Source organism: Polaromonas sp. (assembly GCF_029945895.1).
Taxonomy (GTDB): domain Bacteria; phylum Pseudomonadota; class Gammaproteobacteria; order Burkholderiales; family Burkholderiaceae_C; genus Polaromonas.
The window spans coordinates 54,341-109,926 of record NZ_JAQSDL010000104.1 but is presented as its reverse complement, the minus strand read 5'-3'; the positions used below and the strand labels follow the sequence as shown (position 1 = coordinate 109,926).

The following is a 55,586-nucleotide window of genomic DNA, read 5'->3' as shown; positions in this document are numbered from 1 at the left end:
GAGTGACATCTTACGGTGCATGTTTTCGACTCCCGGGTTGAATTGCAATAGCGCCAGCCGGATGCGACCGGACGGCACAACAACGGCTTGCCGTCCTCGTTTGCGGAGCGCGTTCATCCAGGCAGCTTGTAGCCGTCAGGGCCAAAAAAGGTAAAATTCTGCAATCTCGATTTTTCCCGTTTGCAGGAACCACCATGTCAAGCCCCGCCGATCACTCTACCAACGCCGCCCACAGCAGCCCCACACCCGCCCAGGAACAGGACGCGGTAGAAGCCATTGTGCCGCTGATGCCCATCGTGTTGCCGGTCGCTGGCGGCGTCTTGATGTTCCTGCTGGCTTTTATCGCCATCTACATGGCTTGAGTTGATTGAGGCAAGGCGTGATTCGCCCCGGGCATAAGGGAGGGTCGGGTCGGTATTTAAACGCGCTTGGACTTTGGTTCATCGCACCGCATCAAATACACTTTTGCCCATGTTGAGACGTTCGGCGTAAACGCAACCGACACCGTCTCCACTTACGCGGTCCCGCTCTGGGTCGCCGCGCGTAGCCTCCACGGCGAGCTTATCCGTCCCAACATCTGCCAACCCAGGCCCATTGGGTTTGGCCGACGGATTTTTCCAAGCGGCAATGCACCCCGAAACCCGCCTTCAGAGCGTTCAAAGCCACGCACTAACGCATGCTTAGGCGCCGAATCGCTATTTCATCTTTCCCGGTCACGACTGCACGAACCTGTGCGCTGCATATGCATAACATCATGCAGGTTTTGCATATCTTTTGGCTGTAACACCGAGGTAACCCATGCCGATGTTCTTAAAATGATTTTTCCAGCCTCCCCTTGGACGTCTGAAAAGCGTGCCACAAACTGCTTTTTTCGACCTTGGCCCCGCAGCACATCCAGGCTGTGGCCCCGCCTGCAAAACCAGGACTTGCCGATGGCAGCCCTGCTTGCTGTCCGATGGCTTGAAGCCTTGCGTGATGCGCGCCCGCAAGCCTTATTTCGACAAACGCCTCGCAGCCACCTCCCTGCTGGCCGCGGGACGGCGTTTTCCGAAATGACGCTTTTTAACTTTGGAGCTTTTCGATGAACCACCCCGCGATGCAAGGGCTTAACCTCAACACACCCGGTTATGTCAGGAACGCCAGGCTCATTGCCTGGGTGGCAGACATGGCTGCACTTTGCAAGCCGGACAATGTGTACTGGTGCGACGGCAGCGACGCGGAGTACCAGCGCCTGTGCCAGCAACTGGTCGACGCCGGTACCTTCAAAAAGCTCAACGAAGCCAAGCGGCCCAACAGCTTTCTGGCCTGCTCCGACCCGAGCGACGTCGCACGCGTGGAAGATCGCACCTACATCTGCTCGGCCAACAAGGAAAACGCCGGCCCGACCAACAACTGGATGGCCCCGGCCGAAATGCGCAGCACGCTGCAGCCGCTGTTTGACGGCTGCATGAAGGGTCGCACCATGTATGTGGTGCCTTTCAGCATGGGTCCGCTGGGATCGCACATTGCCCACATCGGCATTGAACTGACCGACAGCGCCTATGTGGCAGTGAACCAGAAGATCATGACGCGCATGGGCAAGGCGGTGTTTGACGTGCTCGGCGTCGACGGTGCATTCGTGCCCTGTGTGCACACCGTGGGCGCACCGCTGGCCGAAGGCCAGAAGGATGTGAGCTGGCCCTGCAACAAGACCAAGTACATCGTGCACTACCCGGAGACGCGGGAGATCTGGTCCTATGGCTCGGGCTACGGCGGCAACGCCCTGCTGGGAAAGAAATGTTTTGCACTGCGAATTGCCTCGAACATGGGCCGCGACCAGGGCTGGCTGGCTGAGCACATGCTGATCCTGGGCGTAACCAATCCCCAAGGCAAGAAATACCATGTGGCGGCGGCCTTCCCGAGCGCCTGCGGCAAGACCAACTTCTCGATGCTGGTGCCGCCAGCCGGCTTCGACGGCTGGAAGGTCACCACGATTGGCGACGACATCGCCTGGATCAAGCCCCATGCCGACGGCAAGATGTACGCCATCAACCCCGAAGCAGGCTACTTTGGCGTGGCCCCCGGGACCAACTTCCACACCAATCCGAACTGCATGGCGAGCCTGGACAAGAATGTCATCTTCACCAATGTGGCGCTGACGGACGACGGCGACGTGTGGTGGGAAGGCATGGAAAAAGACGGCGGCAGCCTGCCGGCCCATCTGATCGACTGGCAGGGCAAGGACTGGACGCCGCAGATCGCGAAAGAAACCGGGGCCAAGGCCGCGCACCCCAACGCCCGTTTCACGGTGGCGGCGCTCAACAACCCGGCGCTTGACCCGGAATGGGACAACCCGGACGGAGTAGCCATTGACGCGTTCATCTTCGGTGGCCGCCGATCTACTACCGTGCCACTGGTCACCGAGGCCCGGAGCTGGATGGAAGGGGTTTACATGGCTGCGACGATGGGCTCGGAAACCACGGCCGCCGCCGTCGGCCAGATGGGTGTTGTTCGCCGCGACCCGTTTGCCATGCTGCCTTTCTGCGGCTACAACATGAGCGACTACTTCCAGCACTGGCTGGACATGGAGCACAAGCTTGAAAGCCTGGGCCACGCCTTGCCCAAGATCTTCTGCGTGAACTGGTTCCGCAAGGACGAGGCGGGAAAGTTTGTCTGGCCGGGTTATGGCGAGAACATGCGTGTGCTCAAGTGGATGATCGACCGCCTCGAAGGCCAGGCGAAGGGCCAGGACACCATTTTCGGCATAGCGCCGCAATACGCCGAAATCAACTGGACCGGCCTGGACTTCAGCGCCCAGCAGTTCAACACCGTGACCAGCATTGACAAGGCCGCCTGGACTGAAGAATTGAAGCTGCACGCCGACCTGTTCAAGCAACTCGAACATCACCTGCCGAAAGAGCTGGGGGAGACCAAAGCCGCGATTGAGCGCCGTCTGGCGGCCTGACCGGCCCCCGGAAAAGACAGGGTGCGGCGCATGATCTGCGTTGCGCCCCCAGGATGGGCAAGCCGCCCGGACGCAAAAAAGCCACCCGACCGGGTGGCTTTTTTTTTGCGGCAAGGCAGGCGCGGTAAGCGCGCCTGACCCCTCAAATGTAGTAGCTCGGGTATGCGCGCAACACGCGGCTGCCAAGGTCAATCGGCCTGGCTTCCCGCGCTTTGACCGCTGCGGCGACCGCGACGGACGGCAAGGCGGCCGCTTCATCCATGTTTTCCTGACGCGCCATGGCGCCCTGCAGGTCGGCCATCACACGGGGATCCGCCTTGGCTGCTTCCCACAGCCGGACATCGGCACGCGCCTGGGCAATGGCGCTGGACCAGGCATCCAGTGCGGTCAGCACTCGCGCCGCCAGCTGACGGGCCGTCCCGGCAAACAGGGCCATGACGGAGAAAGCGACCGCCCACATGGCGACCCAGACCACCAGCAAGTGGCCCTCAGCCCAGTTCTCGACAAGCTGGTCGGCCACCACCACCATGGCCGCCACGATGGCTGCCAGCAACAGGCCTGCGAGGCCGCGGGTACTGTCAAAGCCCTTGCGCAGCTCACGGGCCGCGCCCACCGCAGACTCAAAGCGGACCACGCCGGGATGTTCGGCGGGATAGTTGATGTTGACAAAACTGGTCATGATGGTTCCCCTGAAGAGTGCGCCATCGCCGGTATTGGCTTGGGCACAGAGGGATATTAGGGTTAATACTAGTGTTATTCAACTTTATCTTTGTGATTAGATATATTCACCATTGTGATAACTTCGACTGAATGAGACCGATTGGGACATACCTCGTGAACCCGCCGAACTTCCGCACCCTCGACCTGAACCTGCTTCGCGTGTTTGACGAGGTCATGGCCGAACGCAGCCTGACACGGGCGGCACGCAATCTGTCGTTGACACAGCCGGCCGTCAGCAATGCGCTGCGCCGCCTGCGCGAGACGCTGGGCGACGAGCTGGTGCAGCGCAGTGGGCAGGGCATGGCGCCCACACCGCGCGCGCTCGCGATATGGCCGGCGGTGCGCGAAGCGCTGCAACAGTTGCAGGAGTCGCTCATTCCCAGCACCTTCGTGCCCGGCGAGGCCCATTCCACGTTTGTGCTGGCCATGGCCGACGCAACGGCCGCGGAGCTGATACCCGGGCTGGTGGACATCATGGAGCATGAGGCGCCGGGAGTGTCCATCCGCGTGGTGCCGCTGACAACGCGCGATCCGCGCAAACTCCTTGACGAGGATGCCTGCGATCTGGCGATCGGCTACTTTCCCGCCGTTCTGGCCGACCTGACGGCCCGCGCCCAGAGCGGCGAGGTCATGCCTTTCCTGCACCAGCGGCTGTATGACGGCGAATATGTGTGCGTGATGCGCGCCGGCCATGCGCTGGCCAGCGGCCCTTTCACATTGAACCGGTTTTGCGCAGCGCGCCACATGCTGGTGAGTTTTTCCGGCCGCGCCTACGGGTTCATCGACGAGTCACTGGCGTCGCTGGGCCGCCAACGCAAGGTGGTGCTGACCGTCAACCAGTTCTTCACCGCCGGCCGGGTGGTCGCCAACTCCAATCTGCTCACCGTGCTGCCCCGCCATTTCGTGCGGGTCACCGGCATCGCCGAGCAGCTGGTGCTGCGGCCCCTGCCCTTTGATGTGTCCCCGGTGCACGTCGATGCGGTGTGGCACCGCCGCTCCCAACAGCATGGCGCCCATGTCTGGCTGCGCCAGGCCCTGGTGCGGGCCGCCGACAAGGCCTTTTCGGGCTGACCCCGCCGAACGGCGCAGCAACGGTCGAACCTGGCGGCCACCGGAGCCGGCATCAACCTTGAGGAACCGTTAGCGCACCACGCTGAGGTAAGCGCGCGCCGCACGGCGCAGCTCCAGAGCCTGCTGCGGGTTGCGTCCGGCCCGGGCTTCTGCGCGCTCCATCAAGTTGTGGGCCACGCCGTGAACCGGCGCCACGGCACTGGGGAAAGGAAGAAAACGGAAAACCTGCGAAAAAAGCGTGTACATGTCATGGGCGCCAGAGCGGCGGAAAATTGCGATACCCCTACATTAAGGGTTTTCCCTAGGTTTGCAAGCCCGGTATAGGCCAATACCCATGCACAGAACGCATAGTTAGCCTGCCAGCCGGCATGGGCAGGGCTTTCCGCCCTCCGGCGCGTGTGGACTATCCCCGGACGGACAAGACGCCGCCGACTCTTGCCAAATCCGGCTTCCTGCACAATCGGTGAGGTGAACATCCAGCTTCTGTCCGACCTGCACCTTGAATCCAACCCGCATTTCCTGGCCCAGCCCGCCCCCGGGGCTGACCTGCTGGTGCTGGCAGGTGATATCGGCTCCTACCAGCCGGGATCGCTGCTGGAAGGGCTGAACGACAGCGACTTCGGCCTCGCCCGCTTTTCTCCCCTGCCGGTGGCGCAGGGCGGCGCGGCCTGGCCCACGCCGGTTTTTTTTCTGCCGGGCAACCACGAGTACGACGGACAGGATTTTGAGAGCACCCACACACGCCTGCGCGAGACCTGCGAGCGGCTGGGTATGGTCTGGCTGGAACGCCAGGCTATCGAGTGGCAGGGCGTCCGTTTTGTCGGCTGTACCCTGTGGACCGACTTTGACGCGCTGACCGCCGCACAGGAGGCCGACGGCAGCCTGACCACAGGCGATGTCCTCAAGGCCCGTGACAAGGCCTTTCGCGCCGCCAATTTCTACCTTCGCAAAAACCACGCCTTCCGGGACGGCCAGCCCATGCTGGCCGATGCCGTACGCGAACTCGGGTTGCAAAGCCAGGCCTGGCTGCGGCAGGCGCTGGCGAGCCCGTTCGACGGCCCGACCGTGGTCGTCACGCACTTTGCGCCCAGCTTGCTCAGTGGCGATCCGCGCTACGGCCTGGTGCCCGGCACAGCGGGGTTCTGCAACGCCCTGGACGATCTGCTGGCGCAGGCGCAGCTGTGGCTGCACGGTCACCTGCACTGCCCCAATGACTATGTGAAAAACGGCTGTCGGGTGGTGGCCAACCCTCTGGGTTATGCCCGCAAGGGTGAACAGGACGGATTCAAGCCGGGTTTATTGATCGGAATCGGGGCTTAGCCCACAACTGGCGGGCGCAAGCAGCTACAAAAATCATAGCAAGCCGGCAGGGCCGGCGTTCATATCCCCGGGTTATCCAGCGTGAAGAAAAAGCGTGCTCCCGCGCCGGGAACCGACTCAGCCCAGATCTGCCCACCGTGGCGCGCAATGATGCGCTGGATGTTGGCCAGCCCCACGCCCGCGCCGGGAAAGTCCTGCGGGGCGTGCAGGCGCTGGAAGCTGCGAAACAGCTTGTCGACATGGGCCATGTCAAAACCCTCGCCGTTGTCGCTGACCACGTAGACGGCTTGCCCGTCGCCCGCTGGCGCGGACTGCCGGCCGAAACTGATCTCGGTGTGCTTCTGCCGCGATGTGAATTTCCAGGCATTGCCCAGCAGCTCCTGCATCACCAGCCGCAGCAGCATCGCGTCAGCCTGCACCACCAGCCCCTCCTCGATGCTGATGCGGCGCGCGCGCGCGGGGTCTTCCTGTTGCAGGGCACCCATCACACTGTGCGCGACGGCGCTGAGATCCACCATCTGCACACGCAGGTGCACGCGCGAGAGGTTGGCCAGCGCCAGCAGGGCTTCGGTCAGCTCCCCGGCCTGCCGGACGCCGGCCTTGATGCGGTCGATGTAATGCCTGGCGCGGTCGTCCGTCACCCGGCGCTCGAGCAGACCACTGAAGCCGCCAATCGCAATAAAGGGCTGACGCAGGTCATGGGCCACCGAGTGGGCAAATTCCTGCAGATCCCGGTTGGACGCCTCGAGCTGGGCGGTCCGTCGCCCCACCCGCTGCTCCAGCTCGGCGTTGAGCCGCGCGATGCGTGCTTCCGAACGCTTGCGGGCGGTGATGTCGCGCAAGACAATGTTGGCGCAGGGCGCGTTGTTCGAATCCAGGAAGATCGACGACGACAGCTCGCACTCGAAAGTTGTCCCGTCGCCGCGCACCATGCGCAGCTCCCCGCGCGCCTTGCCTTCACGTTGGCGTTCATCGAGCAGCGCCTGCAAACGTGCGTCGCCGGGGTCCACCAGCCCGCCCCGGCTGCGCTCGCGCAACTCCTCCACACTCATGCGAAACAGCTCGCAGGCGGCGGGGTTGGCATTGAGCACCTGTCCATCCGGCCGGGTTTGCAAAATGCATTCGAGGCTGGTTTCGAACAGCTGGCGAAAGTGCTCCTCGCTGTTGCGCAGGGCCAGCTGGGCGGTCTGGCGTTCGGTGATGTCCATCAGGGTGCCCGCCATCAGCGCCGGCTGGCGATTGCCAACCCATGCGCAGACGCGGCCGCGCAACAGCACCCAGATCCAGCGGCCGTCCTTGTGGCGCAGTCGCACCTCGCAGTCAAAGTAGGGCGTCCTGCCGTCAAAGTGCTGCTCAAGCAGCCGATCGGCGTGGAGCAGGTCCCCGGGATGGGTCAGGGAACGCCAGGTCTGGATGTTCAGGGGACGCAACTCGTCGAGCGCGCGGCCGGTGATGGCCGCCCAGCGTTCGTCGAAGCGGGCGTCCCCCGTCTGCAGATTCCACTCCCAGGTGCCGACATTGGTCCCCTCCACAATGCTGAGCAGGCGCTGCTGCTCCCGGGCCAGGTCCAGCGTCATGCGCTGGGCCACAGACAACGCGCGGGCCCGGCTGCTGCCGAGCAGCCAGATGCACAAGGCCGCCAGCAGGCTCAGCAAAACCCCGCTCAGCCCCAGCAAGGCAGGCATGAGGCTGGCCGCCTCGGCTTCAAACGCAGGGGTGGTGCTGACACGCAAGGTCAAGGTGCGCCCGCCAGCCGACACCGGCCGGAAGGTACTGAAAAGACGTCCCGTGGCGTCGTTCGGCGCAGACTCACCCCGGACTGCCGCCAGATGCCGGCTCTGGTCGTAAACCAGCGTCTGGGCGTTCACCTGTTCCGCGTCAAAGAGCTCAAAATACGCCTGCCCCTGGGTGGCCTCGACCGCCCCTTGCAACACCTCGTTGACCACCATGGGCGCAAACAGCACGCCAATCAGGAGCGCCTGGCGTTGCGCCGGCGTGGAGATGTCACCACCCGCGCGGTAGACCGGCAACAGGTAAACCCATCCCGGCCTTTGCTGCTGATCATGCACAAGGATGGTTTTTCTGGTCAGGGCGGGCTCGCCCGTCGCCACGGCACGCTCGATGGCCTCGCGCCGGACAGGGTCCGCCCCCACGTCCAGGCCCAGAACCGCCTGGTTGCGGGCCTGCGGTTCCATGAACTTCACCACATACAGGTCGGTCGCCATGCTGGTGGTCGGCGAGCCGGGCATCGTGCTGACGGCGAAAGTCGGCTCGTCGTCCGCGCGTTCGGCGGCGACAAAGCGGTCCAGGTCATCCCGCAGGACCCGGGCCATGAAGCCAAAGCCGCGCACGCCCGGAAAGTCGCGCGCCAGTTCGCTGAACTGCACATAGGCGCGGAACTCTCCCCGTTCGACCGAGTTGCTGGCCGCATAGACACCAGCGGCGCCGCGCAGACCCCGCAGCGGGGCGTTCAGGCGGTCCTGCACTTCGTTCTGGACACGGTCTGCCAACTGGTCGAAGCGCTCCTTTGCCTGGCTCCGAAACGTGTTGTTCAGCAAGGAAACGCCCACCCCGGTGAAAAGCAGGCCAAGCACCAGGGCCAGTGCTGCCAGGGCCATCGCCAGGCGCTGGCTTCGGACGGACTGCGGGTCCGAGGGCGCCAGCTGACGCGTCATGGCAGGTACGACAACACCTGTGAGACGCGGTCGTGCGGCACGGCCACGTCAGGCGCCGGCAGGGGCGGATTGATGCGCAAAGCGGACGACCTCATGGGTTGAAGCGAGTTGCCGTTCACAGGAAGGCTGACCCACAGGGACAGTAGACACCAAAGGACTACACAATGTAATTCAAATTCCGGCTTTTGCGAACACCGGGAGGGGCGCAGGTTTTGCAGCCCCCTAGCGCGAGCAGAGTCCGTCGAAGCAGGTGCGAATCACCAGCTCCATGATGTCTTCGTCACTGTGCTGACCGCCAGCCCGCAGGAACTCCAGCACCGGGTCGCAGGCCCGGGCGTACAAGGTGTAGAGCACCAGAATCGGCGGAATGCTGGTGCTCAGGGAGCCGTCTTTCTGCGCCCGTTCTATCCAGCCACCAATCTGGTCACTGATACGCACCAACCCGTCGAGGTAGGCCTTGTTGTTCATCAGTGTGGTGCGCAGGCTCGAGTTCTGGTGCGGCAGTGAGGGCATTTCTCCGGCCAGCTGCAACTGCAGCATCCAGCGCACCATCGCCTTGAGCTGCGCCAGGGGCTGGGCGTCCGGGGGCAGGCTGGCCAAAAAGGCCTGCGCCAGCCCCACCACGCGCACCATGGCCGCCGCAGCGAGGTCTTCCTTGCTGGGGAAATGCTTGTAAAGGCTGGCCTTGGCAATGCCCACATCGGCAGCCACCTCGTCGACCGTCATCAGGTCAAAGCCCTTTTCCGCCAGCAGCCGGTTGACCGCTTTCACAATGGCATCCTCCCTGGCCGCCAGCATTTGCGCCTTGAAAGAGATTTTGGGGCCGCCATGCGCAGCGGGCCTTGCCTTGACGGCCGACGCGGTAGAAGAGGTAGTCATGTCAATATTTTAGCCGCTCTCGTCTGAATTGGGAGTGGCTGATCTATTTTCTACCGTGCAGTCACAATCGAACCTTACGGTTTCTGACACTTTATTCCCAATCGTTGCGCCTCTTCGGGTGGCGCGCATGTATCTTGCACTCTCCTGCCTACTCTTGCCTTGCACGGCCGGTGCCGTGTGCCGCTGGCATCCTCACTGGCATCCTGTTTCTTCCTGATGGAGCACGAGACCATGAAAACCACCTGGACCGGCTCTGTGGCCTGGTTGCTGGCCGTCTCTGCCGCACTGGCCCTGGCGCTGGCAGCGCCCAATGACACCAGCGTCATGGGCCAGCTGCCCTCGTTCATGGCACGCACCCTGGCCCAGCAGACCATGGCGGTGCCCGGCGGCCTGCCGGCCGAACGGACGCTGGCCCTCATCACTTTTCGCAGCAGCCAGCGCGCCCACATTGACAGCTGGATCCAGGGCCTGAACCTGCATGCCGACCCCTCGATCACCTGGCTGCGCATGCCGGTTCTAGACGACCCGGGCAGCACCCTTGCACGCAACGCCATCGAGACCAAACTCCTGCGCAGCTACCCGGCGGACGCCGAACGCACGAGACTGATGCCGGTATTCACCGACCGAGAGCGTTTTGTCCGCTCCGCCGGCCTGCGCGGAACGGACGAGGTTTATGCGGTGGTGATCAACCGGCAGGGCGACGTGCTGGCCCGCGCCGAAGGCGCATTCGACGCCGACAAGGCGGACAAGCTGCGTGAGACCTTGCAGCCGGACCGCACTCAGGCGTCGTCCAGCCCCCCGGCAGGGGCGTCGCCCAGGGTGAAGTAGAACGAAGCGCCGTGCCCCGGCGCGGACTCGGCCCACACCCGCCCACCGTGACGCGTGATGATTCTGTGCACCGTCGCCAGGCCAATGCCGGTTCCGGCAAACTCCGAGACGTTGTGCAGCCGCTCGAAAGCGCCGAACAGCTTTTCTGAATAGGCCATGTCAAACCCCGCCCCGTTGTCCCGCACCACATACACGACCTCACCGCCAGGGCCTTGCTCTCGCCTGAACGCGATCAGGGTTTGCGCTTGCTGGCTGCTGAACTTCCAGGCGTTGCCCAGCAGGTTGTCCAGCACCTGCAGCAGCAGGCGTGCATCACCCTGGACCAGCAATTCGGGCTGGATGTCGAGCAAGGCCGTGCGGCGGGGCTCTCTCTCGCGGTAACCCTCCAGTATCTTTTGCGCCAGGACGCTCAGATTGACGCTCTCCCAGCGCAGGCTGGTGCGCGAGACCTGGGCCAGCGACAGCAGCGCGTCGATCAGCTCGCCCATCTGTGCCACGCCGGCACGTATGCGGGCCAGGTAGTGCCTGCTGCGTTCTCCCGCCGCACCGTCCTCCAGCTCCCGGGCCAACAGGTTGCTGAATCCACCGATGGAACTGAGCGGCGTGCGCAGGTCATGCGACACCGAATAGGAAAAGGCCTCAAGCTGCTTGTTGGCAAACTCGAGCTGGCCGGTGCGCTGCTGCACCCTGTCTTCCAGACTGGCATTGAGTTGCAGGATTTCCTCGCGCGCCCGCTTGCGCTCGCGGATATCGGTGTTGATGCCCAGCACGCCGTTGACCTCGCCGTGTCCGTCGCGCACCAGGGTCCAGCGCGCCTCAATGCTGACTGCCGTGCCGTCCCGCGCCACCTGCTCAATCTCCCCCGTCCAGTCCCCGTCATTGGCCAGGGTCTGGTTCATGGCGTCAGCCAGCACCTGCGGGTCGCTGTACATCAGCTGGTCCATGGTTTTGCCGAGCACCTCGTCAGAGGTCCAGCCATAGAGGCGCTCCGCGCCCTTGTTCCAGAAACGCAGGGTTCTGTCGAGGTTGCGAACCATGATGGCGTCCTGCGCGCGGTCCAGCAGCGAAGCCTGCTCGCGCACCTGGGCGGCCGCGAGCCGCGCCACCTCCTGGCTGCGCTGGCGCTCCAGCCGGGCGCGCAGGCTGCCAATGCCAAACGCGAGGTTGTCGGCCATGTCCTGCAGCAGCCGGATCTCCTCAGGGGCCAGCTTTTCAAGCGATTCCGAATACAGGCCCAGCAAGCCGAATGCGCGATGGGTATCACACAGCGGCAGGAACACCGCGCTGCGGTAGCCCTGCTCTGCCGCTTCCTCGCTCCAGTAAAACTGGTTGGCCCCCTGCGCAATGTTTTCACTGACACTGGCTTGCCCGCTGCGTATGGTCTGGCCCGCGGGGCCGCGCCCCGTGGGCTGGTCGGCATCCCAGGTCAGCCTGACCCTGGCCAGGTAGCCCTCTTCCTGGCCCGCGTGGGCCATGGGCTTGATGGTGCGGTCCGCGTCGTCCTGCGCATAACCGACCCACGCCATCCGGTAGCCGCCCACTTCCACCGCCAGTTGGCACACCTGCAGCAGCAGCGCGGCTTCGTCGTCGATGCGGGTCAGGGCCTGGTTGCAGCGACTGAGCATCTGCAGCGCCCGGTTGGTGCGTGCCAGCTCCCGGTCGGCACGTTTGCGGCCGGTCACGTCGCGCGCGGTACCGACAATGCGCTCCACCGCGCCGGCTTCGTTGAGAACCGGGTAGGACCGGTCGCGTATCCAGCGAACCTCGCCATCCGGCCGGACAATCCGGTATTCCAGGTCGGTGGCAGCACCCGTCGCCTGCCAGTGGTGGGTCTGCGCTTCCGCCTCCCGGTCGTCGGGATGGATGGACTCGCGGTAGGCATCGGGCGTTGCGTACAACTCCTCCCGGCGCCGATGCCACAAGGTCTCATAGGCCGGACTGATATAGAGAAAACGACCGGTGGCAAAGTCGCGGTTGTAAAACACGTCCTTGATGTTTTCCGCAAGCTCGCGAAAACGCGCCTCGCTCCCCAACAGTGCGGCCTCAGCGCGCGCGCGCTCGATCGCAATGCGCGCCAGCCGCACGGCCGTGTCCACCAGGTCCTGGTCCGCCGGTTGGGGCGTGTACGGGGTGTGATGGTAGATGGCGAAGGTGGCCAGGACCTCGCCCGCCGCAGAAAGCACCGGCGTGGACCAGCAGGACTGCAAGTCGAATTCGCGTCCGATCTCGCGGTAGTTGCTCATCAGCGGATCAGTGGCCAGGTCCGCCACCACGACCGGCTTTTTGCGGAACGCCGCCGTCCCGCAGGCGCCAGCGCCTTCGCCGATCTCCAGCCCGTCGATCTGCCGGCTGAAAGCAGCCGGCAGGCTGGGCGCCGCCCCATGGCGCAGTTGCGTGCCCTCGCGCAGCAGGATCGAACACAGGCTGTTGGCGGAACGGCCCTCGATCAGGCCCACGATGGCTTCCAGCGACTGCGGCAAGGGCACGCCGTAGGCAATCAGCTCGAGCACCCGCTCCTGGTCGCGGACCAGCTCGTCGATGAGCTTGCGCTCGGTGATGTCGGTAAACACCACCAGCCCGCCCACCAGCTGCCCCGCTTCGTCGTGCAGGGGGCGGACATTGTTGCGCAGCACATGGTCCCTGGCACCGGTCCGGCGCAGAAGGACATCCCAGTTGTCGACACTCTCGCCGCGAATGGCCCGGCTCAGCGGCCGGTTGTGCGGTGCACACACCGTCTTGCCGTCCAGCAGCAGCACCTCGTGATCGGCCCGCCATTCGGCCAGCGACATCCCCGCAGCATCGACAGGAAAAAACTTCCTCGCCGCCGCATTGAACAGCAGAAAGCGGCCCTGGACATCGATCGCCAGCACCCCTTCACTCATGCTGTTGATGATCAGATCCAGCATGCCGCGCTCCTTGCCGATGCGGGCCAGCGACGCGTCGCGCTGGTGGTGGCTCCGCTCCAGCGATTCGGCCATGCGGTTGAAGGTTCGTGCCAGGTGCCCGAGCTCCCCCTGGTATAGCGGGCCGAGCTCCACGCGAGCCGCGAGGTTGCCGCTGGCCAGTTCGTCGGCTTCGCGCAGCATGGCGTTGGCCGGGTTGACGATCAGGCGCCTGCCCATGACCCAGGCGCCGGCCATGCCCGTCAGGACAGCGGCCAGCAAGACCGCCAGCTCCAGCGCCAGCATCTCCGTCGGTTCGGCAGAAATCCGGGCGCGGGTCATGCTGACGGCCACAAACAGCGCGCCGGCCGCCGGCCCACTGACCGGGGCGAAGGCGTAAACGCGCTGCTCCCCATCCCCGTCCGGGGCCTCCACGATGCCAGCGCGCGGGGACTGCAAAAAGGCCCGGATGTTCGCATCTTTCTGCACGCTGCCCACCGCGCCGGCCATGGCTGGCTGGGTGGCCAGGAGGGTGCCCTGACGGTCGGTCAGCACCATGCTGGCGCCTGGCGCGGGCACCTCCTGCGCCAGCAGAGGCGCAAAAGCCTGCACGCCGAGCGCGGCAAACACCATCCCGCTCAGCGCCCCGGCGTTGTCCTGCACGGGCGCCGCAAAACCGACGCCGGCCTGGCCGCTACGCCTTCCGATCCCGTATTCACCGATTGAAAACTGGCGGCTGGCCAGGACACGTTTGAAAAAAGGACGGGCGCTGGCATCGGCGCCCACGACGCTCGCGTCGGAGTGGCACAACACGGTGCCGTCAAGGTCCACCACCCCCAGATCGGTGTACTGCGGGTGCACCGCATGCAAATTGCGAAGGTACTCGCTGCACAGTGCCGGCAGCCGGCCCTTGATGGACGGCGCGCTGGCCAGATCGACCAGAAGCTGTTTGATCGCTTCGACCTGCGACTGCTGGCTGGCGGCGGCCAGCAGCGCCTGGGACTGCAGTGTGGAGCGCGCAAGCTTCAGGGCATCGCTCTGCTTGTCGGCTGCGACCCAGGCAAACAGGGCCAGCACCGGCAGCAAGGCCACCACGATCAACACCAGCAGACGGGCACGAAGACCCAGCGAACTCAGCATGCCATTCCTTTGCGCCTTGCGCTTGCAGGGGTCGGCGCGGGCCATCGTTCACTGCGGATGATCCACGGTTGTTACAAAACCGGTACTTTGAAACCCCGACACCATCGTAGTACTTTGACCCGGCGATGACCACCCGTCGGGCAAGCGACCGCCGTCCTCCTACATCCGGAGGCCCACCAGACCGACAAATTCAGCCCGGCAACGGCAGCACAGTGGAGCGCCGAACCCCTGTACTCATAGAAAGACCGCTTGTGGCCCGCCCTTCACCCGACCAGACCGACAAGACCGACCAGACCCAGCAGCCCAGCCAACCTGTTCCAGCCGGGCGCAAGCAGGCCAGCGACCAACCTGGCCAGAGCGAAGGCATGCCCGTCAAGACCCCGGCACCAGGACGCCCGCGGCCCGGTCGCGCGGAAACGCCCAGCGATGCCTCGGACGAAGCCAGCCTGGCACTGCCGCATGAGCGTGACCAGTCTGTCGACATGACAGATACACCGTCCGATCCGCAAGTGCAGCAAGCCAGCCATGACCTGCGCCGGGGCCTGCAGGACACCGGTAAAAGTGTTCCCATGGACAAGACCTACGACCGGCTCAAGCGGTAAAACGGCGCCCGAGGCAGTCGATTGCTACTGAATTAATAGCTGTTGACGCTTGCTGCAAAAGGGCTGCAGATCCTTTTGGCATCCAACCCAGGGGCGGCGAGCCGGCGGAATGCGGCCGCGGTGTGTCACGGTGTGCGTGACGACGCCTCGGGGGCGCCCGCAGGCACACGCTCGGTCATCCAGCGCAGCAGATCCAGCCACATCTGACGCATCTCGGCGTCCAGGGGTGTGCGCATTGCGTTGGGCAGTTCAATGGTGACCACCGGCACCCCCTTGTGGACACCGCCGTAATTGCCCAGCGAGCCCGGGAAGATGCCGACCTGGTCCAGGTACAGCCGCCCCAGTCTGGACGGCGGGACCGACGGCCCGTCGAAGTCAAGCACGCCGTAGGGCGCATGGATGCTGACGATCAGGTGGGGCTTGAAGCTCTGCATTTCCTGGTACAGGAAGCGCGACTCCGGCTCGGACAGCGGCTTGGTGCCCGGCCAGCGGCGTGGGTCCTTGCGGGTTCGTTTTTCCCAGTACACCTTGGCGTCGCGCTCCCAGAAAGGCGTGGGAAAGTTGCGGTTCAGATCGACGCCGTTGGCGTTGACGCGCTGCGGCGGGCTGGCCAGCAGCCCGTCGGGATTGAGGGCCGGAATGAAACGCCAGTGAATGGCCTGCGACCAGGGCGCCGTGGTTTCCTCGGCCAGTCGGATCCAGTGCAGGGCCACCGAGGCCGACGACAGCTCATCGCCATGAATCGCGCCCAGCACCAACACACGCTGGCGGACATCCTCGGGCTTGACATCGCGCATCCACAGGGTCTGCCCCCTGACCGAGCGGGCGGCCGTAGGCTGCAGTCGGGCGGTCTCGCAGAGGCTGCGCTTGAGATTCGGCAGTTTGCGAACAAAATCATCACAAGGCCCCGCAGCCTGTGCGCCAGCTGCTATCAAAAAAGAAGCTATCAGAGGAACGGCGGTGCAGGTCAAGCGCATGCCCCGATTTTACGCGCGGCGCCCGACGACCGGTCGCGGGGCATTCGGGTAAATTACCCCCATGACGCTTCCCACTGCCTTGCGCCGGGCCAGCCGCCCCAGTTTTTCACCGCGCGAGTTCCGTGCCTGCCTCGGCATGTTTGCCACCGGTGTGACGATTGTCACGGCGCGTGCGGCCAGTGGCGAGCTGGTCGGGCTGACGGCCAACTCCTTCAACTCGGTCTCGCTGGAGCCGCCGCTGGTGCTGTGGAGCCTGGCGCAGGCGGCCGGCTCCATGCCCGCACTGAGCACCGGCTCGCACTACGCCATCAACATTCTGGCGGCCGACCAGAAAGCACTGGCCGAGCGTTTTGCGGCGCAGCGCGAAGGCCGCTGGGACGGCGTCGCCTGGACCGAAGGGGCCAGTGGCTCGCCGCTGCTGGCGGGCGCAGCGGCCACCTTTGAGTGTTTCAACCGCAGCCGCTACGACGAGGGCGACCATGTGATTTTTGTCGGCGAGGTCGAACGCTGCGCCCACCGAGCCGGCGCCGCGCCGCTGCTGTTTCACGGCGGCAGGTTCTATACCGAGCACCCGCTCTGACAGCTCCTGCTGCAACTTTCGGCCACGCATGATCGCCCGCAAAACCCATCTCGACACCCTCGCCATTTCCCTGCTGCTGGCCTGCTGCCTGTTCTGGGGCTTCCAGCAGGTGCTGGTCAAGGCCACGCTGGTCGAGTTGCCCCCGGTGTTTCAGGCGTCCATCCGTTTTGCCGGCGCCACCTTGCTGCTGTGGCTGTGGTGTGCCTGGCGCGGCGTCCGGCTGTTTTCCGGCGACGGCACATTGGTCGCCGGGCTGCTGGCCGGCGCCCTGTTCGCCGTCGAGTTCGCCTGCCTGTATGTGGGCCTGCAGTACACCAGCGCCTCGCGCCTGACGGTGTTTCTCTACACCTCGCCCTTCTGGGTGGCCATTTTGCTGCCGCTGTGGGTGGCCTCCGAGAAGCTGCGCACCATGCAGTGGGCAGGCCTGGCCTGCGCTTTTGCAGCCGTGGTTTTTGCGCTGCGCGAAGGTTTCAGCGCCGGAGCCCCGTCCACCTGGCCGGGCGACCTGCTGGCGCTGGCCGCCGGCATGTTCTGGGGGCTGACCACGGTGGTCATTCGCGCGTCGTCGCTGAGCCGGGTGTCCGCCGAAAAGCTGCTTTTCTACCAGGTGGCGGTCAGCACCCTGGCCTTGCCCGTGCTGTCGCTGGCGCTCGGAGAGCCCTGGGTCTGGACCTTCAGCCCTTTTGCCATCACATCGCTGCTGTTGCAGACGGTGATCGGTGCTTTCGCCAGCTACCTGGCCTGGATGTGGATGCTGGGGCGTTACCCGGCCACCAAAATTTCGGTGTTTGTGTTTCTCACACCGCTGTTTGCCTTGCTGTTTGGGGCGCTGTGGCTGCAGGAAACCGTCACGCCCAGCCTGCTGGCGGCGCTGGCGCTGGTGGCGGCGGGCATCGTGCTGGTCAACCGCAAGCCAGGCAGCTGAGACGGGCCCGGTCCGGCCCGTGGGGGCTGAGCGCCCGTCCATGATGCGGACTTCGCCGCCCTGCGCCTTCGTGGCGATGCGCTGCCCGACGCGGCCCGGCGATCGGCCCTGGCCGGGCGGGACGGCGCCGAACGAACTGGCCCAATAGCGGCGTTGTCTCTCACGCCGCGCAACAACCGGTGCGCCCCAAGACAGTGCCCCAGCCGATAGCCTGCGGGTTGTGGCGCCCCTGGCGCAGCAACGGGCGTTGCGGGACGGGGCTCAAAACACGCCGGCCGCCTGCGCCTGCTGGTCGGCATGGTAGGAGCTGCGCACCAGCGGACCCGAAGCGGCATGCACAAAGCCCATCGCGTAGGCGGCGTCCGCATAGCGCTTGAAGCTGTCCGGATGCACATAGCGGCGCACCGGCATGTGGCCGCCGGACGGCTGCAGGTACTGGCCGATGGTGAGCATGTCCACGCGGTGGGCTCGCAGCGCGCGCAGCACCTCCAGAATTTCATCGTCGGTCTCGCCCAGCCCGACCATCAGGCCGGACTTGGTCGGGATGGCCGGGTGCCGGTCCTTGAAGCGCTGCAGCAGGTTCAGCGTGTTCTGGAAATCCGCGCCGGGCCGGGCTTCCTTGTACAGGCGCGGCACGGTCTCGATGTTGTGGTTCAGCACGTCCGGTGGCGCAGTGCCCAGAATGTCCAGCGCCAGGTCCAGCCGGCCGCCAAAGTCGGGCGTCAGGATCTCGATGATGGTCGTCGGCGCCAGCGCGCGTATGCGCTGGATGCACTGCACAAAATGGCTGGCGCCGCCGTCGCGCAAGTCGTCACGGTCCACCGAGGTGATGACGACGTAGTTGAGCCTCATGAGCGCAATGGTCTGGGCCAGGCGCTCCGGCTCGTCCCGGTCCAGCGGGTCGGGCCGGCCCGTGCTGACATTGCAAAAGCGGCAGCGGCGCGTGCATTTGTCGCCCATGATCATGAAGGTCGCCGTGCCCTTGCTCCAGCACTCGCCAATGTTGGGGCAAGACGCCTCTTCGCACACGGTGACCAGCTGATGGTCGCGCACGATGTCCTTGGTCTCGCGAAAGCGGCCCGTGGGAATCACCGCCTTGACGCGGATCCAGTCGGGCTTGGGCAGGCGGTCACCGGGGTCTCCCAGTTCGCGCTTGGTCTTGAGGCTGCCGCGTTGCTGGTCCGGCCGATCGGACATGGCGGGGGCCTGCGGCAGCACCGACACGATGTTTCTGAAGCGGATGGTCTCAAGGGTCATGGTGCAGGGATCCTGGTTGGCGGTGCCACGCGCGGGGCGTTGCCGTGGCGCTTGAAATAAGGGTTCGTCTGCTGACGGCCATCAGGGGGCCGAAGGCGCGCCTGGCGTGACCCGAGGGTAGAACGGCTGACGGCCCGCCGCGTGGTCGGTTGCATCGACGATGGCCGTGATTTCAGGCGCCACCCTTTTCACCATGACTTCAAACCCCTGGCGCAGCGTGACCTGCGACGAGGCGCAGCCCTGGCAGCCGCCGCTCATGGTGATGAAAAGCCTGGCGTCCCGCACCTCCAGCAGCGAAATCTTGCCCCCGTGGCTGGCGATGGAGCGGTTGACCTCCCGGTCCAGCAGTTCCTGAACCGCAACGCCCAGCTCAGCGTCTGACCTGGCTGGCGGATCGCCGGAGGCGACCATCTCCAGGACCGCCGGCAGGCCGCTGAGCAGCTGCGCACGCAGGGCCGCGCCGATGGCCGCCTTGAGTCCCGTCCAGGCGGCGCCCGGCGCCTTGCCTATGGTCACCACGTTGCTGGCGATCAGCACGCTGGCCACGCCACCCAGCGCAAACAGCCGCTCGCCCAGCGGCGAGCCGGCAGCCGCTTCCGGGCTGGCAAAAAACCAGGGCCCGCCCGGATGCAGGCTGCGGCTCAGCGTGAACTTGCAGCTGTCGGGATCAGCGAGCGAAGCCTCGGCGCGGATGCTGACCGGCTGCTCCGCCCGCGCCAATGCCGGCACCGTGGCTTCAGACATCTTCGGCGCCCTGCAGCGCAGCGCGCTCGCCGAGGTCCCGCAGGTCGCTGAAGGCATAGATCCCGCTGTTGTGGCCGTCGCTCCAGTCGAACTGGATGGCGTAGTTGCCGACGCTGGCGATCCGGCGCGGGCTCACATCCGCGCGCACCGTGCGGGGGTCGAGCAGCGGGCGCCCGCTCATCTCCTCGACGCAAAGCGCGCAGCGACAGGCCAGGCGCAGGTCGCGAACATCCAGGTCGTCGCGATGGCCGTCTTGCCACAGCAGCGACAAGGTGCGCGGATCGCGGCGCAGCAAGCCCACCGGGATGTTGCGCGCGCCCGACGGCTGCACAGCGCCCTCCATCCAGGCCGGCGCACCCTCGTTGCTGTCCCAGTTCCAGACAAAGGGCCTGAGCCCCGTGTCCGCCGTGTCGAGCTGCGCCACCAGCGCGCCGGCGATGGCCCCATAGACGCCGGCGCTGGCCGACTTCGGCTGGGCAACGACGATCGGGCAGCCGTCGTCACCGCAGGTCACGACCTCGGCATCCAGGGGCAAGGCACCGAGGAATGGCACACCGAGCTCCTGGCTCATCTGCTCGCCGCCGCCGTGCCGGAAGATGTCCGTGGTTTCGCCGCAGTGCGGGCAGGTGAAGGTGCGCATGTTCTCGACGATGCCGAGAATCGGAACCTGCACCTTCTCGAACATGCGCAAGCCCCGGCGGGCGATCTTCAGGCTCACGGCCTGGGGCGTCGTCACGATCACCACGCCCGACAGTGGCATGCTCTGCGCCAGAGTCAGCTGGGTGTCACCGGTGCCGGGCGGCAGGTCCAGGATCAGGTAGTCCAGCTCGCCCCACTGCACGCCAGCGACGAACATCTTGAGGTACTTTCCCACCATCGGCCCGCGCAGGACGGCCGGCTGGTCGTCGCCGGTCAGCATGCCCATGGACACAACCTTCAGGCCGTGGCGCTGTGCCGGGATCATCCGGTTGTCCGCCGTCATCTCGGGCGGCTCTCCGGTCGGGATGCCCAGCATGCCGGGGATGCTGGGGCCCAGGATGTCGGCGTCCACCAGCCCGACGCGCGCCCCGCGCTGCGCCAGCGCAAGCGCCAGATTGACGCTCACCGTGGATTTGCCGACGCCGCCCTTGCCGCTGCCGATCGCGATGAGGTGACGGATACCCGGCAGCTTGCCAGGGCCGGCGGCCGGCGGGGGGAATGCGCCTGGCGCGGGCTGCTGCGCGGGGTCACTGGGTTGCATGGCGGTGTTTCCTGCCTTGTGAGTTCAGGGGTGAAGAAAAGTCATGGCCTGTTGTGTCATGGGCTGCTGGTCCGTCGCGGCAGCAGGCTAGACTGCCACCACGGCGAGGTCCGGCTCTATCGTGCGCACCAGGTTCTGGATGGCGGCCAGCGTGCCGGAGATGGAGCTCGGGCAGCTGCCGCAGGCGCCCTGGTAGTGGATGCTGAGGTAGCTGCCAGCCAGCCCGACCACATGCAGGTCGCCGCCGTCGGCCTGCAACGACGGCCGGATGCGCTCGTCCAGCAGGTCGCTGATCACGTCCAGCCGCGCCTGGTCTTCCTCGCTCATGTCGTCGATGGACGCGCGCGCGGCAAACACGGCGGCGGCCGACTGCGCGGCAGCGGCCGGTGCCGCGCGCAGCGGCACGGCAATCAGCCGCACCAGCTCGGGCCAGTCGGCGCCGCCGTCCTGCGTCACGGTGAGCCAGCGGTCCACGTAGAACACGTTGCTGACATGGGCAATGGCGAACAGCGCCGAGGCCAGCGCGTCGCCGCTGGCCTGCTCTGCGTTCTCGTAGGAATGCGAAACCCCCCAGGTCAGCGGCTCGTGGAGCGTGAACTTGACCGCATTCGGGTTGGGGGTGTCGTCTATTTCGGCAATTTTCGGCATTCAAGCCTCCTGAAAAAAAAGCGCCTGGCGGAGGCCGCGCGGGCGCGATGGCAAAGTCATGACGACCCTGCCGGGTTGACCAAGGCCTGCAGCTCGCCCTGCTCGTACAGCTCGCGCACGATGTCGGCGCCCCCCACCAGCTCGCCATTGACGTAGAGCTGCGGAATGGTCGGCCAATTGGCATAGGCCTTGATGCCAGCCCGTATCTCCGGGTCAGCCAGCACGTCGACGGCTGCAAAATTCCGCAGCCCGCAGGCCTGGAGCATCTGCACCGCGGCGCCTGAAAAGCCACACTGCGGGAACTGCGGCGTTCCCTTCATGTAGAGCACCACGGGGTTGGCGTTGACCTGCGCGTGAATTTTTTCCTGGACGTTCATGAGGGGTTCCAAAGTTATTGAAGGATCGATTTCGCCCAGGCCTCGGGCGTGAAGGTTTGCAGCGATAGCGCGTGAATTTCCGAGCGCATGCGATCGCCCAGCGCCTGGTAGACCTGCTGGTGCTGCTGCACCCGGGTTTTTCCCGCAAACAGCGGGCTCACGATCACCGCCTCGAAGTGCTGGCCGTCATCGCCTCGCACCTCGGCGTGGTCGCAGGCCAGGCCCTTGACGATGTAGTTTTTCAATTCATGGGCAGTCAGCATGGGGTCCTTTCTGGGGGTCGGCAGTCATCAACAACATCACGCTTCGGTGCTGGCCGTGCCCTGCGAATTGAAGGCGGCCTGCAATGTGTGCCATGGCAAGATCGCGCACTTGACGCGCGTGGGCAGGTCGCGCATGCCGGCAAACACCGCCAGCCGCCCCATCTGGTTGGGCTCGTTCAGGTCGAGCTTGCCGGTCGCCATGGCCAGGAACTCCTGGGTCAGCGCCTGGGCCTGCTCGCGCGTCTTGCCCTTCACGGCAGCCGTCATCATCGAGGCCGATGCCTTGCAGATGGCACAGGACTCGCCGTGGAACGCGATCTGGTCCACGGTGTCGCCTTCCAGGTGCAGCGCCACGCTGAGGTGGTCGCCGCACAGCGGGTTATGGCCCTCCGCCTGGTGGCTCGGGTGGGCCAAAGTGCCGTAGTTGCGCGGCTTTTTGTTGTGGTCCAGGATGACTTCCTGGTAGAGCGCCTTGTAGTCGGCCATCACGCAAACACTTGTCGAACGCTGCGGATGCCGGCCACCAGGGCATCGACTTCCGCCATGCTGTTGTAGAACGCAAACGAGGCGCGCGTGGTGGCGGGCACCTTGAAGCGCGTCATCACCGGCTGCGCGCAGTGGTGGCCGGTGCGCACCGCGATGCCATCCTGGTTCAGCAGCGTGCCCACGTCGTGCGGGTGGATGCCGTCCAGCGTGAAGGACAGCACAGCCGCCTTGTCCTGTGCGGTACCGATGAGGCGCAGGCCGGGCAAATCGTTGAGCTGGCCGGTGGCGTACTGCAGTAGCGCACGCTCATGCCGGGCGATGGCGTCCATGCCGATAGCCGACAGGTAATCGACCGCCGCGCCCAGTCCGATGGCGGCGGCAATCGGCGGCGTGCCGGCCTCGAACTTGTAGGGAATCGTGTTGTAGACGGTTTTCTCGAACGACACCGACAGAATCATGTCGCCGCCGCCTTTGAAGGGCTGCATTTTCTCGAGCAGCGCCGCCCTGCCGTAGAGCACGCCAATGCCGGTCGGCCCGCACAGCTTGTGGCCCGAAAAAGCGTAGAAGTCGCAGTCCAGGTCCTGCACATCGATCGCCATGTGCGGCGCTGCCTGCGCGCCGTCGACCAGCACCGGCACGCCGCGCTCGTGCGCCAGCACGATCATCTGCTTGACCGGGTTGATGCTGCCCAGTGCGTTGGAAACATGACTCACGCCGACCAGCCTGGTGCGCGCGTTGAACAGCGGCTCGAACTGGTCCAGGCACAGCTCGCCGGCGTCGTTGATCGGCAGCACGCGAATGATGGCGCCGGTTTCCTCGGCCAGCATCTGCCACGGCACGATGTTGGAGTGGTGCTCCAGCGTGGTCAGGATGATCTCGTCACCGGCTTTGATGAACTTGCGGCCGTAACCGTGCATCACCAGGTTGATGGCCTCGGTAGTGCCGCTGGTGAAGATCACTTCGCGCGCGTCGGGCGCGTTGATGAAGCGCTGCAGCTTGCCGCGCGCGTCCTCGTAGGCGGCGGTGGCCCGTTCAGACAGCGTGTGCACCGCGCGGTGGATGTTGGCGTGCTCCGTGTTCTGGTAGCGCACCAGCCGGTCGATGACGGGCTGCGGCATCTGGCTTGATGCGGCGTTGTCCAGGTAGACCAGCGGCTTGCCTTCAACCGCTATCTGCAGGATGGGAAAATCGGCGCGCACGCGCTCGACATCGAAGGCGGGTGCGACTGCAGCGGGGATCACCGCGTTCAGGCACTCGTTCATGGCAGGTTGCCGGTTTGATCCAGCATGCGCTGCTGCAGCCGGTGTTTGAGTGAGGGCACGGGAATGCGCTCGATGATCTCGGCGCCGAACGCGTAGGTCAGCAACTGACGCGCGGCGCTCTCAGACAGGCCGCGGCTCTGCAGGTAGAACACTTCTTCGGCATCGAGCTGGCCAATGGTGGCGCCGTGCGTGCATTTCACGTCATCGGCAAAAATTTCCAGCTGCGGCTGGGCATCCACCTGCGCCCGACTGCTCAGCAGCAGGTTGCGGCTGGACTGCGCGGAGTCGGTGCGCCGGGCGCCGGGGCGCACGATCACCCTGCCGTTGAAGACCGCGTGCGCGCTGCCGTCGGCAATGCATTTGTGCAGCTGGCGGCTGGTGCCGTGCGGCTGGGCGTGGTCGATGCAGCTGTGGGTATCGGCCAGCTGGCTGCCAGCCAGCAGCGCGAGTCCGTCGACCGCGCACTCGGCGCCCTCGCCCAGCACCACGCTCAGCTGGTAGCGCGACAGCAGCGCGCCCATCGCCACGCTAACCGACTGGTAATTGGCCGAGCGCCCGACCGATACCGCGCAGTTGGCGATGTGAAACGCCTGCGGGCCATCGCGCTGCACGCGGACATGCGTGAGCTGCGCGTGTTCGGCCAGCACAATTTCCGTCACCGGATTGACCAGATAGGCCAGGTAGGCCGCATCCTGCAGCGCCACATAGTCTTCAATCAGCGTCACGCTGCTGCCCGCTTCGGCCAGCACCAGGCAGCGAGGATGGCTGAGCGCGCCCGCCTGCGTCGCCACGAACAACAGGTGTACGGGCGCGGCCAGCGTCACATCACGCGGCACCATCACGACCGCCGCATCCTGCAAAAATGCCGTGTTGAGCGCTGCGAACACGTTGTCGCCCAGCATCTGCCGGGCGCCCAGTTGCGCCTCCAAGGCCGCCGCATGGGTGAGCATGGCGGTTGGCAAGTCAGTCACCAGCACGCCGCCCTCTGGGGCCGGGCTGGACAGCTGCGGTGCGTAAAGGCCGTCGACAAATACCAGCCGGGTCGCAACGTCGTCAAGGCCAAACGGTGCGATGTCGGCGGGCTGCAGCCGGGCAGCGGCGAGCACCGGCTGGAAGGTCAGCCGGTGCAGCGGCGCCAGGTCGGTGAAGCGCCACGCCTCGTCGCGCAGCGTCGGCATGGCGAGCGCGCCCAGCGCCGTCTGCGCCTGTTCGCGCAGCGCGTTGACGTGTCCCCTCGGGCTGGGCGCCAGCAGCGGCTGGCCGGCCAGCAGTGCGCCCAGGTGGTCCACCGGGGGCGGACGAAGATCGGTATCGGTGCTCATGCGCTGACCTCGTTGGCCCTCGCCGCGCCCGCCGCGTCGTGCTCGGCGCTGACCCAGTCGTAGCCGCGTTTTTCAAGCTCCAGCGCGAGTTCCTTGCCGCCTGTCTTGATGATGCGGCCGGCCTCCATGACATGCACAAAGTCGGGCACGATGTAGTTCAGCAGCCGCTGGTAGTGCGTGACCAGAATGACGGCGTTATCGGGGTTGATCAGCTGGTTCACGCCCTGCGACACGATGCGCAGCGCGTCGATGTCCAGGCCGGAATCGGTCTCGTCGAGAATCGCCAGGCGCGGCTCCAGCAGCGCCATTTGCAAAATTTCGTTGCGCTTTTTCTCACCGCCCGAAAAGCCTTCGTTGACGCTGCGGTCCAGAAAGTCGGGGTTCATCTCCAGCAACTTCATTTTCTCGCGCACAAAGTCGTCAAACTCCAGCGGGTCCAGCTCTTCCTGGCCGCGTTGCGCCTGCAGCGTGTTGTAGCTCAGGCGCAAAAACTGGCTGTTGGCCACGCCGGGGATTTCAATCGGGTACTGAAAGCCCAGGAACACGCCCGCAAGGGCGCGTGCGTCTGGCGCCAGCGCCAGCAGGTCCTGACCCTCAAACAGCACGCTCCCGGCGGTGACCGTATAGGCCGTGTGGCCGGCCAATACCTTGGCAAAGGTGCTCTTGCCCGAGCCGTTGGGACCCATGATGGCGTGGATCTCGCCGCGCCTGACCGTGAAGTCCAGGCCCTTGAGGATGTCTATGCCGTTGACGCTGGCGCACAGGCCGCGCACTTCCAGCAAGGCCGGGCTATTTGGCTTGATCATCCGACCGCTCCTTCGAGTTTGAAGCCGAGCAGCTGGGTCGCTTCGACCGCGAACTCCATCGGCAATTGTTGAAAAACCTCCTTGCAGAATCCATTGATGATCATGGACACCGCCGCTTCGGCGCTGATGCCGCGCTGGGCAAAATAGAACAGCTGGTCCTCGCCGATCTTGGAGGTCGAGGCCTCGTGCTCGACCCGCGCGGTCGGGTTGCGCACCTGGATGTAGGGAAAGGTGTGCGCGCCGGACTTGTCGCCAATCAGCATCGAGTCGCACTGCGAATAATTGCGCGCCCCGGTGGCCGTGGGCGCCACCCTGACCAGGCCGCGGTAGCTGTTGTTCGACTGGCCGGCCGAGATGCCTTTGCTGACGATGGTGCTGCGCGTGTTCTTGCCCAGGTGGATCATCTTGGTGCCGGTGTCAGCCTGCTGGTGGTGGTTGGTCACCGCCACCGAATAGAACTCGCCAACCGAGTTGTCGCCGCGCAAAATCACCGACGGGTACTTCCAGGTGATGGCCGAGCCGGTCTCAACTTGTGTCCAGGAAATACGCGAGTTCACGCCCTTGGCCAGGCCGCGCTTGGTGACAAAGTTGTAGATGCCGCCCACCCCGTTTTCATCGCCCGCGTACCAGTTCTGCACCGTCGAGTACTTGATGTCGGCGTTGTCCAGCGCCACCAGTTCCACCACCGCCGCATGCAGCTGGTTGCTGCTGAAGGCGGGCGCCGTGCAGCCCTCCAGGTAGGACACCGAAGCGCCCTCCTCGGCCACGATCAGCGTGCGCTCGAACTGGCCCGACTCCTCGGTGTTGATGCGAAAGTAGGTCGACAAATCCATCGGGCACTTCACACCCTTGGGTATGAAGCAGAACGAGCCGTCGGTGAACACCGCCGAGTTGAGCGCGGCGTAGTAGTTGTCGCCCGTGGGCACCACCGTACCCAGGTACTTTTTCACCAGTTCCGGGTGCTCCAGCACGGCTTCGGACATCGAGCAGAAAATGATGCCAACCTCGGCCAGCTTGGCCTTGTAGGTGGTGGCCACCGACACGCTGTCAAAGATCACGTCGACCGCCACGCCGGCCAGCGCCATGCGCTCGTGCAGCGGCACACCGAGCTTTTCAAAGGTGCGCAGCAGCTCGGGGTCGACCTCGTCCATGCTCTTGAGCTTGGGCTTTTGCTTGGGCGCGGCGTAGTAGCTGATGGCCTGAAAGTCGATCTTCGGGTAATGCACGTTAGGCCAGGCCGGCTCGGTCATCAGCAGCCAGGCCTGGTAGGCCTTGAGCCGGAAGTCGAGCAGCCACGCAGGTTCGCTTTTCTTGGCCGAAATCATGCGGATGGTTTGCTCGCTCAAGCCCTTGGGCGCGACATCGGATTCGATGTCGGTGACAAAGCCGTGCTTGTAGGGCTGGTTGACGAGTTGCTGCAGTACTGCACTCATGGTGATCCTTCTGGCTGGTGATATGGCTTGAAGAAAGCGCGACCGGTGTTGCCTTGACGTCGCTTGCTGCGCTTACGTCGCTTGCGTTGCGACGGAACCGGCTTTTTTCCTGACGTTGAAACTTTCACCGCAGCCGCATTCGTTTTCAACATTGGGGTTGTCGAACTTGAAGGTCTGCTTCAGGCCTTCAGTGACGAAATCGATGCGCGAACCGTCGAGGAATTCAAGGCTCGCCGCGTCGACCACGATGCGCGCGCCATGCGACTCGAAGCTGTGGTCGCCCGGGCGGAGCTCGTCGATCAGCTCAAAGGTGTGCGCCAGGCCGGTGCAGCCGACTTTTTTGACGCCGATACGCAAGGCGATGCCCTTGCCGCGCTTTTCAAGCCGGCGCTGGATCTGCAGCGCCGCGTTCTCGGTCAATGTCATGGTCATGGCTCAAACTCCTGGTTGCTACCGGGCCGCTGTCTGCGACCGCCTGGTTGTTCTTTCGGGGAGGGATATCCCTGATGAAAGAGCGGATACCCAACTGATTTAGTCAACTATAGATATCCCGACTAATTTAGTCAACCATGACTTCTTTGCCATGAAGCAGGAGGGGTGACTTGGCCCGACAGTGCGCGGCATGGCGCGCGGGAGTACGGCCGCTAACTGCGCAGATCGCAGTCGTCACACAGGACACGTACGCCCGAGCCACGTCCCAACCCGGTTGGAGCCGTCGTCTCGGAGCTCAGGGTCGACTCGATTCGGGTTGCCGGACCCCGGTCTGCGTGATCGGCGGCAGGCAGATGCTGGCGGAGTATTTGCCAGCTACCTGACCCGCATAGGGATGCGCGGGTGCTTTCCCGCGAGCCTGATTCCGGTTTTCGTATTTTTTGACGCCGCCGTTGGCGCCGTTGTTTGGCCGGCTGTTGTTGCGGAAAGCGGCGGCGCCCAGATTGCAGGCGGCGCTGGTGCGGAGGCTCGGAGCACCGTGCTGGTCAACCACAAGCCCGCGGCCTGAAGCGGCTGGCCTGCATGCGTGTCAGGCCGGTTGGGACGCCCGGGTTGCGGCGAAAGCCACATACCAGTCCAGACAACCGGGGTTGGCCATCGCATCGCGGTTCACCACCTTGTCGATCGGCTGGCCCAGCAGCAGTTTCTTGATCGGCAACTCCTGCTTCTTGCCCGACAGCGTGCGCGGGATCTCCGGCACCTGAAAGATCTCGTTGGGCACAAAACGCGGGGACAGCGCCGTCTTGATGGCGTTGTTGAGCCTGGCCTTCAGCAGCTCATCCAGGGCCACGCCTTCGCGCAGGACCACGAACAGCGGCATGTAGCTTTCGCGGCCCAGGTACTCCAGGTCCACCACCATGGCGTCGATCACTTCCGGCAGGGCCTCGACCGCGCTGTAGAGCTCGCTGGTGCCCATGCGCAGGCCGTGGCGGTTGATGGTGGCGTCCGAGCGTCCGTAGATGATGCAGCTGCCCGAGGGCGTGATCTTGAGCCAGTCGCCGTGGCGCCAGACGTTCGGGTACATGTCGAAATAACTCGAGATATAACGCGCGTTGCCGGCATCGCCCCAGAAGTACAGAGGCATCGAGGGAATCGGCTGGCTGCAGACCAGCTCGCCGACTTCGCCAATGACCGGCTGGCCCGCCTCATTCCAGGCTTCGACCGCGCAGCCCAGCAGTCGGCATTGCATCTCGCCCGGCACCTGCGGCAGCTCGCGGTTGCCGCCGATGAAGGCCCCCGCGAAGTCCGTGCCGCCTGAAATGTTGCACCACCAGATGTCCTGTTGCGCTTGGGTTTTGGCTATGCGCCTGAACTGCTCCGTGCCCCAGGTCTGCGCGTCAGGCGACAGCGGCGAGCCGGTGCTACCCAGCGCGCGGATAGCCGACAGGTCACCGCAGGTCGACAGGTCCACACCGGCCTTCAGGCAGTTGGCAAAAAAGGCCGCGCCGGCGCCAAAAAACGTCACGCCCAGGTTCGCGCCGAAACGCCACAAGGTGGACCAGTCCGGCTTGTCCTTGCTGCCCCCGGGGTTGCCGTCGTAGATGCAGCAGGTCGTGCCGTTGAGCAGGCCGCTGACCTGGGCGTTCCACATCACCCAGCCGGTGGAGCTGTACCAGTGGTAGCGCTCGCCGAAAGAATTGGTCGCGTAGCTGCAGCCGATGTCGTTGTGCAGCGTCTTGAGCGCCAGTGCCACCAGCACGGTGCCACCATGGCCGTGCACGATGGGTTTGGGCAGGCCGGTGGTGCCGCTGGAGTAGACGATCCACAGTGGATGGTCGAACGGCAACCACAGCGGTTCAAATGCTGAAGTTTCAGCGTTATTTTGGGCGGTGGCGCTTTCAAACCGTGCGCTGTCAGCTATCGAATTGGTAGCGTCGAGGTTGTAGTGGACGATCACGTGCTGCAGTGATGGCAGGGCCGCGCGGATCTCCGCCACCACTGCCGTGCGGTCCATGTCGCGCCCGCCGTATGTCACGCCGTCACAGGCAATCAGCACCTTGGGTTCGATCTGCCGGAAGCGATCCAGCACGGCATGGGTGCCCATGTCGGGCGCGCAGATGCTCCACACCCCGCCTATGCTGACCACGGCGAGGAACGCCACCATGGCCTCGGGAATGTTGGGCAGGTAGGCCGCCACGCGGTCGCCTGGCAACACGCCCTGGGCCTGGAGGTGCAGCGCAAGCGACGCGACCTGACGACGCAACTCGGGCCAGCTGAGCTCGCGCGCCGGGGCGCTGTCCAGGCTTTTTTCGTTGTGGCTGAGCAGGGCAGGAAAACCCGCGGCATGGGCGGTGTCCACATGGCGGAACACCTGCTGCACGTAGTTGAATTGGGCCCCGGGAAACCAGCGCGCACCCGGCATTTTTGCCTCGACCAGCACGTCCGTTGGCGGCGTGGGCGACTGCAGTTCGAAATAGTCCCAAATGCTCTGCCAGAAGGCGTCCAGGTCCGTGACCGACCAGCGCCACAAGGCATCGTAGTTGTCAAAAGACAGCTGGTGCGTGTCGCGCAGCCAGTTCTGGTACAGGCGGATTTGGGGAATGTAGGGGGCGCTCATGAGGCGAAAGCTTAGCAGGCCCTCCCCCGCACGGGCGCCCGCCTTGGCGACAGGCAGGCAGGTTTGCGCGCCGCAAAAACAAAAGGCTGCCCGCGGGCAGCCTTGAGGCGGGTCAACACCCGCTACGCGGCGGCACCCGGCGCTGTTGGGCGCCCGATGCTACCGAGACAACACACGTCCCTTACTTGGGCGTGCCTTTCATCATCATTTCCACGTCTGTCATCGGCACCATGCCGTTTTTGGCCGGCTTCATGCTTTTCCACATGGCGGTTTGATAACGGTTCCACTCCCTGGAGGAGACCATGCCGTCGCCATTGGTGTCCATGCTGTTCATGGCGGTGTTGTTCACTTTGGTGTCGACCTTCATCTCGGCCTTGGCGGCGGGTGTGCCACCGGAAGCGGAGGGGTTGATCTGTGCATTGGCAGCAGCGCCACCGGAACCGGCCACAGGGTTTTGTGCCGACAGGGTCGAGCCATTGGCTTTCTTGGTGTCAACCTTCATCTCGGCCTTGGCTGCAGGGGTGCCGCCGGAAGCGTTGGCGTTCGCTTGTGCAGAAGGTGATGCAACCACGCCGGCGGGTGCCTGGGCGAAAGCAGCAGTACAGGCCAGTGCGGCCAGGGTCAGAACAAGGGATTGCTTTTTCATGGGATCTCCAAAAATGTAAGAGCGATGTGCTCAAGGTCATCTTTGCCGGATCTGCCAAGCCCGGCTGTAGGATGAACACCGAGTCGCCCGTCAGGGTCTGTCGTCTACCAGGCACCCCCCTCCGCACCCAAAGCTCAATTCAGCACAAATCGCACAATTGTGCTAATATTTTGGTCATGGATGCCAAAACCCAGAAAAGCGAGATGACCCGCGCCGCCATTGTGGGTGCGGCGCTGGACCTCGCCTCGGCCGAGGGGCTGGAGGCCATCACGCTACAGGCTGTGGCGGACCGCCTCGGTTTGTCCAAGAGCGGCGTTTTTTCGCGTATCGGTTCGCGCGAAGCACTGCAAAAAGCGGTGATCGACGAGTTCGGCAGGCGTTTTCTGGCCGATGTGTTTATCCCGGCCGTGCAGCAGCCCAAGGGCCTGCCGCGGCTGGACGCGATTGTGCGGCGCTGGATTGTGCGCACCCGGGACGTGGAGGCGCATACCGGCTGCGTGTACAGCGCCGGCGCCTTTGAACTGGACGACCGCGAAGGCCCCCTGCGCGACCACCTGCACGGGGAGATCACACGCTGGCGCGCCGCCCTGCGCCGCACCATCGTGCAGGCCGTTGAAAGCGGCGACCTCCGGTCAGACACCGACCCCGAGCAGCTGGTGGCCGAGATCTACGCCCTGATGCTGGGCCTGATCCACGACACGCGCTTCCTGCGCGACCCCCGCGCCTCGGAACGCGCGCAAGCCAGCTGGCAGCGCCTGTTCAAAAGTTACCAGCCATGATTTTTTGTCAGCCCCACAAGGGCTTTTTGTTGGTCCATATTTCGCACGATCGTGCGAAGAAAGGAAACTGCCATGTTGTTCCTCCTCCTCGCCCTTGCCTTGCTGGTGGCCGGCCGCGCCGCGCAATCTGCCCTTGCCTCGTTGCGTTCCCTGCCGCGCAGCAATGAAGACTGGATCTGGTACTGATCCGGACCAACCAACCAGGAGCTTTTCATGACACGCACCTCACTTGAAGCCACAGCCGCCTTCTATGGCGCCAGCCCCGTGACCCGCCTGTTCCGTTGGGGCCTGCGCGCATCGCAGCACCTCTGGCCGGCCCTGGCCGTACGCGCAGCTCATCGCCTGTTTGGCACACCCCTGCCGCCCCGATGGCTGCACCGGCGCAGAAGCTGGTCGCCAGACTGGCGCATCATCCAATGGTCTTTCGAGCAGGCCTGTCTGACCGTCTATGACCGCCCGGTGGCGCCGCATGGCCCGCTGGTGCTGCTGGTCCATGGCTGGGGCGGCCACGCCGGCCAGATGCTGGCACTGGCGGATGCCTTGCGGGCGCAGGGTCTGCGGCCGGTGCTGCTTGAAATGCCGGCACACGGACGCAGTGCGGGCTCGACCAGCAACCTGCCCCAGTTCGCACGTGCCATCGACTACACCGTGGCACGCCTGCGGCAGGAAGGCCATCAGGTGCAGGCGCTGGTCGCGCACTCGCTGGCTGCCAACGCCGGCGCCTACGCGGTCAGCCGCGGCCTGCCGGTGGACAAACTGGTGCTGCTGGCTCCGCCGGCTTCCCCGCATGAGTACACCCGCCTGTTCGCGCATGTGTTTGGCCTGCGCGAAACCACCCGGGCTGCGATGCAGCAACGCATTGAAGCGCGCGAAGCCATCCTGATGCCGCAGTTCGAACCCGCCGCCGTCGGCCCGCGTATCGCCCTGCCCACGCTGGTGGTGCATGACCGGCAGGACAGCATCAACCGTTTTGCCGACGGCGTGGCCTACAGCAAGACGATTGGGGGTGCGCGCCTGCTGGCCACCGAAGGCCTGGGCCATCGCAGGATCCTCAAGGACGACGCGGTGCTGCGACAGGTCGCCGCGTTCCTGGCCTGAAACCGGGGGGTGGTCCGCGACTCCTCTTTTTGAAAGCGCATCGAAAAGATCACCCCCGCGTTGCGCTGGTCAACACGCGGTCCCTCCGGCGCTGGATCAGCACGAGGGGCAAGCGTGCATGCTGCCGCCATAAGCACGGGCATGGCTGAAACCAGCCATGCACCCAAACCTTCGCCTGAAAACACGCGGCCCTTGCGGCGCGGGAACAGCCGTCAAACAGCTTGTGTGCGCCCGCCATAACCCCTAGCATTGCCCCATTTGACAAAAACTGGAGGGAATGCCATGGGTATGCTGGACTGGACAGAAAAAAGCAGCGCGGTGCTGCAACAGGGCGGGGTGATCGGGCCGGATGAACGCCTGCCCTGGCCGCAAACGGCGGTGATGGGTGTGCAGCACGTGATTGCGATGTTTGGTGCCACGGTGCTGGCGCCCATCCTGATGGGTTTTGACCCCAACATCGCGATTCTGATGAGCGGCGTGGGCACGCTGATCTTTTTCCTGATCACCGGCGGCAAGGTACCCAGCTACCTCGGCTCCAGCTTTGCCTTCATCGGCGTGGTCATCGCCGCCACCGCCTATGCCGGCAAGGGGCCCAACCCCAACATTGGTGTGGCACTGGGGGGCATCATTGCCTGCGGCGTGTTGTACACGGTGATTGGCGCCATCGTGCAGGCCGTCGGCACCGGATGGATCGAACGCTTCATGCCGCCGGTGGTGACCGGCGCCGTGGTGGCGGTGATCGGCCTGAACCTGGCCGGCATCCCGATCAAGAACATGGCCGCCAGCAACTTTGACTCCTGGATGCAGGTGGTGACCTTTGTCAGCGTGGCACTGGTCGCCGTGATGACGCGCGGCATGGTGCAGCGCCTGCTGATCCTGGTCGGCCTGATTGTCGCCACGCTCATTTATGCAGCGCTGACCAACGGACTGGGGCTGGGCAAACCGGTGGACATCTCGCCGATTCTCAATGCCGCCTGGTTCGGCCTGCCCGGCTTTGCCGCCCCCGTGTTCAGCGCCAATGCCATGCTGCTGATTGCGCCGGTGGCGATCATCCTGGTCGCGGAAAACCTCGGCCACATCAAGGCCGTCACCGCCATGACCGGCAAAAACCTCGACCAGTACATGGGGCGAGCCTTCATCGGCGACGGCGTGGCCACCATGGTGTCCGGCGCTTCGGGCGGCACCGGCGTCACCACCTATGCGGAAAACATCGGCGTGATGGCTGCCACCAAGATCTATTCGACGGCGGTGTTTGTGGTCGCCGGCCTGATTGCGGTGGTGCTGGGTTTCAGCCCCAAGTTCGGGGCACTGATCCAGGCGATTCCGCTACCGGTGATGGGCGGCGTCAGCATCGTGGTGTTTGGCCTGATTGCGGTGGCCGGCGCCAAGATATGGGTCGACAATAAAGTTGACTTTTCCGACAACAAGAACCTGCTGGTCGCGGCCATCACGCTGGTGCTGGGGACTGGCGACTTCACGCTGAAGTTCGGCCAGTTTGCGCTGGGTGGCATAGGCACCGCCACCTTCGGCGCCATCCTGCTGTACGCGTTGCTGAACCGCAGGAAGTAGCCGCCGCGGCCCGCCCGGACCGGGCGCCCGGCGCGCTGCTACCTGGCTTTGGCCGTGGCCTTGGCGAGGGCTACCTTGGTGTCGGCAAGTTCCTGCTCGACGTCGGCACGTTCGCCGATTTCCTGCTCCAGCAGTTCATTGACATGGGCGAGGTCGGCGGCAGATTCCTGGATCTTGCCTTCCAGCTCGCCTGTTTTCTCCAGCGCCTGCGCCACATCGCCGGTCTGGATATGGTCGGGGATTTCCTGTTTGAGCACGGCATTGATCACAAACAGTTCGGCGCCGGACTGTTTGACGGTTTCCTCCACCGCTTCGTTCCGGTCCAGCGCGCGTTCCAGTCGCGTGTCTGCAGCAGAAACGGGTTTCGACGTGGACGGTTGCGACGGCTTGGACATGATGAACACCTCGGGAGAAATGGGAATGATCTGGCGGCGCACGACGCGCGATGGGCGCAGTGCCGCCAGACGCCTGCTCCCCTGATGGTAACCAAATGCACTCTCCAGTGCCAGTGATGCCCGCACGGAACTCAGGGCTCTGGTGCCGCCTGAAAAAGGCGGGCGCGGCGGGCCGGTTCCGCTCAGGGGGCCGTCCCAGGCGTTGCAGGCGTGGCTGTGCCGGGCTGGCGATCCGGCCCGGAATCGAAAATTCGGCCCAGGGTAGCGCCCAGGCGTGCGCCGATCGCTGTCCCGATGCCGGGCAACACCGCCGTGCCCAGCACCGCCCCGGCCACCGCGCCGCGCGGGACTGACACCGCCACCTTGTCCACCGGCCCGCTGAGGACCAGCGGCACACCGACGATGCCGTCCACCAGATCCACCGCAAATTCGGCCTCGATCTGCCGGTTGGCCAGCCGGGCATGGCCGGACGCACTCAATGCCCCCGAACTGGCCTTGATCCCGGTGAATTGCGTCACCATGCCGCGCGGCGTGTTCTGGGTATCGAGCTGTCCGGACACGGCGTCGAGCGGTGTTTGTCCCGCATGGTCCTTGCCGAAGCTGCGAACGGCCTTGTCCAGATCGAAGCGCAACAGCGTGGATGCACCCATCGTGAACAGTGTTTTTGTATGCAGCGACTGTGCCAGTCCGACCAGCGTCTCTGCCTGGGCCGACAGCACGGTGTTTCCCGAAGCCCTGCCGGCGATAACCGGCTTGCGGTTGAAGGCGGAGACCGCGCTGGCCACATCGACCCCGCGGGGCTGCAACTGGCCGTTCAGCACGAGTCGGCCGTCGGTACCGGTCTGCAACTGCACCTCGCCGTGGGCCGTACCGCCGCCGAGGTTGATTTGGGCGGCCCAGCGGTCTTCCTGGTCTTGCCGGGTCAGGGTCAGGTCGGTTGCCGGCGTGAACCCGGGGCGCCGCAACACCGCCAGGCGTGGCCGCCAGCCCGGGTCGAAGTCAATCTCACCGTCATAGATCACCGCCACGCCATAGCGCGACACCCAGCTCAGGTCACGAAACACGAAACGGGCCAAAGGCGTGGCTCCGTCTTCCGGGGGGGCACCGCTGCCGCCGCCGCGCGGAGTCGCGTCCAGCGCCCTCATGGACAGTTGCGGCACCACCGCGCCGTCCAGCTCCACACGGTCAAGAATCACGCGCCGCTGCAAGAGGGGCAACAGCTTCGGATAGGCAACGAGTTTTTTGACCGTGATCGCCTGCGGCTGGTCGGTCGCGACGTCCTCAAGCACCACCGCCGGCACCGGCAGCAGGCGCCAGTGCAGCGCACCCAGCCGCACCGGTACGCCGAGCCGGGCCTGCAGCTCGCCAGCGGCGTGGGCGGCCAGATCGTCGTCGCTGGGGATGAGCCAGACCAGCACCAGCCACAGGGCCCCCAGCACCACCACCAGACCTCCTGCCACCACCACCCATGTTTGCCTGCGTGCCATGCTGCCTTCCGCCGTTGTTGCCCCCGTCTGTCACCTGTTTTTGCCAGCATACGAGACCGGCCGCGCGCCCTTTGTAGGCCGCAATCTCTTTATAGTCTGGGTTTCAAGCCTTTTTGAAGCCCTGTGGAACCACGATGCGTATCTGGAAACAAGCGATTTCTGTCGAACTGCTGACCCTCAACAACGCCAACAGCGCGGTGACGCACCTGGGCATCGAATTCCTGGAGGTCGGCGACGACTTCATCCGGGCGCGGATCCCGGTCGATGAACGCACGCGCCAGCCCTATGGCCTGCTGCATGGCGGTGTGTCGGTGGTGCTGGCTGAAACGCTGGGTTCCTGCGGCGCCGCCTTCGCGGCGCCCGAAGGCCACCGCACGGTGGGCCTGGACATCAACGCCAACCACCTCAAGGGCGTCACCAGCGGCTGGGTCATCGGGACCACCCGCCCGGTGCACATAGGCCGCAGCACCCAGGTCTGGGCCATCGAGTTGACCAACGAAGCCGGGGAGCTGACCTGCGTTTCGCGGATCACCATGGCGATGCTCGCGCCAAGGTAAGAGTCGAATCGGCCTTGAGCCCTTATGGGGCGCGCGCAAACAGCTATCAATACAGTAGCGAATGCGCAGCTCAGTCTGTCGCCGTACGGGCCATGCGTTCGCTTTTCCAGTACACGTCGTCACCGCCGTTCATGCGGTTGAGCACACGCGACAATACAAACAGCAGGTCACTCAGCCGGTTCAGGTACTGGCGAGGCGACTCGTTCAGCGTCTCGGCTTTGTCCAGCGCCACGACCGCGCGTTCGGCGCGCCGGGCCACGGTGCGGCACACATGCGCCAGCGCCGCGGCGCGCGAACCGGCCGGCAGGATGAACTCCTGCAGGCGCGGCAGGGTCGCGTTGTATTTTTCGAGTGCCGCATCGAGCAGCGCCACCGCCTCGGGCTTGAGCAGTTCAAAGCCGGGAATCGACAGCTCGCCGCCCAGGTTGAAGAGCTGGTGCTGCACCTCGACCAGCAGTTCGCGCACGTCGACCGGCATCTCTTCGCACAGCAACACGCCAATCTGCGAGTTCAGTTCGTCGACGTCACCCATCGCATGCACGCGCAGGCTGTCCTTGGACACGCGGGTGTTGTCGCCGAGCCCGGTCGTGCCGTTGTCGCCGGTGCGGGTGGCTATTTGAGTGAGTCGGTTGGCCATGGTTGAGTGTCCGGCAGGTTACGCGGGGAAAGAAGATGTTGGAGAGCGATCGATGATGTCACTGAGGCAACAGCGTGCAAGAGTGCTGGCCGGCGCGGGCTCACTGCGTTGCAATGACTGCTTCTTCAACTTCAAGGACTTGTCTCGATGACGTCTGCTTTTCATTCTATTCCCAACTTCGAACTCCGCAGCGTTGCCCTGCTCGCCGCGCTGACTGTCGGTGCCGCGCTGGCTGCACACGCGCAGGGCACCGCCCCGGGTACCCCGAGTGCGCCCTCGCAGTCCGGCCCCACCAGCCAGGAGGTGGGCGCGGCCTTCATCCGTGCCGATGCCAACAAGGACGGCAAGCTCAGTCGGCAGGAGGCTGTCCGTTTTCCCGCCGTCGAACAGCGCTTTGACCAGATTGACACGAACAAGGACAGCCATGTGTCGCGCGAAGAGTTTGAAATCGCGCTGAAGTCCTGAAGCGGGTGGCCAGACAGCCCGTGGGATGACGCCGGGCGCCCCCCACGGGCCCGGGACTCGTCGTAAACTGGGGCCTCAGACCGGAGACACCATGAACGCACCCACCCACCCCGACCACCTGCTGCCCCAACTCAATCTGCGCGCTGTGCCGCAGGCCCTGATCGAGGCCCTCAAAGAGCGGTTTGCCGAGCGCTGCTCCACCGCCCTGGTGGTGCGCGAGCAGCACGGCCGCGATGAGTCCTCGTTTGCGGCGCCGCCGCCGGCGGCGGTGGTGTTTGCCGAAAGCACGGCCGACGTGGCCGATGCGGTCAGGCTCGCTGCGCAGTACCAGGTGCCGGTCATTCCCTTTGGTGTCGGTACCTCGCTCGAAGGCCACCTGCTGGCCGTGCAGGGCGGCATCAGCATTGACGTGAGCCGCATGAACAAGGTGCTCTCCATCAACGCCGAAGACCTGACCGTGACGGTGCAGGCGGGCGTCACGCGCAAGCAGCTCAATGAAGAAGTCAAAAGCACGGGCCTGTTTTTCCCGATCGACCCCGGCGCCGATGCCACGATAGGCGGCATGAGCGCCACCCGCGCCAGCGGCACCAACGCCGTGCGTTACGGCACCATGCGCGAAAACGTGCTGGCGCTGGAAGTCGTCACCGCCAGCGGCGAAATCATTCGCACCGGCACGCGGGCCAAAAAATCATCGGCCGGCTACGACCTCACCCGCCTGATGGTGGGCAGCGAAGGCACACTGGGCGTGATCACCGAAATCACCGTCAAGCTGTACCCGCTGCCCGAGGCGATCTCGGCCGCAATCTGCTCCTTCCCGAGCATCGAGGCGGCGGTGCGCACCACCATCCAGATCATCCAGCTCGGCGTTCCGATTGCACGTGTCGAACTGATCGACGCCAACACCGTGCGCATGGTCAATGCCTACGCCAAACTCGGTCTGCGCGAGGAACCGATGTTGCTGATGGAGTTTCACGGCTCGCCCAACAGCGTCAAGGAGCAGGCCGAGACCGTGCAGGAGATCGCGACCGACATGGGCGGCAACGCCTTTGAATGGGCCAGCACCCCCGAGGAACGCACCCGCCTGTGGACCGCGCGGCACAACGCCTACTTTGCGGCCATTCAGTCCAAGCCGGGTTGCCGTGCTATTTCCACCGACACCTGCGTGCCGATCTCGCGCCTGGCCGATTGCCTGCTCGACTCGGTCAGCGAAGCCGACGCCAGCGGCATCCCCTACTTCCTGGTCGGCCACGTGGGCGACGGCAACTTCCACTTCGGCTACCTGATTGATCCCGACAGGCCCGAAGAGCGCGCGGCTGCCGAGGCGCTGAACCACACGCTGGTGGCACGCGCCCTGCGCCTGGAAGGCACCTGCACCGGCGAACACGGCGTCGGCCTGCACAAGATGGACTTTCTGGTGACCGAGGCGGGCAACGGCGCGGTGGACATGATGCGCACCATCAAGCGCGCACTGGACCCGCACAACATCATGAACCCGGGCAAGATCTTCACCCTGTGACGGCCGCGGCGACCTGACGCGGTGGTTGCCGCGCCTTCTCCGCGGACGACGACGCGGACAAGCGGAACAGGCCCTCGGGTCCTCTTCAAGCCGCTATTGAATTTATAGCTGTCAGCGCCCGACCAATGGGGGCCAGAGGCTATTTTGGCTTGAAATGTGGAGTCCGGGGCGGTATTCCCGTCATTCCGGCACGGGAGCCTGCAGGACGACCTTGTCTGCCCTTTTCCGTCCTTTCCCCGAGACGGCGAGGCCGCCGGGCTCAAAGCGGTTTCGCAGGTCTTTTCTTCAGCCCTTCGGGCATCGCAAACGTGGCTTGATCCCAGCCCTCGATGTCCAGGATTTTCTTCAGGCATTCCTCCATCAGCTCGTGCGCTTTCTCGGTCGCTGCTGCGATGGTCTTGTGCACGAGTTCATCATTGGCGGAATCGCTGGCGCAATTCATCTGGTATTCGTACAACTCGCGCAACTCGAAAATGGCGCTGCAAACCTGCGCAGGGCAGGCGCACTGATAGACCAGCGCCTGGTCAATGACCTTGCTGATCTGCGCGGGATTGAATTGCTCTTTCATTCACGTTGCTCCTGAAATTCTGGTGAAACCCACTGAAGGGGCGAACACAACACAGTCGATGTCCTTGTCAAACCCCCTGACCGACACACCCGGGAGCGGCCTGGGTTCCGGCATCGACACCCTCGCCGCCACATTCATGCTTCTGGTGGTGACCACTTCACCGGCGTTGGCCAGGCCGCACAAACGCGATGCCAGGTGCACCGTGGCGCCCACCACGTCGTACTGGCTTCTTTGCCCGGCCTGGTTCGAGTCCCCAATCAGCCCCGCCAGCACCAGCCCCTGGGCCATGCCAATGCCGAACGGAAACTTCTCGTTGTTGTGGAGTTCGGCAAGTTCGAGCCCGCAACGCAAGGCCAGATAAGACCGCCCCATGCCTCTGAAGACCGCCATGACGCCGTCCCCGGTGTACTTGATGACCGATCCCCGGTATTTCTGGATATGCCGCGCCTGTCTGCTGAGCAACTGGTTCAGGTCTTCAAAAAAATCCCGCGGTGGCATTTCCCGGATCCACTGGGAAGATCCCCGGATGTCGGTAAACAGAACGGCGGCATCGAACATTTCAGCTTCTCTGTTGGAGCCATGCTCAATCAGGGGCAAGGCGCCTTCAGGCACCAGTCTGGCCAGGCGCTCCGCCCGGCTGGCCGCCTCGCGGGAAGACGCCCTGACCCGAAGCATCTCTTCCAGAGTCATGAAGAAACGTTCGTCCGACAGCGGTTTTTCGATGACGACGTCGATGCTGCGGGTTTGCCTGGCCCAGGCACGAACAGCCTTGAGCGCGGGGCCAGGCGACACGATGACCATCGTGGCGGCCCGGGGAACCATCGCCTTGACCGTGCTGCATGCGCTCAGGCTGTCAGGCTGGTCGGCGTGGTAGTTGAAGATCACCACGTCGGGCGGTCCGGCCTCCAGCACCTCGGGAAGCGCCAGCGTGCTGAGGACCGATTGCACCGTGCCAAAGCCCCGCTCGACCAAGCCCGCCAGCAGAACTGAAGAGGTGTAGTCGTCGCTGTCGACAAGCATCAGCCTGGAGTTGTTCATCGCCCCTGTTTCATCCCTGCGAACCATGCCACACGGCACGAGTCCCGATTTTCCGGCTTCGCGCGCCAGCGGCCCATCCCTTCAGCCAGCGGGAACAGCCCGCCGGGCCGGCAGTGGTTTCTGATGCTAACGGAAAGCCTCTGCCCAGCGCCGCCAGGGGCCATCCAACAAACGGCAGGGTCGCGGCCCGGCGAGTTGATGTGTCCCTGCCGGGCTTCCTTGTGGACGGCGGAGCGTCAGGGAAACTGGACAGGCCTGCCGCTCAGCGAGCCGCAGAACGCGGGCGTGCCAGGCGTTCGGCCACCACCTGCAGCACGGCCGGGTTCCAGCCCATCCCGATGTGGCTGCCCTTGACCTCGACGTCCCTGACCTGCGCACCGGTCTTGTCATGGCGGCAGCTTTGCCAGGCCACCACACCGTCGGAGCGACTGTAGATCGAGGTGGTCGGCAGGGGCGGTGGGGTGCGCAGGCGCTGACTCAGCGCCGGGTCGGTCACCGGCGCAGCCCCATTGAGCAGGCGAAACAGCCAGCCAGCATGCGTGAGGTCAGGCGTGCCATTGAAGGGGGTGCCGATGGTGATGACCTGGCGCAGGCGGGGTGCCATCAGTTTGCCCAGCTCGCGCGCGTAAATCCCGCCCAGGCTCCAGCCAATCAGCGTCGCGCGCTGCGAATGCCCGTTCAGCAAGCCGGACACATGGTCCGCCAGTTCGGCCAGCCAGGTGTCAATATCCCCCTGCGGCCCGGTGTTGAAACCCCGGCCCCAGTCCATCGCGCTGTAGCCCAGCGTCTCGCAATAGTCGCGCAGCGGTGCCACGGCCGCGCCATCGGTGCCCAGGCCAGGAAAGATGATCACCGGGTGTCCGTCGCCGGGCGGCATGGTCGCCTTTCGGGTGATTTTGTGCTGCACAAATTCATACGCAGCGCGCCAGGGCTCGGTGCCAAGCAAGGCCAGAGACGGACGGGAAATCGGCTGGGGGACGGAGGGGGTCATGGGTCGGCCTGAAATTTTCAATGCCGCCATGATGGCCGCGTACCTGTCCGCTGGACCGCCTGCGCAGCCCCTGTTTGGGCGTAGGACGCAGGCGCACTTGCTCCGGGGAAACAGGAAGACTGCCCTGCCTATTTTGTGCCGCGCAGGCGCTCGATCAGGCCGTTGAGCTCGTCCAGCGAGGCAAACTGGATGGCCACTTCGCCGGTGTCCTCGCGCCGGCCATTGCGCTTGACCTGCTTTTTGACGCGCACCTCGACGTCGGCCATCAGCAGGTCGGCCAGTTCCTCTTCCACCCGGCGGGTGTCGCGTGACTTTTCCTTGGTGTTTTTCTGCGGCTTGAGCGAGAACTCGGCGCTGAGTTTCTTGACCAGGCTTTCGGCCTCGCGCACCGACATTTTCTTGGCCGCAATCTGGTTGCCTGCCGTGATCTGGGTGGCCCGGTCCAGGCCCAAAAGTGCCCGCGCATGACCCATGTCGATGTCGCCCGCCATCAGCATGGTCTGCACCGGTTCGGCCAGGTTCAGCAGACGCAGCAGGTTGGAGGCGGCGCTGCGCGAGCGGCCCACGGCCTGCGCCGCCAGCTCGTGAGTGAGCCCAAACTCCTTGACCAGGCGCTGCAAACCCTGGGCTTCTTCCAGAGGGTTGAGATCTTCGCGCTGGATGTTCTCAATCAATGCCATGGCCGCGGCCGACTCGTCGGGCACGTCGCGTACCAGCACCGGCACGCTGTCCAGGCCCGCAATTTTCGCGGCCCGGAAACGCCGCTCGCCGGCAATGATTTCGTACTTGCCGTCGTTGGCACCGCTGCTCAGGCGGCGCACCAGGATCGGCTGCATGATGCCCTGCACCTTGATCGATTCGGCCAGCTCGTACAGCGCGCCCTCGTCCATGCGGGTGCGTGGCTGGTACTGACCGGCCACCAGGTCAGTCAGCAGCAGCGAAGCCGGCTGGCCCGGGCTGCTGGCGCTGCTGGTGCCGTTTTCAAGCACGTTGGCGGACTCGCCGACGGTGGGGCCCAGCAGGGCCTGCAGGCCGCGGCCCAGGCCTTTTGGTTTTTTTGTTACCATGGTTGTTCTGTCTTTCGTATGAATTCAGGAGGCAGGAGCGCTGTGCATCAGCGCCTGCAGTTTTTGATGGGCCTCGGGCCAGTCGCCCAGTCCGCTGTCGGCGTTGAGGTGGCCCAGCGGCCCCACATCGACAAACTCCGAGCCCCAGGCGGCGGCGAATTCACGCGCGCGGTCGGGGCGGCAATAGGGGTCGCGGCTGCTGGCCAGCACGGCTGACACGAACGGCAAGGTCTGCAGAGGCACCGGCGCCCAGCTGGTCAGCATCTGCCGCACTTCCTCGCGGTCCACGTCGGGCGGCGCCACCAGCAGCGCCGCCTTGACCCGGCGCGTGTTGCGGGAATGCGCGGCCCAGGCGGCAGTCAGCATGCAGCCCAGACTGTGCGCCACCAGCACAACCGGCTCGTCGGCGTCCAGCACCACGTCCTCGAGCCGGGCGATCCAGTCGCCGCGCAGCGGCTGCATCCAGTCGTGCTGCTCGACGCGCTGGTAGCCATGCGCGGATTCCCACAGGCTCTGCCAGTGGCCGGGGCCGCTGTTTTGCCAGCCGGGAAGAATCAGGATGTTTGAAGGTTTCATCGACCAATGATCAATTTGCTATTGTTTCAGGAGCTGCTGGCGCTTGCTGGATAAGGGCTAGGGCCCGATTTGGCCTGCAACTTGCGCTCACATGGCCTTGATGCGCTGCACCATCTCTTCAGCAAAGGCCACAAAAGCCTGCGCGCCCTTGGAGGCCGGGTCAAACACAACGCCGGGCAGGCCGTAACTCGGCGCTTCGGCCAGCCGCACATTGCGCGGGATCACGGTGTTGAACACCTTGTCGCCGAAATGCTCCTTGAGCTGGTCGCTGACCTGCTGCTGCAGGGTGATGCGCGGATCGAACATGACACGCAGCAGGCCGATGATGGCCAGGTCCTTGTTGAGGTTGGCGTGCACCTGCTTGATGGTGTTGACCAGATCCGTCAGGCCTTCCAGCGCAAAGTACTCGCACTGCATGGGCACGATCACGCCGTGGGCGCAGCACAGGCCGTTGAGCGTCAGCATCGACAGCGAGGGCGGGCAGTCGATCAGCACAAAGTCGTAGTGCTCGCCGACATCCGCCAGCGCCAGCTTGAGCCGCTTCTCGCGGCGCTCGACATCGACCAGCTCGACCTCGGCGCCGGCCAGTTCGCGGTTGGCGCCGAGCACGTCGTAGCCGCACTTCTCGCTACGCACCCGCGCTTCCAGCACCGAGGCGGATTCGAGCAGCACGTCATACACCGTGAGCTCGAGCTTGCGTTTGTCCACGCCCGACCCCATGGTGGCATTGCCCTGCGGGTCCAGGTCAATCATCAGCACGCGCTGACCGACCTTGGCCAGCCCCGCCGCCAGATTGACCGTGGTGGTGGTTTTGCCCACCCCGCCCTTTTGGTTGGCAACGCAGAATATTTTGGCCATGTTGTTCTTTGGGTTCTGGAGATCGGAAGGGTTACTTGGAGATGGCCAGCTTGATGCCGAAGCCGATCAAAAACACGCCGGCCGCCTTGTTCAGCACCGCGGAAATCTTGGGGTTGGCGCGGATACGCGCGGCCAGAAAGTAGGTGATCAGCACCGAGCTCAGGCCGTACAGAAAGGTCAGCCCCGCAATGGTGGCGGCCATGACGGCAAAGGTGGTCAGTCCCTGGTGCCGGGCCGGATCCACAAACAGGGGAAAGAAGGCCATGTAGAAAACGATGGCCTTGGGGTTAAGCAGGGTGATCAGGAGGGTTTGGCGGAAGTAATGGCGCGGCTTGATCTGCAGGATGGGCGCATCGCCGGCCTTGGCCAGCAGCATCTTGAAGCCGAGCCAGGCGAGGTACGCCGCCCCGGCCCACTGCACCGCATGAAAGGCCGTCGGGTAAGCCGCCATCACCGCCGACACACCGGCCACGGCGGCCCAGAGCAACACCTGGTCGCCGGCGATCACGCCGAAAGTGGCGCCGAGTCCGCCGGTGATGCCGCCCTTGCTGGTGGAGGTGATCAGGGCCAGGTTGCCGGGGCCGGGAATCAGCAGAAAAACAAGGATGGCGACAACAAAAGCGCCGTAATCGGCTATCCCGGTCGATGCGACAAATGAACCCAACATGGAAACCTCCGGAAACAGGGTTTTGAGTTTACGTCAGCACACAGGCCGAAAAGCCACCGGCACCCGTGATCGGCGCCGGATGTGCAGCTTTTTCGTCCGGGCGACGGATTAAACCGCTGTTTTAGGTCGCAGCCAGAGCAAGCAGCGCTCAGCGTCCAGCCCGGGCACGACCAGTTGTTCCACGTGAAACACCTCGACCGTGGCTGGCAGTGCGGTCATTTCGTCCGCCGGGTGTTTGCCTTTCATGGCCATCCAGACGCCGTGCGGCGCCAGCGCCCCGGCCGACCATTGGGTGAAATCGGCCAGCGAAGCAAAAGCGCGCGCGCAGATCACGTCAAAAGGTTGGGCGATCGTTTCCACCCGCGCATGCAGGCCGGTCAGGTTGGGCAACTTCAGGGCCAGTGCCGCCTGCTTGATAAACGCGGCTTTTTTGGCCACCGTGTCCACGCAGGTCACGGCCACGGCCGGGCAACACACAGCAATGACCACCCCCGGCAAACCAGCGCCGGAGCCAACGTCCAGCAGGGTGGCACCCTCCCCCAATCCGGCCTGCTGCAAATGACGCCGCAGCGGCCCGATGGCCGCCAGGCTGTCGAGCAGGTGATGCGTCATCATTTCCACCGGATCGCGCACGGCCGTCAGGTTGTAGACCTTGGTCCATTTGGCAATCAGGTCCAGGTAATCCAGCAACTGCCCGACGTGATGATCGTTCAGATCCAGCTGAAGCGCCTTCAGGCCGGCGCGCAAATCCTGTTCGCCGCTGCGCATCAGGCTTCGGCTTGTTCGGCAGGTTTGAGGGGAACCGTGTTTTTCCAGAGGTTCTTCTTCAGGTGCACCATCAGCAGCGACACGGTCGCCGGCGTGATGCCGGAGATGCGCGAGGCCAGCCCCAGCGTTTCGGGCCGGTGTTTGGCCAGGGTTTGCCGCGCCTCGAAACTCAGGGCCGAAACCTGCAGGTAATCCAGATCAGCCGGCAACTTGAGGTTTTCGTAGTGCGAGGCACGCTCCACTTCCGTCTTCTGCAGGTCGATGTACCCGGCGTATTTGACGGCAATCTCGATCTGCTCGATCACGCTGGCCGCCATGTCGGCCGCTTCTGTTTCACGTGAAACACCCTCGGCGGGCGGCGCCAGTTCGGCATTCGCATACTTGCCGCCATCCAGCGACATCAGCGCGGCGTAGTTCACGTCGGGGCGGCGCAGCAGGTCGAGCAAGGTGTACTCACGTTCGATGGCTTTGCCCAGCACGCGCTCAGCCTCAGCCAGAGGCAGGCTGCGCGGGTTGACCCAGACGGAGCGCAGGCGTTCTGTTTCACGTGAAACAGCGTCGCGCTTGCGGTTGAAGGCGTCCCAGCGGGCATCGTCCACCAGGCCCAGCTCCCTGCCCTTTTCGGTCAGGCGCATGTCGGCATTGTCTTCGCGCAGCATCAGGCGGAACTCGGCTCGGCTGGTGAACATGCGGTAAGGCTCAGTCACGCCCTTGGTGATCAGGTCGTCCACCAACACGCCCAGATAGGCTTCGTCGCGCCGCGGCAGCCAGGCTTCTTTCCCCTGGCATTGCAGCGCGGCATTGATGCCGGCAAACATGCCCTGAGCCGCCGCTTCCTCGTAACCCGTGGTCCCGTTGATCTGCCCGGCAAAAAACAGGCCGCCGATGGACCGGGTTTCAAAGCTGGTTTTCAGCGCGCGTGGGTCGAAATAGTCGTATTCGATGGCGTAGCCGGGGCGCAGGATGTGGGCGTTTTCCATGCCGGCCATGGAGCGCACCAGGTCGTACTGGATGTCAAACGGCAAGCTGGTTGAAATGCCATTGGGGTAAATCTCATGGGTCGTCAAACCCTCGGGCTCGAGGAAAATCTGGTGGCTTTCCTTGCCGGCAAAACGGTTGATCTTGTCTTCCACACTCGGGCAGTAACGCGGGCCGACCCCGTCGATCTTGCCGGTGAACATGGGGCTGCGGTCAAAGCCCGAGCGGATGATCTCGTGGGTGCGCTCGTTGGTGTGCGTGATCCAGCAGGGCATCTGCTGAGGGTGCTGAATACGCCCACCCATGAAGCTGAACACCGGCACCGGCCCGGGCGTGCCGCCCGGCATGCCGTCGCCCGGCTGCACCGTGCATTTGCTGAAATCGATGCTGCGCCCGTCGATACGCGGCGGTGTGCCGGTTTTCAGCCGGCCCTGCGGCAGCTTGAGCTCTTTAAGCCGTGCGCTCAGCGAGACCGCCGGCGGATCACCCGCCCTGCCCGCCGAATAGTTCTGCAGGCCCACATGGATCTTGCCGTCCAGAAACGTGCCGGCCGTCAGCACCACGGTGCGCGAGCGGAACCGGATGCCAACCTGCGTCACCGCCCCGACAACCCGGTCGCCCTCGACCATCAGGTCATCGACGGCCTGCTGGAACAGCCAGAGGTTGGGCTGGTTTTCCAGCCTGCGGCGGATCGCGGCCTTGTACAGAATGCGGTCCGCCTGCGCCCGCGTGGCGCGCACCGCCGGGCCCTTGGAGCTGTTGAGGATGCGGAACTGGATGCCGCCTTCGTCGGTGGCCAGCGCCATCGCGCCGCCCATGGCGTCCACCTCCTTGACCAGGTGGCCCTTGCCGATGCCGCCGATCGAGGGGTTGCAGCTCATCTGGCCCAGGGTCTCGATGTTGTGCGAGAGCAGCAAGGTCTTGCAGCCCATGCGGGCAGCAGCCAGCGCGGCCTCGGTGCCGGCATGGCCGCCACCGACCACGATCACGTCAAATTCTTGCGGATATACATAAGGCGAGTGCATCACGCCTCCTTCAATAAAGCGGTCGTCAGGCGAGATGCCTGCGCGCCCTGCAAAAGACCGGCCGGGCCGGAGAAGTCAGCAAACAGCTTGCCGCTTTCACAGGACGAAAAGCATGATTTTATCAGGGGTGCCTCTTTTTTGTGCTGCCGGTCCCCAACAAGACCCATGCCACTCCTTCTATCAGCAAGGTCCATGAATTGCTATGCTTTTGATAGCTGTCGGCGCTTGCTGCATAAGGGCTCCCGCCCAAAATGGCCAATAAAACATGGCGACAGGGGCGCCCAGCCCGGAAAGAGGGCGAAGGCACCGGCGCACAAGCACAATAGGGGCATGAAACTTCTCATCGTCGCCGGCAGCACCCGGCTCGCCTCTTTCAACCGCAAGCTGGCCCATGCGGCCGCCGATCTGGCGCGCGCAGCTGGCGCCGAAGTCACCCACCTCGAGCTGGCCGACTTCGACATCCCGATGTACAACGCCGACCTCGAAGCCAGAGGCACACCGGCCGACGTGATGAAGCTCAAGCAGCTGATGTTCGAGCACCCGGCCTGGATCATCTGCTCGCCCGAATACAACGGCAGCTACACCGCCCTGCTCAAGAACACCATCGACTGGGTCTCCAGCCCGGTCAAAAGTGACCCGGCCTGGCAGGACGGCTTCAAGTCCTTCAGCGGCAAGGTCGTGGGCATGCTCAGCGCCTCGCCCGGCGCCCTGGGCGGCCTGCGCTCGCAAAGCCACCTGGCGCCGCTGCTGCTCAATGCGCAGTGCTGGGTTGCGCCCCAGGCCTTTGCACTGGGCCATGCCGGCGATGCCTTTGATGCGCAGGGCCAGCTCGTCAACGAGAAACACCGCGGCAGCGTGCAGGCGGTGATCGACCAGGTTCTTTTTGCAGCCGGGCGCCTGTCGCATTGACTTTGCCGGTGCTGGCAAATCCCTAGCCGGCCGCGTAACCGGGCCTCTATAGTCAATGCCTCTGCATCCCACCCACCGAGGCCCGAATGAACACACCCCCCTCCCGCCGCAGCGCGCTTCAGTCCGGTTTGCGTACCAGCGCTGCGCTGGTCGCGGCCACGGCCTTCCCTGGTTTGTGGAGCAGCGCTCACGCCCAAGCCGCCTGGCCCACCAAGCCGATTCGCCTGCTGGTGCCTTTCGCACCGGGCGGCAGCTCGGAGATCGTGGCGCGTTCGGCCGCCGGTGAAATCAGCAAGAGCCTGGGCCAGAACGTATTTGTCGAAAACAAGCCCGGCGCCAGCGGCAACATTGCAATGCAGGAGTGCGCCGCCAGCACCGACGGCCACAGCATGATCCTGGGCCACATCGGCACGCTGGCGGTGAACCCGTACATCTTCGACAAACTGCCTTTCGACACCAACCGCGATTTCCGCCCGATCTCGCTGCTCGCCAAGGTGCCCAGTCTGTACGTGGTCAACAGCGACGTGCCGGCCAAAAACCTCAGGGAATTCATCGCTCTGGCCAAGGCCAAACCGGGCCAGCTCAACTACGGCTCGGCCGGCAACGGCAGCGCCGGCCATCTCGCGTTCGAGTACCTCAAGATGGCGGCGAATATTTTTGTGCTGCATGTGCCCTACCGCGGCACCGGCCCGCAACTGACCGACCTGCTGGCCGGACGGCTCGATGCCGCCAGCGTCGGCGCGCCGGCCATCCTCGGGCACATCAAGTCCGGCCGCCTGCGCTGCATTGCCACCGGCACCAGGGAGCGCCTGCCGCAATTGCCCGACGTGCCCACGGTGGCAGAAAGCGGCTACCCCGGTTTCGAAATGACGCAGTGGTACGGCCTGAACGCACCACCCAGCATGCCCCAGGCGGCCATCGACAGGGTTGCCGAAGCCTGCGCCAAGGCCATGCGCAACCCGCTGGCCACCGAGCGCCTGCGTGGCGACACCGCGCAGCCGGTGGGCGACACGCCCGCCCAGTACGCCGCCTTCATCAAGACCGAACAGGAACGCTGGAAGCTCGTCGTGGCCCGTGCGAAGATCAAGCCCGATTGACACCACGCTGTCGACACATCGGGGTTTGATACAAAATCGGCCGCCAGCCCATGCCAGTCCAGCGCCACGAGCTCCTCTTTTAATAGCAAATACACACATGCATTGCCGACCTGGCTGCGGCGCCTGCTGCATCGCCCCATCCATCAGCTCGCCGATCCCCGGCATGCCACAGGGCAAACCGGCAGGGGTTCGATGCGTGCAACTGGATGAGGCGAATGCCTGCCGCATTTTTGGCCTGCCTGAGCGGCCGGCGGTATGTGGTGGGCTCACCGCCTCACTCGACATGTGCGGAAGCGGTGAGCAGGCAAACACCCACGCCCTGCGCTACCTCGCACAGTTGGAGCGCCTGACCGCCCCTTCCTAGAGCCATTCCGCAAGAACCAGACCGCACAAGTTCTGCGGCGACAATCAGGCTCAACGGAGGAGGAGATGCTCGTGGACAAGAAGAAGCTTTCCGAAAGCGACATTTGCGACAAGTTCATCCGCCCGGCCATGGAGAAAGCCGGGTGGCACGGCATGGACCAGATCTATCGCGAGTTTCCCCTGCGGGCCGGTCGCGTGGTGGTCAGGGGCAACAAGGCGCAGCGCGACAAGTCAACGGTTCTGTTTGCTGACTACGTTCTGTGCCTGAAGCCCAACATACCCCTGGCCGTGATCGAGGCCAAAGACAACAACCACGCCATGGGCGCCGGCATGGCCCAAGCCATCAACTATGCGCAGCTGCTTGAGGTTCCCTTCAGCTTCACCAGCAACGGCGACGGCTTTGTGTTCCGCGACACCACGCTGACCACCGGCGTTCTGGAACAAAACCTCACGCTCGACGAATTCCCCAGCCCGGCCGAATTGTGGGCGCGGTATTGCGCGTGGAAAGGCTGGACGCCCGAAGTACAGCGCGTCGCAGGTTTTGCCTATTCGCCCAGCAAAATACCGCGCTACTACCAGATCAACGCCATCAACCGCACGGTGGAAGCGATTGCCGCTGGTCAGCAGCGCGCCCTGCTGGTCATGGCCACCGGCACCGGCAAAACCTACACGGCCTTCCAGATCATCTGGCGCTTGTGGAAGAGCGGCGCCAAAAAGCGCATCCTGTTTCTGGCCGACCGCAACATCCTGATCGACCAGACCATGGTCAACGACTTTCGGCCCTTCAAGGGCGCCATGGCCAAGCTGAGTCCGAATGCCAAAGGCGTGGAGCGCATCAATGCCCAGGGGCAGATCGAAGCGGACGACGTGGACCTGGCGGTGGACAAAACCACCAAGGCCGTCAACAAAAGCTACGAGATTTATCTTTCTCTCTACCAGGCGGTCACCGGCACTGAAGAAGCGTCCAACATCTACAAGCAGTTCAGCCCCGACTTTTTCGACCTCATCGTGGTGGACGAATGCCATCGCGGCAGCGCGTCCGAAGACTCGGCCTGGCGCGACATCCTCACCTACTTCCACAGCGCCACCCACGTGGGTCTGACCGCTACGCCCAAGGAAACGAAAGAAATCTCCAACACCTTCTACTTTGGCGAGCCCATTTATACCTACAGCTTGAAGCAGGGCATTGAAGACGGCTTTCTGGCGCCCTACAAAGTCATTCGGGTGGACCTGGACAAAGACACCTTTGGCTGGCGCCCCACCGCAGGCATGCTGGATAACACCGGCCAGATCATCGAAGACCGCGTCTACACCGGCCGCGACATGAACCGCAAGCTGGTGCTGGAGCCGCGTGACGCCGTGGTGGCAGACCGTATTACCGCCTACCTCAAGGCCACCGACCGCATGGCCAAGACCATCGTGTTCTGTGAAGACATCGACCACGCCGCGCGCATGCGCCAGGCGCTCAGCAACGCCAATGCCGACCTCTGCGCGACCAAACCCAACTACGTCGTACAAATCACCGGCGACAACCCTGAAGGCAAGCGCGAGCTCGACAACTTCATCGACCCGGAAAAGGATTACCCGGTCATCGCCACCACGTCCAAACTCATGAGCACTGGCGTGGACGCGCAAACCTGCAAGCTGATCGTGCTGGACCAGAACATCAAGTCCATGACCCTGTTCAAGCAGATCATCGGCCGCGGCACCCGCCTGCGCGAAGACCTGGGCAAAAGCTGGTTCACCATTCTCGATTTCAAACGCGCCACCGAGTTGTTTGCCGACAAGGACTTTGATGGCGAGCCGGTGCAGATCTACGAACCCAAGGGTGACGATCCGATTGCACCACCCGAGGAGCCCGCAGGTCCACCCGCAGTGGGTGGCGAACCCGGCACGGACGGCCCAGCAGACCCCGGCGGCCCACTCGGCCCCTTCGGTGGCGGCGGCACGCCCATCACCAAATACGTGCTGGGCAACCAGGTCACCGTCTCGGTGGCGCGTGAGCGCGTGCAGTACCTCAACGCCGAAGGCAAGCTCATTACCGAAAGCCTGCGCGACTACACCCGCATCAACCTGCAAAAGCAATACACCTCGCTTGACGCCTTTCTGCAAGCCTGGAGCGCCGCCGACCGCAAGGCCGCGCTGCTTGAAGAACTTGAAAAGCACGGCGTGCTGGTCGATGCCCTGGCCGAAGAAGTGGCCGCCTCCGGCCTCACCGGGCTGGACCCGTTTGACTTGCTGCTGCACGTGGCGTGGAACATGCCGCCGCTGACCCGGCGCGAGCGCGCGCGGCGCGTCAAAAAGCGCAACGTCTTCACCCAGTACGGCGCCACCGCCCGCAAGGTGCTGGAAGCCCTGCTCGACAAATACGCCGACGAAGGCATTGCCGCCATGGAAAGCGACCAAGTGCTGCGCGTGCAGCCGCTCAATGCGCTGGGCAGCCCGGTGGAACTGGTCAAGAGTTTCGGTGGCCGGCCGCAGTACCTGGCTGCCCTGCAGGCACTGGAGAACGAGCTCTACACGGCCGCGCCATAAGCCCCTCATTGCTACTGAATTTATAGCTGCCGGCGCTTGCCCCATAAGGACTAGAGCCCTGAAACACTTCGAACTTTTCCCTTAAACCTTATAGATGTCCAACCTCACCCCCACCATCAAATCCATCCAGGACGTCATGCGCCAGGACAGCGGCGTCGATGGCGATGCCCAGCGCATCAGCCAGCTCACCTGGCTGCTGTTCCTCAAGGTGTTTGACGCACTGGAAGAAGACCTCGAACTCACCCGCGACCGCTACACCAGCCCCATTCCAGAAGCACTGCGCTGGCGCAACTGGGCTGCCAACGCCGAGGGCATCACCGGCGACACCCTGCTCAACTTCGTCAACAACGAGCTCTTCCCCGGCCTCAAGGGCCTGAGCGCTGACCCGGTGCGCAACCCGCGCGGCTTTGTGGTGCGCGGCGTGTTTGAAGACGCCTTCAACTACATGAAAAGCGGCCACCTGCTGCGCCAGATCATCAACAAGCTGGCCACCATCGACTTCAACCGCCAGGCCGAGCGACACCAGTTCAACGACCTGTACGAAAAGATATTGCGCGACCTGCAAAGCGCTGGCAACGCGGGCGAGTTCTACACCCCGCGCGCCGTCACCCAGTTCATGGTGGACCAGATCAACCCGCGCCTGGGCGAAAAGCTGCTCGACCCCGCCACCGGCACCGGCGGTTTTCTGGTCTGCGCCATCGAGCATCTGCGCAAGCAGGTGCACACGCCCGACCAGGAGGCCCTGCTGCAAACCAGCGTCGGCGGCGTCGAGAAAAAGCAGCTACCCCACATGCTGTGTATTACCAACCTGATGCTCCACGGCATCCCCGTGCCCAGCCAGATCATCCACGGCAACACCCTGGCCCGGCCGCTGAGGGAATACACCTCAGCTGAGCGTGTAGACATCGTGTTGACCAACCCGCCCTTTGGCGGCACCGAAGAACCGGGCATCGAGCACGGTTACCCAGCCGACGTGCGCACCAAAGAAACCGCCGACTTGTTTCTGGTGCTCATCAAGCACATCCTCAAACCCGGTGGCCGCGCCGCGCTGGTGCTGCCCGACGGCACCCTGTTTGGCGAAGGCGTCAAAACCCGCATCAAAGAGCAACTGCTGGCCGAGTGCAAACTGCACACCATCGTGCGCCTGCCCAACGGCGTGTTTGCGCCCTACACCGGCATCAAAACCAATTTGCTCTTCTTCACCAAAGGCCAGCCCACCACCGACGTCTGGTACTACGAGCACCCCTACCCGCCGGGCGTCAAGAACTACAACAAAACCAAGCCCATCCGCATCGAAGAATTCGACGCCGAAAAAGCCTGGTGGGGCACCGAGGCCGATGGCTTTGCCAGCCGCGTAGAGCACGAACGCGCCTGGAAGGTGAGCATCGAGCAGATCAAAGCCGCCAACTACAACCTCGACCAAAAGAACCCCCACGTGGGCGAGGTGCAAGACCACGACCCCGAACACCTGCTGGCCGACTACCAGCGCCTGCAGGGCGAAGCCCAGGCGCTGCGCGACGAATTGCGCGACATATTAGCCAAATCACTCGCTAGCCCCCGTTGAATGTGCGCATGCTGCTATCAAATCTGAACCTACTGGCCACTGCGCCCGACGGCGTGGCCCGCTTGCGAGAGCTGATTCTGACCCTGACCGTGCAGGGCAAACTGGTGCCGCAAGACCCGGCAGATGAACCGGCGAGTGAGTTGCTGAAGAAGATTCGCTCTGGGAAAGACCGGCTGATTTCCGAGGGCAAGATCAAGCGCGACAAGCCGCTGGCGGAGATTGCAGAGGGGGAGAAGCCGTTTGAGTTGCCGGTGGGATGGGAGTGGGTCAGGCTTGGCGCCACCATGGAAATGTTCAATGGCAGAGCGTTCAAGCCGACAGACTGGCTCGCAAGCGGGCTACCGATTGTTCGTATTCAGAACTTGAACAAGTCGGCAGCAACTTTTAACTACTGCGATCCAGCGACCATCTCTGAGAAGAACAAGATTGACTCGGGCTCGTTCCTAATAAGCTGGTCTGGCACACCAGGGACGTCTTTCGGAGCATTCATCTGGCAGAGAGGTCCAGCGGCACTCAACCAGCATATTTTCAAATGTGAATTGCTCGGCAATGCCTTCGTTCCGGAGTTCCTAGAGCTATCCATAAACAGCCAGCTGAACGTGCTGATTGGGAAAGCGCAAGGCGGCGTTGGCCTGCAACACGTGACAAAGGGCGCACTGGAAAGTTTGGTACTGGTCGTTCCGCCCCTTGCCGAACAATCCCGCATCGTCACCCGCGTCGAAGAGCTCATGCGCCTGTGCGACGCGCTGGAGGCCAAGGCCCGCCTCGAAGCCACGCAACACGAACAGCTAGTCCGCACCCTGCTCAGCGCGCTCACGACCAGCGCCACACCCGAAGCGCTGGCCGACAACTGGCACCGCGTCGCCACCCACTTCGACCTGCTGCTAGACTGCCCCGAAGCCGTAGACGCCGTGGAGCAAACCATCCTCCAACTCGCAGTCCGCGGCCTCCTCGTCCCCCAAGACCCCCAGGACGAACCCGCCAGCGTCCTCTTGCAAAAAAT

The 55,586-nt window shown here is 64.3% G+C and carries 54 protein-coding genes (2 of these 54 running past the window's edge); 20 read left to right on the top strand and 34 right to left on the bottom strand.

The window, feature by feature from the left end:
• On the bottom strand, positions 1-9 hold the start of the coding sequence (locus PSV33_RS15725; RefSeq protein WP_300563215.1) for a glycine zipper family protein. It extends 447 nt beyond the left edge of the window; the window shows 9 of its 456 coding nt (coding positions 1-9); it begins with the start codon at positions 7-9; its stop codon lies off the left edge, out of view.
• A gap of 185 nt (positions 10-194) precedes the next feature.
• Between PSV33_RS15725 and PSV33_RS15720 the strand changes: the two genes are divergently transcribed.
• Positions 195-362 carry a hypothetical protein gene (locus PSV33_RS15720; protein ID WP_300563214.1) on the top strand — a complete coding sequence of 56 codons (168 nt, stop codon included), beginning with the start codon at positions 195-197 and terminating at the stop codon, positions 360-362.
• Between the two features lie 719 nt (positions 363-1,081).
• Positions 1,082-2,944 (top strand): phosphoenolpyruvate carboxykinase (GTP), encoded by a 1,863-nt coding sequence (locus PSV33_RS15715; RefSeq protein WP_300563213.1) that lies wholly within the window; start codon positions 1,082-1,084, stop codon positions 2,942-2,944.
• Positions 2,945-3,086: 142 nt separating this feature from the next.
• Here PSV33_RS15715 and PSV33_RS15710 read toward each other — a convergent pair whose 3' ends face one another.
• Positions 3,087-3,623: a hypothetical protein gene (locus PSV33_RS15710; protein WP_300563212.1), complete on the bottom strand. Its 537-nt coding sequence runs from the start codon at positions 3,621-3,623 to the stop codon at positions 3,087-3,089.
• 155 nt (positions 3,624-3,778) lie between these two features.
• Between PSV33_RS15710 and PSV33_RS15705 the strand changes: the two genes are divergently transcribed.
• Positions 3,779-4,735 carry a LysR family transcriptional regulator gene (locus PSV33_RS15705; protein ID WP_300563211.1) on the top strand — a complete coding sequence of 319 codons (957 nt, stop codon included), beginning with the start codon at positions 3,779-3,781 and terminating at the stop codon, positions 4,733-4,735.
• A gap of 69 nt (positions 4,736-4,804) precedes the next feature.
• Here the strand turns inward: PSV33_RS15705 and PSV33_RS15700 are convergent, their stop codons facing one another.
• A complete protein-coding gene (locus tag PSV33_RS15700) occupies positions 4,805-4,981 on the bottom strand; it encodes a hypothetical protein (protein ID WP_300563210.1) in 177 nt (58 codons plus the stop codon).
• Between the two features lie 222 nt (positions 4,982-5,203).
• Between PSV33_RS15700 and PSV33_RS15695 the strand changes: the two genes are divergently transcribed.
• Positions 5,204-6,055, top strand: a complete 852-nt coding sequence (locus PSV33_RS15695) for a metallophosphoesterase (protein ID WP_300563209.1) — start codon at positions 5,204-5,206, stop codon at positions 6,053-6,055.
• Between the two features lie 59 nt (positions 6,056-6,114).
• On the opposite strand, the gene PSV33_RS15690 is transcribed toward PSV33_RS15695, so the two are convergent.
• Positions 6,115-8,730, bottom strand: coding sequence for a CHASE domain-containing protein (locus PSV33_RS15690; RefSeq protein WP_300563208.1), 2,616 nt, complete (start codon positions 8,728-8,730; stop codon positions 6,115-6,117).
• Positions 8,731-8,952: 222 nt separating this feature from the next.
• The gene (locus PSV33_RS15685; RefSeq protein ID WP_300563231.1) at positions 8,953-9,528 is read right to left on the bottom strand and encodes a TetR/AcrR family transcriptional regulator; all 576 of its coding nucleotides are present in this window, start codon (positions 9,526-9,528) and stop codon (positions 8,953-8,955) included.
• A gap of 312 nt (positions 9,529-9,840) precedes the next feature.
• Between PSV33_RS15685 and PSV33_RS15680 the strand changes: the two genes are divergently transcribed.
• The gene (locus PSV33_RS15680) at positions 9,841-10,437 is read left to right on the top strand and encodes a hypothetical protein (RefSeq protein ID WP_300563207.1); all 597 of its coding nucleotides are present in this window, start codon (positions 9,841-9,843) and stop codon (positions 10,435-10,437) included.
• On the opposite strand, the gene PSV33_RS15675 is transcribed toward PSV33_RS15680, so the two are convergent.
• Positions 10,389-14,459, bottom strand: coding sequence for a PAS domain S-box protein (locus tag PSV33_RS15675; protein WP_300563206.1), 4,071 nt, complete (start codon positions 14,457-14,459; stop codon positions 10,389-10,391). The genes PSV33_RS15680 and PSV33_RS15675 overlap by 49 nt on opposite strands.
• Positions 14,460-14,710: 251 nt before the next feature.
• On the opposite strand from PSV33_RS15675, the gene PSV33_RS15670 reads away from it, so the two are divergent.
• Positions 14,711-15,061, top strand: coding sequence for a hypothetical protein (locus PSV33_RS15670; RefSeq protein ID WP_300563205.1), 351 nt, complete (start codon positions 14,711-14,713; stop codon positions 15,059-15,061).
• A 125-nt stretch (positions 15,062-15,186) separates the two neighbouring features.
• On the opposite strand, the gene PSV33_RS15665 is transcribed toward PSV33_RS15670, so the two are convergent.
• Positions 15,187-16,038: a M14 family murein peptide amidase A gene (locus tag PSV33_RS15665; RefSeq protein WP_300563204.1), complete on the bottom strand. Its 852-nt coding sequence runs from the start codon at positions 16,036-16,038 to the stop codon at positions 15,187-15,189.
• Between the two features lie 61 nt (positions 16,039-16,099).
• Between PSV33_RS15665 and PSV33_RS15660 the strand changes: the two genes are divergently transcribed.
• A complete protein-coding gene (locus PSV33_RS15660) occupies positions 16,100-16,618 on the top strand; it encodes a flavin reductase family protein (RefSeq protein ID WP_300563203.1) in 519 nt (172 codons plus the stop codon).
• Between the two features lie 28 nt (positions 16,619-16,646).
• On the top strand, positions 16,647-17,543 hold the full coding sequence (locus PSV33_RS15655) for a DMT family transporter (protein ID WP_300563202.1): 897 nt from the start codon (positions 16,647-16,649) through the stop codon (positions 17,541-17,543).
• A gap of 261 nt (positions 17,544-17,804) precedes the next feature.
• On the opposite strand, the gene lipA is transcribed toward PSV33_RS15655, so the two are convergent.
• The 14 genes from lipA to PSV33_RS15585 form a co-directional block, all read right to left on the bottom strand.
• A complete protein-coding gene (gene lipA / locus PSV33_RS15650; RefSeq protein ID WP_300563201.1) occupies positions 17,805-18,800 on the bottom strand; it encodes a lipoyl synthase in 996 nt (331 codons plus the stop codon).
• Between the two features lie 81 nt (positions 18,801-18,881).
• Positions 18,882-19,544, bottom strand: coding sequence for a NifU family protein (locus PSV33_RS15645; RefSeq protein ID WP_300563200.1), 663 nt, complete (start codon positions 19,542-19,544; stop codon positions 18,882-18,884).
• The gene (locus PSV33_RS15640) at positions 19,537-20,784 is read right to left on the bottom strand and encodes a P-loop NTPase (protein ID WP_300563199.1); all 1,248 of its coding nucleotides are present in this window, start codon (positions 20,782-20,784) and stop codon (positions 19,537-19,539) included. Before PSV33_RS15640 ends, PSV33_RS15645 begins: the two co-directional genes overlap by 8 nt.
• Before the next feature lie 87 nt (positions 20,785-20,871).
• Complete coding sequence (locus tag PSV33_RS15635) at positions 20,872-21,432, bottom strand: NifU family protein (protein WP_300563198.1); 561 nt, start codon at positions 21,430-21,432, stop codon at positions 20,872-20,874.
• Positions 21,433-21,488: 56 nt separating this feature from the next.
• Positions 21,489-21,809 carry a Grx4 family monothiol glutaredoxin gene (gene grxD / locus PSV33_RS15630; protein WP_300563197.1) on the bottom strand — a complete coding sequence of 107 codons (321 nt, stop codon included), beginning with the start codon at positions 21,807-21,809 and terminating at the stop codon, positions 21,489-21,491.
• 14 nt (positions 21,810-21,823) lie between these two features.
• Positions 21,824-22,072, bottom strand: coding sequence for a BolA/IbaG family iron-sulfur metabolism protein (locus tag PSV33_RS15625; protein ID WP_300563196.1), 249 nt, complete (start codon positions 22,070-22,072; stop codon positions 21,824-21,826).
• 36 nt (positions 22,073-22,108) lie between these two features.
• A complete protein-coding gene (gene sufU, locus PSV33_RS15620; protein ID WP_300563195.1) occupies positions 22,109-22,558 on the bottom strand; it encodes a Fe-S cluster assembly sulfur transfer protein SufU in 450 nt (149 codons plus the stop codon).
• Positions 22,558-23,820 (bottom strand): cysteine desulfurase, encoded by a 1,263-nt coding sequence (locus PSV33_RS15615; RefSeq protein ID WP_300563194.1) that lies wholly within the window; start codon positions 23,818-23,820, stop codon positions 22,558-22,560. Before PSV33_RS15615 ends, sufU begins: the two co-directional genes overlap by 1 nt.
• The gene (gene sufD, locus PSV33_RS15610) at positions 23,817-25,142 is read right to left on the bottom strand and encodes a Fe-S cluster assembly protein SufD (RefSeq protein WP_300563193.1); all 1,326 of its coding nucleotides are present in this window, start codon (positions 25,140-25,142) and stop codon (positions 23,817-23,819) included. Before sufD ends, PSV33_RS15615 begins: the two co-directional genes overlap by 4 nt.
• A complete protein-coding gene (gene sufC, locus PSV33_RS15605; protein ID WP_300563230.1) occupies positions 25,139-25,924 on the bottom strand; it encodes a Fe-S cluster assembly ATPase SufC in 786 nt (261 codons plus the stop codon). Before sufC ends, sufD begins: the two co-directional genes overlap by 4 nt.
• A gap of 20 nt (positions 25,925-25,944) precedes the next feature.
• A complete protein-coding gene (gene sufB / locus PSV33_RS15600) occupies positions 25,945-27,381 on the bottom strand; it encodes a Fe-S cluster assembly protein SufB (protein ID WP_300563192.1) in 1,437 nt (478 codons plus the stop codon).
• Positions 27,382-27,453: 72 nt separating this feature from the next.
• Positions 27,454-27,813, bottom strand: a complete 360-nt coding sequence (locus PSV33_RS15595; RefSeq protein ID WP_300563191.1) for an iron-sulfur cluster assembly accessory protein — start codon at positions 27,811-27,813, stop codon at positions 27,454-27,456.
• 589 nt (positions 27,814-28,402) lie between these two features.
• Complete coding sequence (locus PSV33_RS15590; RefSeq protein WP_300563190.1) at positions 28,403-30,430, bottom strand: acetoacetate--CoA ligase; 2,028 nt, start codon at positions 30,428-30,430, stop codon at positions 28,403-28,405.
• 181 nt (positions 30,431-30,611) lie between these two features.
• Positions 30,612-31,076, bottom strand: a complete 465-nt coding sequence (locus tag PSV33_RS15585; RefSeq protein WP_300563189.1) for a hypothetical protein — start codon at positions 31,074-31,076, stop codon at positions 30,612-30,614.
• 176 nt (positions 31,077-31,252) lie between these two features.
• On the opposite strand from PSV33_RS15585, the gene PSV33_RS15580 reads away from it, so the two are divergent.
• The 3 genes from PSV33_RS15580 (at position 31,253) to PSV33_RS15570 (ending at position 34,522) form a co-directional block, all read left to right on the top strand.
• Positions 31,253-31,855: a TetR/AcrR family transcriptional regulator gene (locus tag PSV33_RS15580; protein ID WP_300563187.1), complete on the top strand. Its 603-nt coding sequence runs from the start codon at positions 31,253-31,255 to the stop codon at positions 31,853-31,855.
• A 213-nt stretch (positions 31,856-32,068) separates the two neighbouring features.
• A complete protein-coding gene (locus tag PSV33_RS15575) occupies positions 32,069-32,953 on the top strand; it encodes an alpha/beta fold hydrolase (protein ID WP_300563185.1) in 885 nt (294 codons plus the stop codon).
• A gap of 282 nt (positions 32,954-33,235) precedes the next feature.
• Positions 33,236-34,522, top strand: coding sequence for a solute carrier family 23 protein (locus PSV33_RS15570; protein ID WP_300563184.1), 1,287 nt, complete (start codon positions 33,236-33,238; stop codon positions 34,520-34,522).
• A gap of 38 nt (positions 34,523-34,560) precedes the next feature.
• Here the strand turns inward: PSV33_RS15570 and PSV33_RS15565 are convergent, their stop codons facing one another.
• Positions 34,561-34,917, bottom strand: a complete 357-nt coding sequence (locus tag PSV33_RS15565) for a hypothetical protein (RefSeq protein WP_300563182.1) — start codon at positions 34,915-34,917, stop codon at positions 34,561-34,563.
• Positions 34,918-35,099: 182 nt separating this feature from the next.
• Positions 35,100-36,404 (bottom strand): glycine zipper domain-containing protein, encoded by a 1,305-nt coding sequence (locus PSV33_RS15560; protein ID WP_300563180.1) that lies wholly within the window; start codon positions 36,402-36,404, stop codon positions 35,100-35,102.
• A gap of 134 nt (positions 36,405-36,538) precedes the next feature.
• On the opposite strand from PSV33_RS15560, the gene PSV33_RS15555 reads away from it, so the two are divergent.
• Positions 36,539-36,961 carry a hotdog fold thioesterase gene (locus PSV33_RS15555; RefSeq protein WP_300563178.1) on the top strand — a complete coding sequence of 141 codons (423 nt, stop codon included), beginning with the start codon at positions 36,539-36,541 and terminating at the stop codon, positions 36,959-36,961.
• Positions 36,962-37,031: 70 nt separating this feature from the next.
• On the opposite strand, the gene PSV33_RS15550 is transcribed toward PSV33_RS15555, so the two are convergent.
• Complete coding sequence (locus PSV33_RS15550) at positions 37,032-37,598, bottom strand: cob(I)yrinic acid a,c-diamide adenosyltransferase (RefSeq protein ID WP_300563176.1); 567 nt, start codon at positions 37,596-37,598, stop codon at positions 37,032-37,034.
• Between the two features lie 147 nt (positions 37,599-37,745).
• Between PSV33_RS15550 and PSV33_RS15545 the strand changes: the two genes are divergently transcribed.
• Both PSV33_RS15545 and PSV33_RS15540 read left to right on the top strand, forming a co-directional pair.
• Positions 37,746-38,063, top strand: coding sequence for an EF-hand domain-containing protein (locus PSV33_RS15545; RefSeq protein WP_300563174.1), 318 nt, complete (start codon positions 37,746-37,748; stop codon positions 38,061-38,063).
• Between the two features lie 91 nt (positions 38,064-38,154).
• The gene (locus PSV33_RS15540) at positions 38,155-39,579 is read left to right on the top strand and encodes an FAD-linked oxidase C-terminal domain-containing protein (RefSeq protein WP_300563172.1); all 1,425 of its coding nucleotides are present in this window, start codon (positions 38,155-38,157) and stop codon (positions 39,577-39,579) included.
• A gap of 259 nt (positions 39,580-39,838) precedes the next feature.
• Here PSV33_RS15540 and PSV33_RS15535 read toward each other — a convergent pair whose 3' ends face one another.
• The 10 genes from PSV33_RS15535 to PSV33_RS15490 form a co-directional block, all read right to left on the bottom strand.
• Positions 39,839-40,147, bottom strand: a complete 309-nt coding sequence (locus PSV33_RS15535; protein WP_300563171.1) for a hypothetical protein — start codon at positions 40,145-40,147, stop codon at positions 39,839-39,841.
• Entirely contained in the window at positions 40,148-41,185 is a 1,038-nt protein-coding gene (locus tag PSV33_RS15530; protein WP_300563169.1) for an adenylate/guanylate cyclase domain-containing protein, read from the bottom strand.
• A 262-nt stretch (positions 41,186-41,447) separates the two neighbouring features.
• Positions 41,448-42,176: an alpha/beta hydrolase gene (locus PSV33_RS15525; protein WP_300563167.1), complete on the bottom strand. Its 729-nt coding sequence runs from the start codon at positions 42,174-42,176 to the stop codon at positions 41,448-41,450.
• A 128-nt stretch (positions 42,177-42,304) separates the two neighbouring features.
• The gene (locus PSV33_RS15520) at positions 42,305-43,243 is read right to left on the bottom strand and encodes a ParB/RepB/Spo0J family partition protein (RefSeq protein WP_300563165.1); all 939 of its coding nucleotides are present in this window, start codon (positions 43,241-43,243) and stop codon (positions 42,305-42,307) included.
• Between the two features lie 24 nt (positions 43,244-43,267).
• Positions 43,268-43,819 (bottom strand): alpha/beta fold hydrolase, encoded by a 552-nt coding sequence (locus tag PSV33_RS15515; protein WP_300563163.1) that lies wholly within the window; start codon positions 43,817-43,819, stop codon positions 43,268-43,270.
• A gap of 87 nt (positions 43,820-43,906) precedes the next feature.
• A complete protein-coding gene (locus PSV33_RS15510; protein ID WP_300515635.1) occupies positions 43,907-44,677 on the bottom strand; it encodes a ParA family protein in 771 nt (256 codons plus the stop codon).
• A gap of 31 nt (positions 44,678-44,708) precedes the next feature.
• Positions 44,709-45,344: a LysE family transporter gene (locus PSV33_RS15505; protein WP_300563161.1), complete on the bottom strand. Its 636-nt coding sequence runs from the start codon at positions 45,342-45,344 to the stop codon at positions 44,709-44,711.
• A 108-nt stretch (positions 45,345-45,452) separates the two neighbouring features.
• Complete coding sequence (rsmG, locus tag PSV33_RS15500) at positions 45,453-46,112, bottom strand: 16S rRNA (guanine(527)-N(7))-methyltransferase RsmG (RefSeq protein ID WP_300563159.1); 660 nt, start codon at positions 46,110-46,112, stop codon at positions 45,453-45,455.
• Positions 46,112-48,115 (bottom strand): tRNA uridine-5-carboxymethylaminomethyl(34) synthesis enzyme MnmG, encoded by a 2,004-nt coding sequence (gene mnmG / locus PSV33_RS15495; RefSeq protein WP_300563157.1) that lies wholly within the window; start codon positions 48,113-48,115, stop codon positions 46,112-46,114. Before mnmG ends, rsmG begins: the two co-directional genes overlap by 1 nt.
• Positions 48,115-48,309, bottom strand: a complete 195-nt coding sequence (locus tag PSV33_RS15490; RefSeq protein WP_300563155.1) for a hypothetical protein — start codon at positions 48,307-48,309, stop codon at positions 48,115-48,117. The genes mnmG and PSV33_RS15490 overlap by 1 nt, the downstream gene beginning before the upstream one ends.
• Positions 48,310-48,445: 136 nt before the next feature.
• Between PSV33_RS15490 and PSV33_RS15485 the strand changes: the two genes are divergently transcribed.
• The 6 genes from PSV33_RS15485 to PSV33_RS15460 all read left to right on the top strand — a co-directional run.
• Entirely contained in the window at positions 48,446-49,024 is a 579-nt protein-coding gene (locus PSV33_RS15485; protein WP_300563153.1) for an NAD(P)H-dependent oxidoreductase, read from the top strand.
• Positions 49,025-49,110: 86 nt separating this feature from the next.
• Positions 49,111-50,121 carry a tripartite tricarboxylate transporter substrate binding protein gene (locus PSV33_RS15480; protein WP_300563151.1) on the top strand — a complete coding sequence of 337 codons (1,011 nt, stop codon included), beginning with the start codon at positions 49,111-49,113 and terminating at the stop codon, positions 50,119-50,121.
• A gap of 97 nt (positions 50,122-50,218) precedes the next feature.
• Positions 50,219-50,485: a YkgJ family cysteine cluster protein gene (locus tag PSV33_RS15475; RefSeq protein WP_300563149.1), complete on the top strand. Its 267-nt coding sequence runs from the start codon at positions 50,219-50,221 to the stop codon at positions 50,483-50,485.
• A 71-nt stretch (positions 50,486-50,556) separates the two neighbouring features.
• Entirely contained in the window at positions 50,557-53,019 is a 2,463-nt protein-coding gene (hsdR, locus tag PSV33_RS15470; RefSeq protein WP_300563147.1) for an EcoAI/FtnUII family type I restriction enzme subunit R, read from the top strand.
• Between the two features lie 94 nt (positions 53,020-53,113).
• Positions 53,114-54,583 (top strand): class I SAM-dependent DNA methyltransferase, encoded by a 1,470-nt coding sequence (locus PSV33_RS15465; RefSeq protein WP_300563145.1) that lies wholly within the window; start codon positions 53,114-53,116, stop codon positions 54,581-54,583.
• 8 nt (positions 54,584-54,591) lie between these two features.
• A protein-coding gene (locus tag PSV33_RS15460) for a restriction endonuclease subunit S (protein ID WP_300563143.1) crosses the window boundary here: on the top strand, positions 54,592-55,586 show its 5' portion. It continues 691 nt past the right edge of the window; only the first 995 of its 1,686 coding nucleotides appear in the window; it begins with the start codon at positions 54,592-54,594; the stop codon falls past the right edge of the window.

What these genes read in the sequence shown, in the direction of transcription:
- PSV33_RS15635 (WP_300563198.1), bottom strand. Translation starts at nt 21,432, where the DNA reads ATGCCGAAAATTGCCGAAATAGACGACACCCCCAACCCGAATGCGGTC.
- PSV33_RS15485 (WP_300563153.1), top strand. Translation starts at nt 48,446, where the DNA reads ATGAAACTTCTCATCGTCGCCGGCAGCACCCGGCTCGCCTCTTTCAAC.
- PSV33_RS15475 (WP_300563149.1), top strand. Translation starts at nt 50,219, where the DNA reads ATGCATTGCCGACCTGGCTGCGGCGCCTGCTGCATCGCCCCATCCATC.
- PSV33_RS15595 (WP_300563191.1), bottom strand. Translation starts at nt 27,813, where the DNA reads ATGACCATGACATTGACCGAGAACGCGGCGCTGCAGATCCAGCGCCGG.
- mnmG (WP_300563157.1), bottom strand. Translation starts at nt 48,115, where the DNA reads ATGCACTCGCCTTATGTATATCCGCAAGAATTTGACGTGATCGTGGTC.
- PSV33_RS15580 (WP_300563187.1), top strand. Translation starts at nt 31,253, where the DNA reads ATGGATGCCAAAACCCAGAAAAGCGAGATGACCCGCGCCGCCATTGTG.
- sufB (WP_300563192.1), bottom strand. Translation starts at nt 27,381, where the DNA reads ATGAGTGCAGTACTGCAGCAACTCGTCAACCAGCCCTACAAGCACGGC.
- PSV33_RS15535 (WP_300563171.1), bottom strand. Translation starts at nt 40,147, where the DNA reads ATGAAAGAGCAATTCAATCCCGCGCAGATCAGCAAGGTCATTGACCAG.
- PSV33_RS15530 (WP_300563169.1), bottom strand. Translation starts at nt 41,185, where the DNA reads ATGAACAACTCCAGGCTGATGCTTGTCGACAGCGACGACTACACCTCT.
- PSV33_RS15560 (WP_300563180.1), bottom strand. Translation starts at nt 36,404, where the DNA reads ATGGCACGCAGGCAAACATGGGTGGTGGTGGCAGGAGGTCTGGTGGTG.
- PSV33_RS15660 (WP_300563203.1), top strand. Translation starts at nt 16,100, where the DNA reads ATGACGCTTCCCACTGCCTTGCGCCGGGCCAGCCGCCCCAGTTTTTCA.
- PSV33_RS15465 (WP_300563145.1), top strand. Translation starts at nt 53,114, where the DNA reads ATGTCCAACCTCACCCCCACCATCAAATCCATCCAGGACGTCATGCGC.
- PSV33_RS15565 (WP_300563182.1), bottom strand. Translation starts at nt 34,917, where the DNA reads ATGTCCAAGCCGTCGCAACCGTCCACGTCGAAACCCGTTTCTGCTGCA.
- PSV33_RS15655 (WP_300563202.1), top strand. Translation starts at nt 16,647, where the DNA reads ATGATCGCCCGCAAAACCCATCTCGACACCCTCGCCATTTCCCTGCTG.
- PSV33_RS15590 (WP_300563190.1), bottom strand. Translation starts at nt 30,430, where the DNA reads ATGAGCGCCCCCTACATTCCCCAAATCCGCCTGTACCAGAACTGGCTG.
- PSV33_RS15645 (WP_300563200.1), bottom strand. Translation starts at nt 19,544, where the DNA reads ATGTCTGAAGCCACGGTGCCGGCATTGGCGCGGGCGGAGCAGCCGGTC.
- PSV33_RS15710 (WP_300563212.1), bottom strand. Translation starts at nt 3,623, where the DNA reads ATGACCAGTTTTGTCAACATCAACTATCCCGCCGAACATCCCGGCGTG.
- PSV33_RS15715 (WP_300563213.1), top strand. Translation starts at nt 1,082, where the DNA reads ATGAACCACCCCGCGATGCAAGGGCTTAACCTCAACACACCCGGTTAT.
- PSV33_RS15555 (WP_300563178.1), top strand. Translation starts at nt 36,539, where the DNA reads ATGCGTATCTGGAAACAAGCGATTTCTGTCGAACTGCTGACCCTCAAC.
- PSV33_RS15490 (WP_300563155.1), bottom strand. Translation starts at nt 48,309, where the DNA reads ATGGACCTTGCTGATAGAAGGAGTGGCATGGGTCTTGTTGGGGACCGG.
- PSV33_RS15690 (WP_300563208.1), bottom strand. Translation starts at nt 8,730, where the DNA reads ATGACGCGTCAGCTGGCGCCCTCGGACCCGCAGTCCGTCCGAAGCCAG.
- PSV33_RS15685 (WP_300563231.1), bottom strand. Translation starts at nt 9,528, where the DNA reads ATGCTGGCGGCCAGGGAGGATGCCATTGTGAAAGCGGTCAACCGGCTG.
- PSV33_RS15520 (WP_300563165.1), bottom strand. Translation starts at nt 43,243, where the DNA reads ATGGTAACAAAAAAACCAAAAGGCCTGGGCCGCGGCCTGCAGGCCCTG.
- PSV33_RS15505 (WP_300563161.1), bottom strand. Translation starts at nt 45,344, where the DNA reads ATGTTGGGTTCATTTGTCGCATCGACCGGGATAGCCGATTACGGCGCT.
- PSV33_RS15545 (WP_300563174.1), top strand. Translation starts at nt 37,746, where the DNA reads ATGACGTCTGCTTTTCATTCTATTCCCAACTTCGAACTCCGCAGCGTT.
- PSV33_RS15570 (WP_300563184.1), top strand. Translation starts at nt 33,236, where the DNA reads ATGGGTATGCTGGACTGGACAGAAAAAAGCAGCGCGGTGCTGCAACAG.
- PSV33_RS15675 (WP_300563206.1), bottom strand. Translation starts at nt 14,459, where the DNA reads ATGCTGAGTTCGCTGGGTCTTCGTGCCCGTCTGCTGGTGTTGATCGTG.
- PSV33_RS15540 (WP_300563172.1), top strand. Translation starts at nt 38,155, where the DNA reads ATGAACGCACCCACCCACCCCGACCACCTGCTGCCCCAACTCAATCTG.
- PSV33_RS15615 (WP_300563194.1), bottom strand. Translation starts at nt 23,820, where the DNA reads ATGAACGAGTGCCTGAACGCGGTGATCCCCGCTGCAGTCGCACCCGCC.
- PSV33_RS15720 (WP_300563214.1), top strand. Translation starts at nt 195, where the DNA reads ATGTCAAGCCCCGCCGATCACTCTACCAACGCCGCCCACAGCAGCCCC.
- PSV33_RS15575 (WP_300563185.1), top strand. Translation starts at nt 32,069, where the DNA reads ATGACACGCACCTCACTTGAAGCCACAGCCGCCTTCTATGGCGCCAGC.
- PSV33_RS15640 (WP_300563199.1), bottom strand. Translation starts at nt 20,784, where the DNA reads ATGCAACCCAGTGACCCCGCGCAGCAGCCCGCGCCAGGCGCATTCCCC.
- sufD (WP_300563193.1), bottom strand. Translation starts at nt 25,142, where the DNA reads ATGAGCACCGATACCGATCTTCGTCCGCCCCCGGTGGACCACCTGGGC.
- PSV33_RS15665 (WP_300563204.1), bottom strand. Translation starts at nt 16,038, where the DNA reads ATGCGCTTGACCTGCACCGCCGTTCCTCTGATAGCTTCTTTTTTGATA.
- grxD (WP_300563197.1), bottom strand. Translation starts at nt 21,809, where the DNA reads ATGAACGTCCAGGAAAAAATTCACGCGCAGGTCAACGCCAACCCCGTG.
- PSV33_RS15585 (WP_300563189.1), bottom strand. Translation starts at nt 31,076, where the DNA reads ATGAAAAAGCAATCCCTTGTTCTGACCCTGGCCGCACTGGCCTGTACT.
- PSV33_RS15515 (WP_300563163.1), bottom strand. Translation starts at nt 43,819, where the DNA reads ATGAAACCTTCAAACATCCTGATTCTTCCCGGCTGGCAAAACAGCGGC.
- PSV33_RS15680 (WP_300563207.1), top strand. Translation starts at nt 9,841, where the DNA reads ATGAAAACCACCTGGACCGGCTCTGTGGCCTGGTTGCTGGCCGTCTCT.
- PSV33_RS15550 (WP_300563176.1), bottom strand. Translation starts at nt 37,598, where the DNA reads ATGGCCAACCGACTCACTCAAATAGCCACCCGCACCGGCGACAACGGC.
- rsmG (WP_300563159.1), bottom strand. Translation starts at nt 46,112, where the DNA reads ATGCGCAGCGGCGAACAGGATTTGCGCGCCGGCCTGAAGGCGCTTCAG.
- lipA (WP_300563201.1), bottom strand. Translation starts at nt 18,800, where the DNA reads ATGACCCTTGAGACCATCCGCTTCAGAAACATCGTGTCGGTGCTGCCG.
- PSV33_RS15700 (WP_300563210.1), bottom strand. Translation starts at nt 4,981, where the DNA reads ATGTACACGCTTTTTTCGCAGGTTTTCCGTTTTCTTCCTTTCCCCAGT.
- PSV33_RS15625 (WP_300563196.1), bottom strand. Translation starts at nt 22,072, where the DNA reads ATGCTGACTGCCCATGAATTGAAAAACTACATCGTCAAGGGCCTGGCC.
- sufU (WP_300563195.1), bottom strand. Translation starts at nt 22,558, where the DNA reads ATGGCCGACTACAAGGCGCTCTACCAGGAAGTCATCCTGGACCACAAC.
- PSV33_RS15525 (WP_300563167.1), bottom strand. Translation starts at nt 42,176, where the DNA reads ATGACCCCCTCCGTCCCCCAGCCGATTTCCCGTCCGTCTCTGGCCTTG.
- PSV33_RS15480 (WP_300563151.1), top strand. Translation starts at nt 49,111, where the DNA reads ATGAACACACCCCCCTCCCGCCGCAGCGCGCTTCAGTCCGGTTTGCGT.
- PSV33_RS15510 (WP_300515635.1), bottom strand. Translation starts at nt 44,677, where the DNA reads ATGGCCAAAATATTCTGCGTTGCCAACCAAAAGGGCGGGGTGGGCAAA.